At 65.2% G+C, this 57094-nt stretch carries 55 protein-coding genes (2 of these 55 cut by a window edge); 29 read left to right on the top strand and 26 right to left on the bottom strand.

What is annotated here, in order from left to right:
• On the top strand, positions 1 to 170 hold the 3' portion of the coding sequence (locus tag FNL56_RS28420; RefSeq protein WP_246661444.1) for a hypothetical protein. The gene continues 130 nt to the left of window position 1, outside the view; the window shows 170 of its 300 coding nt (coding positions 131–300); the start codon falls outside the window, past its left edge; its stop codon occupies positions 168 to 170.
• A complete protein-coding gene (locus tag FNL56_RS14965; RefSeq protein ID WP_368039356.1) occupies positions 143 to 1837 on the top strand; it encodes a methyl-accepting chemotaxis protein in 1695 nt (564 codons plus the stop codon). The genes FNL56_RS28420 and FNL56_RS14965 overlap by 28 nt, the downstream gene beginning before the upstream one ends.
• Before the next feature lie 8 nt (positions 1838 to 1845).
• Here FNL56_RS14965 and ppx read toward each other — a convergent pair whose 3' ends face one another.
• From ppx to FNL56_RS14945, 4 genes are all read right to left on the bottom strand, one after another.
• Positions 1846 to 3351, bottom strand: coding sequence for an exopolyphosphatase (ppx, locus tag FNL56_RS14960; protein ID WP_143573614.1), 1506 nt, complete (start codon positions 3349 to 3351; stop codon positions 1846 to 1848).
• Between the two features lie 12 nt (positions 3352 to 3363).
• A complete protein-coding gene (locus FNL56_RS14955; protein WP_143573612.1) occupies positions 3364 to 5565 on the bottom strand; it encodes an RNA degradosome polyphosphate kinase in 2202 nt (733 codons plus the stop codon).
• A 158-nt stretch (positions 5566 to 5723) separates the two neighbouring features.
• Complete coding sequence (locus tag FNL56_RS14950) at positions 5724 to 6401, bottom strand: DnaA ATPase domain-containing protein (RefSeq protein ID WP_143573610.1); 678 nt, start codon at positions 6399 to 6401, stop codon at positions 5724 to 5726.
• Between the two features lie 4 nt (positions 6402 to 6405).
• A complete protein-coding gene (locus FNL56_RS14945; protein WP_143573608.1) occupies positions 6406 to 6963 on the bottom strand; it encodes a CDP-alcohol phosphatidyltransferase family protein in 558 nt (185 codons plus the stop codon).
• Between the two features lie 165 nt (positions 6964 to 7128).
• Here FNL56_RS14945 and purM point away from each other — a divergent pair, with 165 nt between their 5' ends.
• From purM to FNL56_RS14930, 3 genes are read left to right on the top strand one after another with little or no spacing between them, the layout of a single operon-like run.
• Positions 7129 to 8202 (top strand): phosphoribosylformylglycinamidine cyclo-ligase, encoded by a 1074-nt coding sequence (gene purM, locus FNL56_RS14940; protein WP_143573606.1) that lies wholly within the window; start codon positions 7129 to 7131, stop codon positions 8200 to 8202.
• Between the two features lie 6 nt (positions 8203 to 8208).
• Entirely contained in the window at positions 8209 to 8859 is a 651-nt protein-coding gene (gene purN, locus FNL56_RS14935) for a phosphoribosylglycinamide formyltransferase (RefSeq protein WP_143573604.1), read from the top strand.
• 14 nt (positions 8860 to 8873) lie between these two features.
• Complete coding sequence (locus tag FNL56_RS14930) at positions 8874 to 9245, top strand: hypothetical protein (RefSeq protein WP_143573603.1); 372 nt, start codon at positions 8874 to 8876, stop codon at positions 9243 to 9245.
• A gap of 116 nt (positions 9246 to 9361) precedes the next feature.
• On the opposite strand, the gene FNL56_RS14925 is transcribed toward FNL56_RS14930, so the two are convergent.
• Together FNL56_RS14925 and ndk are read right to left on the bottom strand one after the other, a co-directional pair.
• Entirely contained in the window at positions 9362 to 10195 is an 834-nt protein-coding gene (locus FNL56_RS14925; RefSeq protein ID WP_143573601.1) for a TerC family protein, read from the bottom strand.
• 93 nt (positions 10196 to 10288) lie between these two features.
• Entirely contained in the window at positions 10289 to 10711 is a 423-nt protein-coding gene (gene ndk / locus FNL56_RS14920) for a nucleoside-diphosphate kinase (RefSeq protein ID WP_143573599.1), read from the bottom strand.
• Between the two features lie 232 nt (positions 10712 to 10943).
• Between ndk and FNL56_RS14915 the strand changes: the two genes are divergently transcribed.
• Entirely contained in the window at positions 10944 to 11132 is a 189-nt protein-coding gene (locus tag FNL56_RS14915; protein WP_143573597.1) for a hypothetical protein, read from the top strand.
• 77 nt (positions 11133 to 11209) lie between these two features.
• On the top strand, positions 11210 to 13084 hold the full coding sequence (locus FNL56_RS14910) for an ABC-F family ATP-binding cassette domain-containing protein (RefSeq protein ID WP_143573595.1): 1875 nt from the start codon (positions 11210 to 11212) through the stop codon (positions 13082 to 13084).
• 168 nt (positions 13085 to 13252) lie between these two features.
• Here FNL56_RS14910 and FNL56_RS14905 read toward each other — a convergent pair whose 3' ends face one another.
• The 3 genes from FNL56_RS14905 to FNL56_RS14895 form a co-directional block, all read right to left on the bottom strand.
• On the bottom strand, positions 13253 to 13711 hold the full coding sequence (locus FNL56_RS14905; protein WP_246660999.1) for a hypothetical protein: 459 nt from the start codon (positions 13709 to 13711) through the stop codon (positions 13253 to 13255).
• Between the two features lie 224 nt (positions 13712 to 13935).
• Positions 13936 to 14388 (bottom strand): DNA polymerase III subunit chi, encoded by a 453-nt coding sequence (locus tag FNL56_RS14900; RefSeq protein ID WP_143573592.1) that lies wholly within the window; start codon positions 14386 to 14388, stop codon positions 13936 to 13938.
• Positions 14389 to 14409: 21 nt separating this feature from the next.
• Positions 14410 to 15909 carry a leucyl aminopeptidase gene (locus FNL56_RS14895; protein WP_143573590.1) on the bottom strand — a complete coding sequence of 500 codons (1500 nt, stop codon included), beginning with the start codon at positions 15907 to 15909 and terminating at the stop codon, positions 14410 to 14412.
• 430 nt (positions 15910 to 16339) lie between these two features.
• Between FNL56_RS14895 and lptF the strand changes: the two genes are divergently transcribed.
• The 7 genes from lptF (at position 16340) to FNL56_RS14860 (ending at position 25097) form a co-directional block, all read left to right on the top strand.
• Positions 16340 to 17518 carry an LPS export ABC transporter permease LptF gene (gene lptF / locus FNL56_RS14890; protein WP_143573588.1) on the top strand — a complete coding sequence of 393 codons (1179 nt, stop codon included), beginning with the start codon at positions 16340 to 16342 and terminating at the stop codon, positions 17516 to 17518.
• Positions 17515 to 18612 (top strand): LPS export ABC transporter permease LptG, encoded by a 1098-nt coding sequence (gene lptG / locus FNL56_RS14885; protein WP_143573586.1) that lies wholly within the window; start codon positions 17515 to 17517, stop codon positions 18610 to 18612. Before lptF ends, lptG begins: the two co-directional genes overlap by 4 nt.
• Positions 18613 to 18696: 84 nt before the next feature.
• On the top strand, positions 18697 to 21120 hold the full coding sequence (locus tag FNL56_RS14880; protein WP_246660998.1) for an LPS-assembly protein LptD: 2424 nt from the start codon (positions 18697 to 18699) through the stop codon (positions 21118 to 21120).
• Positions 21121 to 21210: 90 nt separating this feature from the next.
• The gene (locus FNL56_RS14875; RefSeq protein ID WP_246660664.1) at positions 21211 to 22128 is read left to right on the top strand and encodes a peptidylprolyl isomerase; all 918 of its coding nucleotides are present in this window, start codon (positions 21211 to 21213) and stop codon (positions 22126 to 22128) included.
• A gap of 33 nt (positions 22129 to 22161) precedes the next feature.
• On the top strand, positions 22162 to 23166 hold the full coding sequence (gene pdxA / locus FNL56_RS14870; protein ID WP_143573581.1) for a 4-hydroxythreonine-4-phosphate dehydrogenase PdxA: 1005 nt from the start codon (positions 22162 to 22164) through the stop codon (positions 23164 to 23166).
• Entirely contained in the window at positions 23163 to 24026 is an 864-nt protein-coding gene (gene rsmA, locus FNL56_RS14865; RefSeq protein ID WP_143573579.1) for a 16S rRNA (adenine(1518)-N(6)/adenine(1519)-N(6))-dimethyltransferase RsmA, read from the top strand. Before pdxA ends, rsmA begins: the two co-directional genes overlap by 4 nt.
• Before the next feature lie 12 nt (positions 24027 to 24038).
• Positions 24039 to 25097, top strand: a complete 1059-nt coding sequence (locus FNL56_RS14860) for an alcohol dehydrogenase (RefSeq protein WP_143573577.1) — start codon at positions 24039 to 24041, stop codon at positions 25095 to 25097.
• A 111-nt stretch (positions 25098 to 25208) separates the two neighbouring features.
• Here FNL56_RS14860 and gmk read toward each other — a convergent pair whose 3' ends face one another.
• The 7 genes from gmk to fabD all read right to left on the bottom strand — a co-directional run bounded on the left by gmk (position 25209) and on the right by fabD (position 32011).
• On the bottom strand, positions 25209 to 25865 hold the full coding sequence (gene gmk, locus FNL56_RS14855; RefSeq protein ID WP_143573575.1) for a guanylate kinase: 657 nt from the start codon (positions 25863 to 25865) through the stop codon (positions 25209 to 25211).
• The gene (locus tag FNL56_RS14850; protein WP_143573573.1) at positions 25862 to 26749 is read right to left on the bottom strand and encodes a YicC/YloC family endoribonuclease; all 888 of its coding nucleotides are present in this window, start codon (positions 26747 to 26749) and stop codon (positions 25862 to 25864) included. Before FNL56_RS14850 ends, gmk begins: the two co-directional genes overlap by 4 nt.
• 116 nt (positions 26750 to 26865) lie before the next feature.
• Positions 26866 to 28143: an endolytic transglycosylase MltG gene (gene mltG / locus FNL56_RS14845; RefSeq protein ID WP_143577950.1), complete on the bottom strand. Its 1278-nt coding sequence runs from the start codon at positions 28141 to 28143 to the stop codon at positions 26866 to 26868.
• 111 nt (positions 28144 to 28254) lie between these two features.
• Positions 28255 to 29517: a beta-ketoacyl-ACP synthase II gene (gene fabF / locus FNL56_RS14840; RefSeq protein WP_143573569.1), complete on the bottom strand. Its 1263-nt coding sequence runs from the start codon at positions 29515 to 29517 to the stop codon at positions 28255 to 28257.
• A 94-nt stretch (positions 29518 to 29611) separates the two neighbouring features.
• Positions 29612 to 29851 carry an acyl carrier protein gene (locus tag FNL56_RS14835; RefSeq protein ID WP_006020277.1) on the bottom strand — a complete coding sequence of 80 codons (240 nt, stop codon included), beginning with the start codon at positions 29849 to 29851 and terminating at the stop codon, positions 29612 to 29614.
• A gap of 309 nt (positions 29852 to 30160) precedes the next feature.
• Positions 30161 to 30898: a 3-oxoacyl-[acyl-carrier-protein] reductase gene (fabG, locus tag FNL56_RS14830; protein WP_143577949.1), complete on the bottom strand. Its 738-nt coding sequence runs from the start codon at positions 30896 to 30898 to the stop codon at positions 30161 to 30163.
• A 156-nt stretch (positions 30899 to 31054) separates the two neighbouring features.
• Positions 31055 to 32011, bottom strand: coding sequence for an ACP S-malonyltransferase (gene fabD / locus FNL56_RS14825; protein ID WP_143573566.1), 957 nt, complete (start codon positions 32009 to 32011; stop codon positions 31055 to 31057).
• 253 nt (positions 32012 to 32264) lie between these two features.
• Between fabD and FNL56_RS14820 the strand changes: the two genes are divergently transcribed.
• The 6 genes from FNL56_RS14820 (at position 32265) to rplI (ending at position 36492) form a co-directional block, all read left to right on the top strand.
• The gene (locus FNL56_RS14820) at positions 32265 to 32504 is read left to right on the top strand and encodes a hypothetical protein (RefSeq protein WP_143573564.1); all 240 of its coding nucleotides are present in this window, start codon (positions 32265 to 32267) and stop codon (positions 32502 to 32504) included.
• A 234-nt stretch (positions 32505 to 32738) separates the two neighbouring features.
• Positions 32739 to 33218: a 30S ribosomal protein S6 gene (gene rpsF, locus FNL56_RS14815; protein WP_143577948.1), complete on the top strand. Its 480-nt coding sequence runs from the start codon at positions 32739 to 32741 to the stop codon at positions 33216 to 33218.
• A gap of 5 nt (positions 33219 to 33223) precedes the next feature.
• A complete protein-coding gene (gene rpsR / locus FNL56_RS14810; protein WP_143573560.1) occupies positions 33224 to 33463 on the top strand; it encodes a 30S ribosomal protein S18 in 240 nt (79 codons plus the stop codon).
• A gap of 151 nt (positions 33464 to 33614) precedes the next feature.
• A complete protein-coding gene (locus FNL56_RS14805; RefSeq protein WP_143579292.1) occupies positions 33615 to 34763 on the top strand; it encodes a metallophosphoesterase in 1149 nt (382 codons plus the stop codon).
• Between the two features lie 132 nt (positions 34764 to 34895).
• On the top strand, positions 34896 to 35855 hold the full coding sequence (locus tag FNL56_RS14800) for a hypothetical protein (RefSeq protein ID WP_143573558.1): 960 nt from the start codon (positions 34896 to 34898) through the stop codon (positions 35853 to 35855).
• A 46-nt stretch (positions 35856 to 35901) separates the two neighbouring features.
• Complete coding sequence (gene rplI, locus FNL56_RS14795; RefSeq protein WP_143573556.1) at positions 35902 to 36492, top strand: 50S ribosomal protein L9; 591 nt, start codon at positions 35902 to 35904, stop codon at positions 36490 to 36492.
• Positions 36493 to 36608: 116 nt separating this feature from the next.
• Here rplI and FNL56_RS14790 read toward each other — a convergent pair whose 3' ends face one another.
• On the bottom strand, positions 36609 to 37661 hold the full coding sequence (locus FNL56_RS14790; RefSeq protein WP_143573555.1) for a hypothetical protein: 1053 nt from the start codon (positions 37659 to 37661) through the stop codon (positions 36609 to 36611).
• Between the two features lie 273 nt (positions 37662 to 37934).
• Positions 37935 to 38168: a hypothetical protein gene (locus tag FNL56_RS14785; protein ID WP_143573553.1), complete on the bottom strand. Its 234-nt coding sequence runs from the start codon at positions 38166 to 38168 to the stop codon at positions 37935 to 37937.
• Positions 38169 to 38513: 345 nt separating this feature from the next.
• On the opposite strand from FNL56_RS14785, the gene FNL56_RS14780 reads away from it, so the two are divergent.
• From FNL56_RS14780 to alr, 3 genes are all read left to right on the top strand, one after another.
• On the top strand, positions 38514 to 40016 hold the full coding sequence (locus tag FNL56_RS14780) for a replicative DNA helicase (protein WP_143573551.1): 1503 nt from the start codon (positions 38514 to 38516) through the stop codon (positions 40014 to 40016).
• A gap of 94 nt (positions 40017 to 40110) precedes the next feature.
• On the top strand, positions 40111 to 40425 hold the full coding sequence (locus tag FNL56_RS14775) for a hypothetical protein (RefSeq protein ID WP_143573549.1): 315 nt from the start codon (positions 40111 to 40113) through the stop codon (positions 40423 to 40425).
• Positions 40426 to 40509: 84 nt separating this feature from the next.
• On the top strand, positions 40510 to 41676 hold the full coding sequence (gene alr / locus FNL56_RS14770; RefSeq protein WP_143573547.1) for an alanine racemase: 1167 nt from the start codon (positions 40510 to 40512) through the stop codon (positions 41674 to 41676).
• On the opposite strand, the gene FNL56_RS14765 is transcribed toward alr, so the two are convergent.
• Together FNL56_RS14765 and FNL56_RS14760 are read right to left on the bottom strand one after the other, a co-directional pair.
• Positions 41649 to 43244: a hypothetical protein gene (locus FNL56_RS14765; protein ID WP_246660959.1), complete on the bottom strand. Its 1596-nt coding sequence runs from the start codon at positions 43242 to 43244 to the stop codon at positions 41649 to 41651. The two genes, alr and FNL56_RS14765, sit on opposite strands and share 28 nt — an antisense overlap.
• Positions 43245 to 43393: 149 nt before the next feature.
• Entirely contained in the window at positions 43394 to 43768 is a 375-nt protein-coding gene (locus FNL56_RS14760) for a hypothetical protein (RefSeq protein ID WP_143573545.1), read from the bottom strand.
• Positions 43769 to 44155: 387 nt separating this feature from the next.
• On the opposite strand from FNL56_RS14760, the gene radA reads away from it, so the two are divergent.
• From radA to FNL56_RS14735, 5 genes are all read left to right on the top strand, one after another.
• Positions 44156 to 45634, top strand: coding sequence for a DNA repair protein RadA (gene radA / locus FNL56_RS14755; protein WP_143573543.1), 1479 nt, complete (start codon positions 44156 to 44158; stop codon positions 45632 to 45634).
• A gap of 169 nt (positions 45635 to 45803) precedes the next feature.
• Positions 45804 to 46436 (top strand): CvpA family protein, encoded by a 633-nt coding sequence (locus FNL56_RS14750; RefSeq protein WP_143573542.1) that lies wholly within the window; start codon positions 45804 to 45806, stop codon positions 46434 to 46436.
• 61 nt (positions 46437 to 46497) lie between these two features.
• Positions 46498 to 48009 carry an amidophosphoribosyltransferase gene (purF, locus tag FNL56_RS14745; protein WP_143573540.1) on the top strand — a complete coding sequence of 504 codons (1512 nt, stop codon included), beginning with the start codon at positions 46498 to 46500 and terminating at the stop codon, positions 48007 to 48009.
• A gap of 163 nt (positions 48010 to 48172) precedes the next feature.
• Positions 48173 to 48922: an SDR family NAD(P)-dependent oxidoreductase gene (locus FNL56_RS14740; protein WP_143573538.1), complete on the top strand. Its 750-nt coding sequence runs from the start codon at positions 48173 to 48175 to the stop codon at positions 48920 to 48922.
• Positions 48923 to 49143: 221 nt separating this feature from the next.
• A complete protein-coding gene (locus tag FNL56_RS14735; RefSeq protein ID WP_143577946.1) occupies positions 49144 to 50277 on the top strand; it encodes a hypothetical protein in 1134 nt (377 codons plus the stop codon).
• Positions 50278 to 50336: 59 nt separating this feature from the next.
• Here FNL56_RS14735 and der read toward each other — a convergent pair whose 3' ends face one another.
• From der to FNL56_RS14710, 5 genes are all read right to left on the bottom strand, one after another.
• Entirely contained in the window at positions 50337 to 51725 is a 1389-nt protein-coding gene (der, locus tag FNL56_RS14730) for a ribosome biogenesis GTPase Der (RefSeq protein WP_143573534.1), read from the bottom strand.
• Between the two features lie 59 nt (positions 51726 to 51784).
• Complete coding sequence (locus tag FNL56_RS14725) at positions 51785 to 52312, bottom strand: hypothetical protein (RefSeq protein WP_143573532.1); 528 nt, start codon at positions 52310 to 52312, stop codon at positions 51785 to 51787.
• A 34-nt stretch (positions 52313 to 52346) separates the two neighbouring features.
• Complete coding sequence (locus FNL56_RS14720) at positions 52347 to 53000, bottom strand: tetratricopeptide repeat protein (RefSeq protein WP_143573530.1); 654 nt, start codon at positions 52998 to 53000, stop codon at positions 52347 to 52349.
• A gap of 148 nt (positions 53001 to 53148) precedes the next feature.
• Entirely contained in the window at positions 53149 to 53997 is an 849-nt protein-coding gene (gene panB / locus FNL56_RS14715) for a 3-methyl-2-oxobutanoate hydroxymethyltransferase (RefSeq protein WP_143573528.1), read from the bottom strand.
• Positions 53998 to 54000: 3 nt separating this feature from the next.
• A complete protein-coding gene (locus FNL56_RS14710; protein ID WP_143573526.1) occupies positions 54001 to 54585 on the bottom strand; it encodes an NnrU family protein in 585 nt (194 codons plus the stop codon).
• A 114-nt stretch (positions 54586 to 54699) separates the two neighbouring features.
• Here FNL56_RS14710 and FNL56_RS14705 point away from each other — a divergent pair, with 114 nt between their 5' ends.
• On the top strand, positions 54700 to 55680 hold the full coding sequence (locus tag FNL56_RS14705; protein WP_143573524.1) for a Bug family tripartite tricarboxylate transporter substrate binding protein: 981 nt from the start codon (positions 54700 to 54702) through the stop codon (positions 55678 to 55680).
• Positions 55681 to 56594: 914 nt separating this feature from the next.
• Here the strand turns inward: FNL56_RS14705 and FNL56_RS14700 are convergent.
• Positions 56595 to 57094: the 3' portion of a peptide chain release factor 3 gene (locus tag FNL56_RS14700; protein WP_143573522.1), read on the bottom strand. The gene runs 1120 nt beyond the window's last position; the window shows 500 of its 1620 coding nt (coding positions 1121–1620); its start codon lies off the right edge, out of view; its stop codon occupies positions 56595 to 56597.

Raw genomic sequence — 57094 nt, 5'->3', positions numbered from 1 at the left:
GCGAGTTGCGCAGCCATTTCGATGCATTGCAGTCTCGGCTGCACCAGGAATCCCAACGCGCCGCCGCGATGAGCGCAGTTGTCGCTTCGATCCCAGCGGTGCAGGACGCGATGGCGCGCAATGATCGCGACGCGCTGATCAGCTGTTCGGCCCCGGCTTCGCATCGCTGAAGGCGAACTACGGCGTCGATCAGTTCCAGTTCCACGTTGCGCCCGCGATCTCCTATCTGCGCGTGCATCAGCCCGCCAAATTCGGCGACGATCTCGCCGGCTTCCGCAAGACCGTGGTGGCGGCCAATGTCGATCGCAAGCCGATCGTCGGACTTGAGGGCGGCGTCGCCGGCCTCGGCATTCGCGGCGTCGTGCCGGTGGCGCAGGCCGGCAAGCATCTCGGCACGGTCGAATTCGGCCTGACCTTCGCCCAGCCGTTCTTCGACGAGTTCAAGCGCACCCGCGGCGTCGACGTGGCGTTCCATGTCGCCGGCACGGATGGGTTCAAAGTCTTCAGCAGCACGCTTGTCGGCCGCAGCTTCTTTACCGCCGACGATTATCGCGGCGCCGGCAATGGCGCATTCATCGTCCGCCAGGATCGCCTCAACGACCGCCCGGTCGCCGCTTTGCTCGGCCCGATCCAGGACTTTTCCGGCGCCTCGATCGGCGCCGCCGAGATTGTGATGGACAATACCGACTATGTTGCCGCGATGGATCGCGCGCGCAATCTGACCATCGGCATGGCCGCGATCGCTTTGCTGATCGCCGCCGCCGCCGGCTATCTGATTGCCCGCGGCATCTCGCGGCCGATCCATACCATGACGCGTGCGATGCGCGACGTTGCCGACGGCAATCTCGACGTCGAATTGCCGGCGCACCGGCGCAACGACGAGGTCGGCCAGATGGCGCAGGCGGTCTTGGTGTTCAAGGAAAACGCGATCCGTGTCAGCCTGCTGCAGTCCGAGCAGGAGCAAGCCAAGCTGCGCTCCGAACAGGACCGCCGGGACACTTTCGCCGCCCTCGCCGACAATTTCGAGGATCGGGTCCGCGGCGTCGTCGATAGCGTCGCGAGCGCGGCGTCCGACATGCATTCTACCGCGCAGTCGATGTCGCAGATCGCGGAACAGTCGCAGCAGCAGACGCTGGTGGTCGCGACCGCCTCGGCGCAGGCCTCCGACAATGTGCAGACCGTGGCCGCGGCGGCGGAGCAATTGTCGGCGTCGATCAACGAGATCGGGCGACAGCTCGCGCAATCCTCCACCGTGGTCAAACGCGCGGCGGACGGCGGTCAACAATCCAACCAGCGGATGGAAAGTCTGGCGGCGGCGGCGCAGAAGATTGGCGACGTGGTGGCGCTGATCAACCAGGTCGCGAGCCAGACCAATCTGCTGGCGCTCAATGCCACCATCGAGGCGGCGCGGGCCGGCGAGGCCGGCCGCGGCTTCGCCGTCGTTGCCAGCGAAGTGAAAATGCTGGCGACGCAGACCGCGCAGGCCACCGACGAAATCCGCGCCCAGATCAGTTCGGTTCAGGTCGAAACCGCCGGCGCGGTACAGGCGATCATGGCGATCTGCGCGACGATCGGCGAAGTCGATGAAATCTCGTCCTCGATAGCCTCGGCGATGGAACAGCAGGGATCTGCGACGAAGGAAATCGCCCGCAACGTGCAGCAGGCGGCCGAACGCACCGGCGACGTGACGCGCAACATTTCCGGCGTCACCGCAGGCGCCACCGAAACCGGCGATGCGGCGCGCCGCGTGCTGGGATCAGCGACCGTTCTCTCCGCGCATTCGGAAACGCTGCGCGACGAGGTCAACCGCTTCCTCGTGAGCATCCGCGCCGCCTGACGCCTGAATCAGCGCCGCACGATGGTCCCGCTCTTGCCGACCAGTTTCGCCAGTTGCCGGAAGCGGCTGCCGACCCGGTCGGCGACGAGATCGACCAGGCGATGCTCGAACACCAGCGACATCTTGCGGTCCTGCACCGAAAAATGCGTCGCCGGCAGCACGCCGGGCCGCGCCGCGGAGATCAGATGCGCCACCCGGAACAGCGCGCCGAGCACGCGCGCGCGCTCGACCTGCGCCGGCGTCACCAGCGCACGCACCAGTTCCGGCGGCTCGTTCTCGGCGCTGAAGCCGGCGTAGCGGTAATAAACGGACAGGGCGAGGAAGGCGCGACCGTGATGATCGACGGAGCCGAAATTGCCGTTGGTGATCAGATGTAGCGTCTGCTCGCCCCGGTAGTCGGGATGCACGCGCCAGCCGATGTCCGACAGCAGGCAGGCGACATGGCGCAGCCGCTTGTCTTCCGGCGTCTCCGGCAGCTTGGCGACGCGAACGAAGCGGTCGCTCCAGCCGATCAACTCTTCGCCGTGCTTCGCCGAGCGCGACAACAGATGATTCAGCGTCTGCGCTGCCGCCACCAGGCCATCTTCGGCGCGCCTGGCGAGGGGCAGCATCTCGTACATCAGCCCTTCGCGCACGCCATAGGTTGAAAACACGATCGTCGTCGGCTTGCCGGTCAGGATGATGTTTTCCAGCACCAGGGCGGCATAGACCAGCAGCGGCTGGCGCGCTTCGGCGATCGATTCGATATTGGCGAGGATGTTGGCGGTGGCCAGCCGGCGCAGCCGGCGGACGAAATCCAGCGCTTCGGCCGCGGGTAGTGAATAGCCGTGCATCACCCGCAGCGGATAACCGCTCTGGATGATGTGCAGCCGCGCAAGCGCGCGCCAGGTGCCGCCGACCGCGTAGAAGGTGCGCCCGGTCGCAGCACCGAGCTGCGGCACGCCGACCAGAGCGGTCTTGACGATCCTCTCGGCCTTCTTCGGCGATTTCTGCGAGGCATCCTGCAGCGCCAGACTGCCGAGCGGCAGCGTCACGCCCTGGCGGACGCGGCTGCCCTTGACGTCAATCAGTTCGAGCGAGCCGCCGCCGAGATCGCCGACCAGCCCATCCGGCCTGTGTACGCCGGAAATCACGCCAAGCGCGGAGAGCTTGGCTTCCCGCGGACCTGACAGGATCTCGATGCTGCAGCCGCAGATCTTCTCCGCTGCGGCAATGAAATCCGCGCCGTTCCTGGCGTCACGCGCCGCCGCGGTGGCGATCGCATGAACGCGGCCGACCCTCATGATCCGGCACAGCGCCCGAAAGCGCTTCAGCGCCGCCAGAGCCTTGGTCACCGCGCCAGGCGCCAAAAGGCCGGTGGATTGCACCTCGCTGCCGAGGCCGCACAGCGCCTTTTCGTTGAAGATCGTGACAAGGCTGCGGGTCAGCGTCTCGTAGACGACGAGACGCACGGAATTGGAGCCGATGTCGATCACTGCGACGCTGGCAGCGCGTTGTTTGGGACGCGCTACCACGTGGTGCAATCCTTATGACGAGGCCTGCTTCTCCGACCGCCGTGTAAGCCGCTTCGGTGACGATTCCTTGAGAGATTTACCACGGCCGGACAGACTCGGATTCGTCATGAAGTAATTATGCAGGTTGAATGGCTCCTCGCCCTTCGCCGCCTTCATACGCGTTGACGACCCGTCGGGCAACAATTGCCAGCTCTGTTCGGTGTCCTTGAGGTTCGCCACCATGATCTGTTCGAGCACCTGCTGATGCACCGTCGGGTTCTGCAGCGGGCACAACACCTCGACACGACGGTCGAGATTGCGCGGCATCATGTCGGCCGACGAGATGTAAAGCGCGGCCTTCGGGCTCGGCAGGCCGAAGCCCATGCCGAAGCAGTAGACGCGGCCGTGTTCGAGGAAGCGGCCGATGATCGACTTGACGCGGATGTTCTCCGACAGGCCGGGCACGCCGGGCCGCAGGCAGCAGATACCGCGCACGATTAATTCGATCTGCACGCCGGCATTCGAGGCCTCATACAATGCGTCGATGATGTCGGGATCGACCAGCGAGTTCATTTTTAGCCAGATCATGCCGGGCTTGCCGGCGCGCGAAAACGCCGCCTCGCCGCGGATGTGCTCGATCATCCGCTTGCGCAGCGTCAGCGGCGACACCGCCATCTTCTCGATGTCGGAAGGTTCGGCGTAACCGGTGATGTAATTGAAGACGCGGGCGGCATCGCGGCCGATCACGGGGTCGGAGGTGAAATACGACAGATCGGTATAGATCCGCGCCGTCACCGGATGGTAGTTGCCGGTGCCGGTATGCACGTAAGTTGCGAGCGTGCCGCCCTCGCGGCGCACCACCATCGACAATTTGGCATGAGTCTTCAGTTCGAGGAACCCATAGACCACCTGGACGCCGGCGCGTTCGAGGTCGCGCGCCCAGCGGATATTGGCCTCCTCGTCGAACCGCGCCCGCAGTTCGACCAGGGCGGTGACCGACTTGCCGGCCTCGGCGGCCTCAACCAGGGTTCGCACGATCGGCGAGTTGTTCGAGGTGCGGTAGAGCGTCTGCTTGATCGCCACCACGTCGGGATCGCGCGCCGCCTGCTGCAGAAACTGGACGACAACGTCGAATGATTCATAGGGATGGTGGACAACGAGGTCCTTTTTCCGGATCGCGGCGAAAATGTCGCCGCCATGGTCGCGCACCCGCTCCGGATGGCGCGGCACATAGGGCACGAATTCGAGGTCGGGCCGGTCGAGCCGGGTCAATTGCGACAGCTCGTTCATGGCCAGCACGCCGTCGACCAGAATGATCTCGTCGTCGGACGTGGCCAGTGCGCGCTGCACGAATCCGCGCAATTCGGCCGGCATGGTCGCCTCGATCTCGAGCCGGATCACCGACCCTCGCCGGCGCCGCTTCAGCGCCGACTCGAACAGTCGCACCAGATCCTCGGCCTCTTCTTCCACTTCCAGTTCGCTGTCGCGAATGATGCGGAACGCGCCCATGCCCTTGACCACGTAGCCCGGGAATAGCCGCCCGATGAACAGGCCGGTCGCCTGCTCCAGCGCCATCAGCCGGACCGCGCCGTCCTTGCCGGTATTCGGCAGACGGATAAAGCGGTCGATCTTGCCGGGCATGCGGATCAGCGCGTTCATCGGCCGCCCATCGGACACCCGCGCCAATTGCAGCGCGATGGTGAAGCCGAGGCTGGGGATGAACGGGAACGGATGCGCGGGGTCGATCGCCAGCGGCGTTAGCAGCGGAAAGATATTGTGGAGGAAGTGGTCCTCGATCCAGGCGCGCTCCGATTTGGAGGCATCCTTGCCGTCGAGCAGCACGATGCCGACATCGGCCAGCATGCTGCGCTGATCGCGCCAGATCGCCTGCTGGTCCTGCCCGAGCTTGGACACCGCGTCGTTGATCAGCACCAATTGTTCCGACGGCGTCAGCCCGTCCGGGCTGCGTTCGGTGATGCCCTCACGAACCTGCGCCTTCAGGCCGGCGACGCGGACCATGAAGAACTCGTCGAGATTATTGGCCGAGATCGAGAGAAAGCGCACCCGCTCGAGTGCCGGGTGTCCGGGATTGACCGATTCTTCGAGGACGCGGCGGTTGAAATGCAGCCAGGACAGTTCGCGATTGATGAAACGCTCGGGCCCGGAGGCGACCATGGAGGCCGGTTCGACAACGCCATTTCTTTCTTCAATAACAATGTCTTGTTCGGATTCCATAAGGTAACGATCCATCTAGTTCAGACAATGACGCAGGGCGGGCGATCTGCTGCAAACCATCTGTGAGCCGTGTGACAGCGGGATGACAGGATGACCCTGTCAGGCGCCCCGTCAAGCTGCGCCATTGGTCGCACCGACCCGCGCTTGTCGGCCCACCGTCACGCGCCGCGCAGCAATTCCGCGGCCAGAGCGCGCGTCACCGGACGCCCCAAGCGCAACGCCTCGGTATCGAGCATTTCCACGGCCTGCCGCGCCGCGGCAAAAGAGCGTTCGATCCGGCTGGCGAGGAAGCTGACCACGGTTTCATCGATGCTCATCTGGCGGTCGGCACAGAATTTGACGATCAGCGCGCGAAACAGCTGGTCGTCCGGCGCCGTGAGCTGCACGACCGGCACGGCCCGCAACCGCGAGCGCAGGTCGCGCAATTCGATCGGCAGCGCGGCCGGCGCGATCCGCGCGGTAATCAGCACGTAGGCCTCGTCCTCGCGCGCCAGGTTCAGCAGATGAAACAGCGCGCGTTCGTCGAACGATCCGGCGTTGAGGTCCTCGACCACCAGCGCGCCGGTCGCCAGCGCGGCGGGCACATTGGCGGCGGTGAGCGCATGCGCCGTGGTCGAGCGAGCGCCGGATGTCTCCGCCCAAATCGCCGCCAGATGGCTCTTGCCAGAGCCCTCCGGCCCGACCAGCAGCATCACGCGGTTCGGCCAGTCCGGCCAGCGCTCGACCAGACCCAGCGCCTCGGCATTGGCCGGGCCTTCGAGGAAGTTGTCGCGCGACAGGCTTTCGGCATGGGGCAACGCGAAAGCCAGCTGACGAGGGGGGATTCGGGAGGCCACGCCGTCACTCCGTACCGGGACGAGCAGGCTCGATCGAGCTCATGTGACGCATCCACTCAACGAGATAAAACGACACAGACAAGAGCGTCAAAAATGTCACAAAACCCATTAAAATCAAATCGTAAGGTGACGATTCGAACCTAAATCCGAGGGACGCCAGAATCAATGCAGCGAACGCCACCTGGGCGACCGTGTTGAGTTTGGAGACCATCAGCGGCCGCATCGGCATCGGCTTGCCGAACAGCCAGGATACCAGCACCGCACTGACGATCATGATGTCGCGCGACACCACCAGAATCACGATCCAGCGTGGCACCGCCCCCCAGATGCCGAGCGCGACGTAGATCGACACCAGCAGCGCCTTGTCGGCCAGGGGGTCGAGCAGCGCTCCCAGTTCGCTGGCCATGTTGAACCGCTTGGCAAGAAAGCCATCGACGGCGTCCGAAATCCCCGCCACCACGAACAGCGCGAAGGCGATCTCCATCTGGCCGGAGGCGATCGCCCATACGATGACCGGCACCAGCAGGATGCGTCCGAGGGTGATGATGTTGGGGATACTCAACAGTTGCTTCCTGGTCGGTCGGGCTGCAATCCGGGCGATCGATGCCCTGGCCGGCTGAATGTGTACATAGTCCATACCGCTGTGGCTTGCGAGCATTGCGCGCGACTGGAATCCGACGTAACCAGCCGAAAATACGTCGCTTTGCTTAACGCCAGGAAACCGGCCATGACCGACCCGAAAAAAGGCCTCACCTATGCGGATGCGGGCGTCGACATCGATGCCGGCAACCGGCTGGTCGATCTGATCAAGCCGATGGTGCGCGCCACGGCGCGCGCCGGCGCGGATGCCGAGATCGGCGGTTTCGGCGGATTGTTCGACCTCAAGGCCGCCGGATTCACGGATCCGGTGCTGGTGGCGGCGACCGACGGCGTTGGTACCAAGGTCAAGATCGCCATCGAGTCCGGCTACCACCAGGGCATCGGCGTCGACCTCGTCGCGATGTCGGTCAACGACCTCGTCGTGCAGGGCGCCGAGCCGCTGTTCTTCCTCGACTACTTCGCCTGCGGCAAGCTCGACCCGGAAGCCGCGGCCATGATCGTCGCCGGGGTCGCCGAGGGTTGCCGCGAATCCGGCTGTGCGCTGATCGGCGGCGAGACCGCCGAGATGCCCGGCCTCTACAAGGATGGCGACTACGACCTCGCCGGCTTTGCCGTCGGCGCCGCCGAGCGCGGCACCCTGCTCCCGACCCGGGATATCGAGGCCGGCGACGTCGTGATCGGCATGGCCTCCTCCGGCGTGCACTCCAACGGCTTTTCGCTGGTGCGCAAGATCGTCGAGAAGACCGGGCTGGCCTGGACGGATCAGGCGCCGTTCCTGCCCTTCATGACGCTCGGCGCAGCCTTGCTGACCCCGACCCGGCTATACGTCAAATCCTGCCTGCGCGCGGTGCGCGAGACCGGCGGCGTCAAGGGCTTCGCGCACATCACCGGCGGCGGCTTTACCGACAACATCCCACGCGTGCTGCCGAAGGACCTCGGCGTCCGCATCGACCTCACCGCTCTGACGGTGCTGCCGGTGTTCAAATGGCTGGCGGCCGAGGGCAACATTGCCGAACTCGAACTGCTGCGCACCTTCAACTGCGGCGTCGGCATGATTGCCATCGTCAAACCCGACGCCGTCCCGCAGGTGCTGGAAACTCTCCGCGAGGGCGGCGAGACGGTCAGCGTGCTTGGCGAGGTGATCGCCGCTGATGGCGACGAGCGCGTGGTCTATGACGGCCATCTCGAACTGACGCAGTGAGCTGACATGCGCCGCGTCGCCATTCTGATTTCCGGCCGCGGCTCCAACATGACCGCGCTGATCGAGGCTGCCCGGGCCAACGGCTTCCCCGCCGAAATTGCGCTGGTAATCTCCAACAGGGTCGACGCCCCCGGCCTGGCTGCGGCCGCGCAAGCCGGCGTCGAAACGCTGGTGATCGAGAGCAAGCCGTTTGGCCGCGATCGCGCCGGCTTCGAGACCGTTCTGCAGAAAGCGCTCGACGACCACCGGATCGAGTTGATCTGCCTCGGCGGCTTCATGCGGCTGTTCACCGCGGATTTCGTGCAACGCTGGTACGGCCGGATGCTCAACATCCACCCGTCGCTGCTGCCCTCCTTCCCCGGCCTCGACCCGCATGGCCAGGCGCTGCGCGCCGGCGTCAGGATCTCCGGCGCCACCGTGCATTTCGTGATACCGGAAACCGATGCCGGCCCGATCGTGATGCAGGGCGCCGTCAGCGTCGCCGATGACGACACGGCCGACACGCTGGCCGCGCGCGTACTCGGCATCGAGCACAAGATCTACCCGCAGGCGCTGCGGCTGCTGGCGACCGACGCCATCCGCATCGACGGCGATATCTGCCGCGTGCGGGCCGGAGCCTCTACCGGCGACGACCTGATTTCACCGACTCTCACCTAGCAAGGAACCAAACCATGGCGGACGCCGATCTGGATGTCGTCATCCGGCAGATTGCCAAACAGCAGAACAAGACGGTGCTCGCTGCCGCCAAGAAGCGCCGCGACCATTTCGCAGCGCTGGCCGCGAAGGCCACCGATCCCGGGAAGAAAGAACGCTTCAAGCAACTGGCCAAGGACGCGCTGGAGCACGGCATGTTCGCTGCGAAGCGCCTGATGACGTCTGCCGACAATGCCGCCGACAGCTACGCGCGCGCGATGCGCTTGGCGATGGACGCGCCGATCGCCAAGGCGGTGGCGGCAAAGAAGGCGCCGGTCGCCAAGGCCCCGGCCAAGACGGCCGCGCCCGCCAAAAAGCCGGCAAAGAAGAGCGCTAAGAAGAAAGCCTGATCAGTAGGGTAGGCAAAGCCGCGGCGCGCAACGCGCGGCGCGGCGTGCCCACCGCCCGCGAGGGTGGGCACGGCGCATGTGCGCCTTTGCCCACCCTACACGAGTGCCTTAAGCGCTTACGCCGCGTGGCTGACCACTTCGTTGATCCGGCGGCGGCGCCACAGCGTGCCGACGCCCAGCACGATGAGCACGCCGAGCAGGCCGCAGGCGATCTCGCCGCCATGGCCGCCCGACGTGAAGCGGGTCGTCAGGCCGATCGCGGTCATTACGCTGTCGAGCCCCGCCCCGACCGAACCGTTGAAGATATGATGCACCCACGGCATCACCGCGGGATCGGAGGCGATCACTTCGCCTGCGACCCAACCGAGCAAGGCCGCGCCGAGCCAGACCAGCACCGGCAGCCGGGTCAGCAACGCCATGATCAGCGCCGCACCGGCGACGATCAGCGGCACGCTGATGGCGAGGCCGAGGATCAGGAGCGGCACGCTGCCATTGGCGGCGGCAGCCACCGCGATGACGTTGTCGAGGCTCATGACGATGTCGGCCACGACCACGATCTGCACGGCCGCCCACAGATTCGAAGCGGCGTGAACGCCGTCGTCCTCCTGCTTCTCCGGCACCAGCAGCTTGGCCGCGATGACGATCAGCGCGAGGCCGCCGATCAGCTTCAGATACGGCAGTTCCATCAAGGTGGCGACGATGCCGGTGAAGATGATGCGCAGGATGACAGCCGCAGCGGCGCCGAGGATCATGCCCCACATCCGCTGCTTCGGGGCCAGCCCGCGGCAGGCCAGCGCGATCACCAGCGCATTGTCGCCGGACAACAGAACGTTGATCCAGATGATCTTGCTGACGGCGAGCCAGAACGCGGGCTGCTGCATTTCGACCTGGAACTGAACAAAAACCGATTTGATCGTCTCTGGATCAAAAATATTCAGCAACCAGTCCACAGCACGCCCCCCTTTATGATTATTTTCCGGCCTGTACCGGCCATCGGATAGTGTCGGCTGCGGCGCGATTTCGCGCCGCAGCCGGAATCGGCGTTAGCCGACGATCTCGTTGCCGGAGAAAAACTGGGCGATCTCGATCGCCGCGGTTTCCACAGCGTCCGACCCGTGCACCGAGTTCTCGCCGATCGACTTGGCGTGCGCCTTGCGGATGGTGCCTTCGGCGGCCTTCGACGGGTCGGTGGCGCCCATCACGTCGCGGTGCTTGAGCACGGCGTTCTCGCCTTCCAGGACCTGCACGACCACCGGGCCGGAGATCATGAAATCGACCAGCTCGCCGAAGAACGGACGCGCGCTGTGCACGGCGTAGAAGGTCTCGGCCTGCTTGCGGGTCATCAGGATGCGCTTCTGGGCGACGATGCGCAGACCGGCCTTTTCGATGATGGCGTTGATCGCCCCGGTCAGGTTACGCTCGGTCGCGTCGGGCTTCAGAATCGAAAAGGTACGCTCGATCGCCATGATTTTATCCTTGAAAACTGCCGTGGGATGATGGCCGGGCTTATATCGACGCGCCGTCGATACGGCAAGCGATCCGACCGGAGGCCGAGCGATACCATCCCGGCTATGAAAGGCAGAAGGCCTTCATGGTTTTTTGACTCAAATGCGCTGCAATCGAGAAAACAGGAAACAATTGTCGGATACCGGACTTAACTTGGTAATTCAACTGCCACGAGCATGAAGTGGACGACTGATGCAAAAGCGAATCAATACCGCAGAGGAGTCGATCGACCGCCTGACCAGCGCCTCGATCTGTACGGCGATTGGCGAGCGGCTGCGTCGCAACCTGAGCACCGAGAACAGCCAATTACCCTTGCACCTGCAGGACCTGATTGACCAAATGCAGCGTCAGGACGACGAGAATGCCCCACCGGCGCGTTGATGCCGTTTTGTTGCGATCCGAGGCCTCATCGGGCACAATCATCTTGCCTTTGTGCGCTGCAGCGGTGACAACCCCGCATGCTTTCAATCACAGACATTTCGATCCGGATCGCCGGCCGCCTGCTCATTGACGAGGGGTCGGCGCAGATTACGCCCGGATCCCGGGTCGGTTTCGTGGGCCGCAACGGCGTCGGCAAGTCGACCCTGTTCCATGCCATTCGCGGCGACCTGCCGCTGGAAACCGGCAGCATTTCGATTCCGCCACGCTGGACCATCGGCAGCCTTGCCCAGGAAGCCCCGGACGGCCCGCCGAGCCTGATCTCGGTGGTGCTGAAGGCCGATCTGGAGCGCGCCGCGCTGCTCAAGGAAGCCGATACCGCCACCGATCCGCACCGGATCGCCGAAATCCAGACCCGCCTCGTCGACATCGACGCCCATTCCGCGCCATCGCGCGCCGCGGCCATCCTCAGCGGCCTCGGCTTCTCCACTGCGGATCAGGAGCGCTCCTGCTCGGAATTCTCCGGCGGCTGGCGGATGCGCGTGGCGCTGGCGGCAACGCTGTTCTCGGCACCGGACCTGTTGCTGCTCGACGAGCCAACCAACTATCTCGATCTCGAAGGCACGCTGTGGCTTGAGGACCATCTCGCCAACTACCCGCGTACCGTCATCGTCATCTCGCATGACCGCGACCTGCTCGACACCTCGGTCGACCAGATCCTGCATCTCGACCGCGGCAAGCTGGTGCATTATCGCGGCACCTACTCGGCCTACGAGGAATTCCGCGCCAACAAGGAAATGCTCGACGCCAAGAACGTCAAGCGCCAGGAGGCCGAGCGCGCCCGGCTGCAGTCGTTCGTCGACCGCTTCAAGGCGACCGCCTCCAAGGCCCGTCAGGCACAGAGCCGCGTGAAAATGCTGGAGCGGATGAAGCCGATCTCGGCGCTGGTCAACCAGGACGTCCGCGAGATCGTGTTTCCGGCGCCGGAAAAGATCCTGTCGCCGCCGATCCTCGCGGTCGACAACGTCTCGGTCGGCTACGACCCCGCGCATCCCGTGCTCAACCGCGTCACGCTGCGCATCGACACGACGGATCGCATCGCTTTGCTCGGCTCCAACGGCAACGGTAAATCCACGCTGGTGAAGCTGCTCGCCAACAAGCTCAAGCCGTTCTCCGGCGAGATCACGCGCGCCGAGAAGCTCTCGATCGCCTACTTTGCGCAGCATCAGCTCGACGAGCTGGTGATGGACGCCTCGCCCTACGACCACGTCCGCAAGCTGATGCCGGAGGCGCATGAGAGCAAGGTGCGCGCGCGGGTCGGCACGATCGGATTCTCCGGCAAGGCGGGCGACACGAAAGTCAGCAGCCTGTCCGGCGGCGAGAAGGCGCGCCTGCTGCTCGGGCTCGCGACCTTCTTCGGCCCCAACATGATCATTCTGGACGAGCCGACCAACCATCTCGATATCGACAGCCGCGCGGCACTCGCCGAAGCGATCAACGAATATCCCGGCGCCGTCATCATGGTCTCGCATGATCGCTATCTGATCGAGGCATGCGCCGACCAGTTGTGGATCGTCGCCGACAAGACCGTCACCAATTTCGACGGCGACCTCAACGACTACCGCCGCATCGTGATGCAGCAACGGGGCATGCGCGCCAGCCCGCGCGACCGCGCCGCCACGGCCGAAAAGGGCGTCGCCAAGGATAAGGGCGCGCCGAAGGTCAAGGAAAAGAAGCTGCCGCTGAAGCAGCGCGTCGCCGAAGCCGAGACCGAGATGGCCCGCATCACCGGCATCCTCGCCAAGATCGACCTGGCGCTGGCAACGCCCGGTCTGTTCAAGAAGGATCCCAAGCAGGCCGCGCAGCTTGGCAAGGCCCGCTCCGGCGCGGAAGCTGCCCTCGCCCGCGCCGAAGAAGCCTGGCTCGCGCTCAGCACGCAGTACGAGAACAGCTGATCCCGTGTCCCGGACGCGGTGCAGCGTGCAACGCTGCTCCGCAGATCCGGGATCATCCCAAACGCCGGCGCTTGCGAAGGCCCCGGATCAGCAGCGCACCCCGCCGCAAGATGCGGCGCAGTGCGCAGCATCCGGGGAACGAGAAACTTCGGCTCTTGTGAGTGTTACTTAGGTCGCCGCGCGCTTCTTCGCGGCCTTCGGCCGTGCGGTCCGCGGCTGCGGGGCGGCTTCCGGCCCGCGCTCGACCATCGTCAGGCGGCCGGCCGTAAAGGTGTAGATGCCGGCACGGTCGCCGCGGGAATAGGTCAGGATCGCGACGCGGTCGCCGCGTCCGTTGTTGGACAGCGCGACGCTGTCGGGCGCGCCGGCGCCGCGAACCACATCGCATTCATTATGCCCGAGCGCGACCACACCACTATAGGAAGGCGCAGCCGCCGTGCCGTCGGCCATGGCATCGGGTCCCGGCGCCATGCCGGGGCACGAACCGTCGGCGCCGACGAGGTCGGCCTGGGTGACGGGCTTGTCAGGGGTCAGCGGCGGGGTTTCGATCGAGACGTTCTTGATGAAGACGCGGCCCGGCTTGGAGAACCAATTGGCGTCCTTCGACAGCAGATCGGTCTGGAACATCTCACCGCCGACGCCGGCACAACCGGCCAGCAGGGGTCCGGCGCACACGAGGGCCAGCAACGAAATCCGATAACGCCTGTCCTGTCGCACGATCAGCTCATCCCTACCCGGCACGCCACGTAAGCTCCTGTAGCACCACTGCTTTGCGGCGCCACCATGACATCGGCCGGATTGTCCCGGCGAATGGTAGAATTATCGTAAATGGCCGGTAATAGCGAGCCGACCTAGTTCTTCTTCTGCCAGCGGCCGCGCTCGTCGGTCTGCCAGTAGGTGGCGGCAAAGCCCCTCGCCTTGCAGTCGGTCCAGGCGGCACGCGCCGCAGCCAGAGCCTCGCCATCGTCGCCGTTGAACACCAGCACCATGCGCTCATAGCTCTCGCCATCCGCCGGGATCGCGGCGTTGTCGACAAGGAAGCGGACCTGCGCGCCGTTCGGATTGTCGGCGCCGATCGACAGCAGGATCGGCTGCTCGGCGGCATCTGCCGCAAGCCAGGTGGCATGCGGCAGGAACGAATCCTCGGTGTAGGTCCACAGATGCGCGTCGAGCGCCTCCGCCCGCTCTTCCGAAGTCGACTGCACGACGACCCGCCAGCCGCGCGCGAGAGACTTCTCGAGCAGCGGCGGCAGCACCTCTTCCAGCGACTTGTTCTGCAGGTGATAGAACAGGACCTCGGTCATGCCGCGGCCTCCTCCACCCGACTACTTCTTCGCCTCGTAATAGTCCGACACCAGCCGGTCGAGCAGACGCACGCCGTAGCCCGAGCCCCAGCTCTGGTTGATCTCGGTCTTCGGCGCGCCCATTGCGGTGCCGGCGATATCGAGATGCGCCCACGGCGTATCGCCGACGAAACGCTGCAGGAACTGCGCCGCGGTGATCGAGCCGCCATTGCGCGCGCCGGCGTTCTTCATGTCGGCAAACTGCGAGTCCATCATCTTGTCGTATTCCGGACCCATCGGCAGCCGCCACACCTTCTCGCCGGTCGACTGGCCGACCGCGTAGAGCCGTTCCGACAATTCGTCGTTGTTGGAGAAGAGCCCGGCATGCTCGGTGCCGAGCGCGACCAGGATGGCGCCGGTCAGCGTTGCCAGATCGACCATGAATTTCGGCTTGAACTTCTCTTTGACGTACCAGAGCACGTCGGCCAGCACGAGGCGGCCTTCGGCGTCGGTGTTGATGATCTCGATGGTCTGACCGGACATCGAGGTGACGATGTCGCCGGGACGCTGCGCGTTGCCGTCCGGCATGTTCTCGACGATGCCGATCGCGCCGACCACGTTGCACTTCGCCTTGCGGCCGGCCAGCGCATGCATCAGGCCGACGACGCAGGCCGCGCCGCCCATGTCGCCCTTCATGTCTTCCATTGAGCCCGACGGCTTGATCGAAATGCCGCCGGTGTCGAAGGTGACGCCCTTGCCGATGAAGGCGACCGGCTGCTCGCCCTTCTTGCCGCCGTTCCAGCGCATGATCACCATGCGGCCGGGCTGCGTCGAGCCCTGCGACACACCGAGCAGCGCGCCCATGCCGAGCTTCTCCATCGCCTTGATGTCGAGCACCTCGACGGCCACGCCGAGCTTCTTCAGTTCGGAAGCGCGGCGGGCGAACTCGACCGGAAACAGCACGTTCGGCGGCTCATTGACGAGGTTGCGTGCCAGAATCACGCCCTCGACGACATTTTCGTCGGCCGCAAACGCCTTCTTGGCGGCGGCGACGTCGCTGACCGCGATCGACACCGCGACGTCGGTCGCCTTGTCGTCGTCATCCTTCTTCTTGGTCTTGTAGCGATCGAAGGCGTAAGCCCGCAGCAACACGCCGGAGGCGAGCGAGGCCGCCTGCTCCGCGCTCATCGCGCCCGACGGCAGTTCGGCCATCACGGTGACGGCTTCGGCGCCGCGCATCTTGCCGGCCAGCACGCCGCCGAACTTCAGCACGTCGGTTTCCTTGATGGCGTCGGCCTTGCCGGTGCCGATCACGATCAGCCGGCCGGCCTTGAGGCCTTCCGGAGCCAGGATATCGAGCGTCGAGGCGCTCTTGCCCTTGAAATTCGAGGACGCAGCGGCGCGCTTGACGACCGCGGCGGTATCGCCGAGGCCCTTCAGGGTGGCGGCGCCGAACTTCAGCGCGTCGTCGCAGAACACCACCAGAATGCCGCGCGCGGCAGCGGAAAATGGCACGAAGCCGACCTTGACGGTGTCGGGCATGGGAAATCCTCCAAAAGTCTGGGCTGTCGCAGAGGTCGGCGCGAGAATCCGGTCGGTGCGGCGGGGTCATCTGTTTTGTTGTCGCCACAGCGCGAGCCGTCAAGGCCGTTCGGCGACCCGACCTGTTGGATTGATCTTTTTTCGCGGGGACGACGTTGAGGGTCCGCGCGCCGCGCGAGGTAAGAGATTGCGGCTGCCGCCGGAACAAGCAGGGGCCCGTCCATCTCCGTGTCCCGCCCGCCACAGAAACACATTATTAACCGTATCCTCGCCCGGGCCACCGCACGGCCATTTTGTTGACCAATCAAAGAGATGGTAAGGGTGAATGTAATTGGGCCTGAAGCGGCCGCGTGACCCTGGGGGGTCTCCTTGAACGGGGATTGGGACGCGCGGATCACTTGCAGGTCAGCGACGGGGAACGCTCGGACCGATGGGGTCTATCGACAAATACATCTTCCGCACGACGCTGGCGTCGTTTGCGCTGGTTCTGGTCAGCCTGACGGGCGTGATCTGGATCACGCAGGCGTTGCGCGGGATCGATCTGATGACGAGCCAGGGCCAGACCATTCTGACCTTCCTCGGCGTCACAAGCCTGGCTATTCCCGTGCTGGTGCTGGTGATCGCGCCGATCGCCCTGATGATCGCGATCTCCCACACCCTGACCAAGCTCGCCACCGACTCAGAGATCATCGTGATGAACGCCGCCGGCCTGTCGCCGATCCGGCTGTTCCGGCCGTTTCTGTTCGCCACCATCGTGGTGGCGGTGCTGGTGGCCTTCATCGGCTCCTACCTCGCGCCCGACGGCATGCGCCGGCTGAAACGCTGGGACGCCGAGATCACCGCCGACGTGCTGTCCAACATCCTGCAACCCGGCCGCTTCGCGCAGCTCGACCAGAACCTGACGATCCGGATCCGCGAGCGTCAGCCCGGCGGGCTCCTGGTCGGCATTTTCGTCGATGACCGCCGCGACCCCAAGGAACGCGACACCATCATCGCCGACCACGGCACCGTCATCAAGAATGGCGATGGCTCTTACCTGATCCTCGAGGACGGCAATCTGCAGCGCTTCGAAATCGGCAAGAAGGACCCGACGATGGTGGCGTTCGGCCGCTACGCCTTCGACATGTCGAAATTCTCCAACCGCAGCAAGGACGTGAGCTACGGCATTCGTGAACGCTATCTGTGGGAACTGATGTCCCCACCCCCGGGCGATCCGGTCTATGCGCAGATGCCCGGCCAGTTCAACGCCGAACTGCACGACCGCTTCCTGTCGCCGATCTACCCGTTCGCCTTCGCCTGCCTCACTTTTGCGTTCTTGGGATCGCCGCGCACCACGCGGCAGAGCCGCAATTTCTCGATGGGCTGCGCGATCGGCGCCGTGTTTGCGATCCGGCTCGCCGGCTTCGCGCTGTCGGTGATGGCGGCCAAAACGTCTTCCGCGGCACTGGTTCAATATCTGATGCTGGCCACAGCGATCGGCGCCAGCGTCTGGATCATCGTCAGCGGCGTCGTGATCGAGCCACCCGCCGGGCTGATGGAGGCGATCAACCGCTCCAACGCGCGGCTGCTGCGCTGGTCGCGACTGGGTCGGCGGCCCGTCGCGACATGAGCATGATCACCAACACCATCGGGCGATATTTCGCCGGCCGCTTCCTGGTCGCCGCAGTCGGCGTGTTCCTCAGCATTTTCATGCTGCTGGTGCTGGTCGATTATATCGAGATGGTGCGGCGAACCTCGGGGCTGGCTTCGGTGTCCGCCCTCACGGTGGCGCTGACCTCGCTCTACCGGGTGCCGCAGCTGCTCGAAAAGATGATGCCGTTCTGCATCCTGATCGGCGCCATGACCTGCTACCTCGCGCTATCGCGGCGGCTCGAACTGGTGGTGGCGCGCGCTGCCGGCGTCTCCGCCTGGCAGTTCATCTCGCCGGCTTTGTTCGCGGCGCTGGTGCTGGGGGCGCTGGCGACCGTGGCCTACAATCCGATGTCGGCCAATTTGCGCGAATTGTCGAAGCGCATGGAAGCACAGATGTTCGGCGACACGCCGGGTGGCGGCGTGCAGGACGCCAACGGGTTCTGGATCAACCAGGTCAACAGCGAGGGCCAGGCCATCATCAATGCCGCGCGCTCCGAACAGCAGGGCATTCTGCTCACCGGGCTGACCGTGTTCCGCTTCGCGCCCGATTACGCCTTCCTGGAGCGCATCGAGGCCCGCGAGGCAACGCTGGAGCCCGGCCGCTGGCTGTTCAAGGGCGTGCGGCGCTTTACCCTCGATTCGCAGGCGGTCGAGCAGGACAGCATGTACCTGGCGACGTCGCTGACCCCGCTGCAGGTGCGAAATAGTTTTTCGACCCCCGAAACCGTGTCATTTTGGCAACTTCCTTCGTATATCAAATCGTCGGAGAGTTCGGGATTCGCAACCGCAGGTTATCGTCTGCAGTATCACAAACTCATCGCACAGCCGTTTTTGCTGGTCGCGATGGTGTTGCTGGCGGCGTCGGTGAGCCTGCGGTTCTTCCGCATGGGCGGTGTCCAGAAGATGGTTTTGAGTGGCGTGGGCGCAGGCTTTCTGCTCTACGTTTTGTCGAAGGTGACTGAAGATTTGAGCAAGGCCGAGTTGATGCATCCGATAGCCGCCGCGTGGCTGCCCGTTACCGTGGGCGGCCTCACCGGCTTTTTAGCCTTGTTGTACCTGGAGGACGGTTAGTTGACCGTTGTCACCCCCACCCCAGGTCAGGCGTATCCCGGTTCGCGCACCTCTGCGCGCGGCCGGCGCTCGCGCACGCCTGCCCTGCTCGCCTCTATTTTCACAAGCTGGGCCCTGCTCGCCGCCCTCGATGCGGCAGACGCGCCGGCTTCGGCGCAGGGTTTCACCTTCAACCGGCCGCACACAAGGCCGAAGCCCGCCCCCGTCGCCCAGACCGGGCAGATGCTGGTGCAGGCTGTCGAGGTCGATTACGACTACAACAATTCCCGGATCTCCGCGGTCGGTTCCGTGCAGATGTTTTACAATGGTACCACGGTCGAGGCCGACCGGGTGGTCTACGACCAGAAGTCCAAGCGTCTGCACGCCGAAGGCAACGTCCGCATGACGGATGCCGAAGGCAAGATCACCTACGCCAACCTGCTCGACCTCAGCGACGATTACCGCGACGGTTTCGTCGATTCGCTGCGCGTCGACACGGCCGACGCCACCCGCATGGCCGCGACCCGCGCCGAGCGCACCGCCGGCAACTACACCGTGTTCCAGAACGGCGTCTACACCGCCTGCGCGGCGTGCAAGGACGATCCCAAGAAGCCGCCGCTCTGGCAGGTCAAGGGCGCCCGCATCATCCACGACCAGACCGAGAAGATGATGTATTTCGAGGACGCGCGCCTCGAATTCTTCGGCTATCCGCTGGCCTACATGCCGTATTTCTCGACGCCCGACCCGACCGTGAAGCGCAAGACCGGCTTCCTGATGCCCAGCTACACCAGCACGACGGCCAACGGCATCGGCATCGAGTCGCCGTTCTACTGGGCGATCGCGCCGGACTATGATGCGACGATTTCGCCGCGCTACACCACCAGGCAGGGTCTGCTGGTGCAGGGCGAGTTCCGGCAGCGTCTGATGGACGGCGCCTATTCGATCCGCGCCTACGGCATCAACCAGCAGGAACCCAAGGCATATGCCGGCCAGCCCGGCGAAAAGGATTTCCGCGGCGGCGTCGAGTCCAAGGGCCAGTTCGCGATCAACGACAAGTGGATCTGGGGCTGGGACGCGGTCGCGCTGAGCGACTACACCTTCCTGCAGGATTACCGGCTGTCGCTGTACAAGGATCCCTACGCGTCCTTCCTGAACCTGCCGACCGAAGCGATTTCGCAGCTCTATCTCACCGGCGTCGGCAATCGCAGCTTCTTCGATGCGCGCACGATCTATTATCTGAGCTATTCCGGCGGACAGAGCCAGGTTCCGGTGGTGCTGCCGGTGATCGACTATGCCAATGTCATCAATCACAACATCCTCGGCGGCGAGTTCAGCTACAAGACCAACTTCACCAGCCTGACTCGTGACGGAGCCGATTTTAACGCGATTAATTCAACTGTTAATCCGACTACCAGCATTAGTGCCGGCCTTAACCCATGCAGCTTGAATTCAGCAGACGTGGCTCTGCGAACACCGGCGAATTGTCTGCTGCGCGGCACCCCCGGCACCTATACCCGGCTGTCCGCAGAGGCCGAATGGCGTCGGTCCTACACCGACTCGTTCGGACAGATTTTCACGCCGTTCGCCATCATTCGCGCCGACGCTATCAACGCGTCGATCTCCAACCAGCCGGGCGTGTCCAATTTCATCCAGACCGGCGACACCCAAGCCCTGCGGGTGATGCCGACAATCGGCATGGAGTACCGCTATCCCTTCATCAACGTGCAGCCCTGGGGCACCACGACGATCGAGCCGATCGCACAGGTCATCATCCGTCCCAACGAGACCTATGCCGGCAAGATGCCGAACGAAGATGCGCAGAGCCTGAATTTCGACGCCTCGAACCTGTTCAGCGTCAACAAGTTCTCCGGCTATGACCGCGTCGAGGGCGGCGGCCGGGCCAATGTCGGCGTCCAGGCGACCACCCAATTCGACCGCGGCGGCTCCGTCAACGTGTTGTTCGGCCAGTCCTACCAACTCTACGGCCTGAACTCCTACGCCGTGAAGGACGTTACCAATACCGGCGTCAATTCGGGACTGGAAACCACGCGCTCCGATTACGTCGCCCGGGTGAACTATTCGCCGAACCGCACCTACACCTTCTCGACCCGCGCCCGCATCGACGAGCAAACCATGAACATCCAGCGCTTTGAGGCCGAAGGCCGCGCCTCGTTCGACCGCTGGTCGGTCAGCCTGATGTATGGCAATTATGCGCCGCAGGCGGATCTGGGTTACCTGACCCGCCGCGAAGGCATTCTTGGCACCGCCTCGATCAAGCTGGCCTCGAACTGGGTGGCGACCGGCGGCGCCCGCTGGGATCTCGAAGAGAACAAAATCAACTCTTACACGATGGGCGTCGGCTATGTGGACGACTGTTTCGTGCTCGCTGTAAACTATGTGACGTCCTACAGCTACACCCAGAACCTGTCGACGCCGCCGGTGCTGAACCAGACCGTGATGCTGCAGCTCGGGCTGCGTACGCTCGGCAGTTCGACAGGCGGCAGCGGCAGCGGCGGCATTACCCAGTAACGCCGGTCCGCCGCGAATTCTCCGTTTTTTGCGCGCAAAGGCGGACCCGGTTCGCGATGATTGACACGGCGGTTTGACATGACTTCCACGATGACCCGGCGCCTTTCGAATGCCGTGATGGCTGCGACGCTGCTGCTGCTCTGCGGCACCGCGCCGCTGCTCGCCCAATCCGTCGCCGTTATGGTCAATGGCGAGGCGATCACCAATTTCGACATCGATCAGCGCACCAAACTGAGCGGACTGTCGGGCCAGCAGGTCAACCGCCAGGCCGTGATCGAGGAACTGATCAACGAGAAGGTCAAGATCAAGGAAGGCAAGAAATTCAGCGTCGATCCCGGCGCCTCCGAGGTCGAAGGCGCCTTCGCCGGCATGAGTTCGCGGATGCGGATGTCGTCGGACCAGCTGGTGGCGCAGCTCGCCACCAAGGGCATCCGGCCGGACACGCTGAAGAGCCGCCTGAAAGCCGACATGGTCTGGAACGCGCTGGTCCGCGGCCGTTTCAAGCAGAGCCTGCAGGTCAGCGAGAAAGAGGTCGATGCGCTGGTGTCGGGCACCGGCGGCGCACCCGAAGCCGAGGCGTTCGAATATCAGATGCGCCCGGTGGTGCTGGTGGTGCCGCGAGGCGCCGGTGGCGGAGCAGCAGAGTCCCGTAGCAAGGAAGCCGAAGGGCTGCGCGCCCGCATCCAGAGCTGCGACGAGGCCAACCGGACCTTCAAGTCGATGCAGAACGCCACCATCCGCGACACCGTCATCAAGACCTCTGCCGACCTGCCGCCGACCTTGCGCGAACTGCTCGACAAGACCCCGATCGGCCACCTGACGCCGCCGGAAGTCACCCGCCAGGGCGTCGAGATGGTGGCGCTGTGCTCGCGCAAGCCGACCAAGGTCGACACGCCGAAGAAGCGCGAAGTCCGCGACAAGATGTTTGCCGAGAAGTTCGAGGCCAAATCGAAGGCGTATCTACAGGAAGTCCGCAAGGGCTCGATGATCGAGTATCGCCAGCAATAATCGGCTCCGGCCGCGACCGGCTGAAGGGCCACCATGGCAACACCTCTTGCGCTCACGCTCGGCGAACCGGCTGGCATCGGCCCGGACGTCGCCATCGCAGCCTGGCTGCGCCGCCATGAGCTGGATCTTCCGCCGTTCTATCTGCTCGGCGATCCCGCCTGCATCCGGGCACGGGCGCAGTTGCTCGGCGTCGAGGTCCCGATCGCCGACGCCACGCCCGGCACCGCCGCCACCAGCTTCGCTGATGCGTTTCCAATCGTCCCCACCGGCCACGCCGTCACCGCGCAGCCGGGCCGACCGGATGCCTCCAGCGCGCCTGCCGCGATCGGCTCGATCCGCCAGGCCGTCGCCGACGTCGAGGCAGGACGCGCATCTGCCGTGGTCACCAACCCGATCGCCAAAAACGTGCTGTACCGCGCCGGCTTCCAGCATCCGGGCCACACCGAATTTCTCGCCGAACTGGCCATGCGCGACGGCCGCGTGCCGATGCCGGTCATGCTGTTGTGGTCGCCGACGCTGGCGGTGGTGCCGGTGACGATCCACGTCTCGCTGCGCGACGCCATCGAGCAGCTCACCAGCCACCTGATCACCGCGACCGCGCGCATCGTCGCCGCCGATCTGAAGTCGCGCTTCGGCATCCGCCGCCCGCGCCTCGCCATCTCCGGTCTCAACCCGCATGCCGGCGAGGACGGCACGATGGGCGACGAGGAGCAGACCATCATCCAGCACGCCATCACCGTGCTGCAGAACGAGGGCATCGACGTCACCGGCCCGCTGCCGGCCGACACCATGTTCCATCCGGCGGCGCGCGCGAAGTACGATTGCGCGATCTGCATGTATCACGACCAGGCGCTGATCCCGATCAAGACCATCGCCTTCGACGACGGCGTAAACGTCACGCTCGGCCTGCCCTTCATCCGCACCTCGCCCGACCACGGCACCGCCTTCGGCATTGCCGGCACCGGCACCGCCAATCCGTCGAGCCTGATCGCGGCCTTGAAGCTGGCTGCGCGGATGGCCGCGACGCAGCCATCATGAGCGCCATCGACGACCTGCCGCCGCTGCGCGACGTCATCGCGACATTCGACCTGTCGGCGCGCAAATCGCTCGGCCAGAATTTTCTGCTCGACCTCAACCTCACCGCCAAGATCGCCCGCGCCGCCGGTCCGCTCGAAGGCGCCACGATCATCGAGATCGGCCCCGGTCCGGGCGGCCTGACCCGCGCGCTGCTGGCGCTGGGCGCAGCCCGCGTCATCGCGGTGGAACGCGACGAGCGCGCGCTCGGGCCGTTGCAGCAGATCGCGGCGCATTATCCGGGCCGGCTCGAGATCGTGCTGGCCGACGCGTTAACCTTCGACCCGCGCCCGCTGCTCGGCGGCAGCCGCGCGAAAATCGTCGCCAACCTACCCTACAATATCGCCACGCCCCTGCTGATCGACTGGCTATGCGCCGAACCATGGCCGCCGTGGTACGACATGATGGTCCTGATGTTCCAGCGCGAGGTCGCCGAGCGCATTGTCGCGACCGAGGACGACGAGGCCTATGGCCGGCTCGGCGTGCTGTCCAACTGGCGCGCCGAGACTCGCATCCTGTTCGACATTCCGCCGACCGCCTTCGTGCCGGCGCCGAAGGTGACCTCGTCGGTAGTCCGCTTCGTGCCGCGCGCCGCGCCCGACCCCTGCGAGCGAAAGATGCTCGAACAGGTCGCCGCCGCCGCCTTCGGCCAACGTCGCAAGATGCTGCGGCAAAGCCTCAAGGCGCTGGGCGTCGATCCCGAACGCCTCGCCGCCGCGGCCGGCGTCGAAGCCACCCGGCGCGCGGAGACCGTTCCGGTGTCCGGCTTTGTTGCCATGGCGCGCGAACTGGCGGATATACGAAGGACAAAAAACAGCCCGTAGGGAGAGCTATCAATGCCGCTGATGCGCCGCCAGTCGCTGGTCAAGTTCGATGCGCCGTTGTGCGAAACCATCGTCGATACGCCGAAGCCCGTCGGCAATGAAGTTCTGGTCCGCATCGAGCGTTGCGGCTTGTGCCATTCCGACCTGCATATCCAGGACGGCTATGCCGACCTCGGCGGCGGCAAGAAGCTCGACACCACGCGCGGCATGACGCTCCCCTTTACGCTCGGCCACGAGATCGCCGGCGTCGTCGATGAAGTCGGCCCCGACGGCGACAAGGCCATGATCGGCCGCAAGGTGGCGGTCTTCCCGTGGATCGGCTGCGGCAAGTGCCGCGACTGCCTCGCCGGCGACGAGAACCTCTGCGCCCGCAACCGCTATCTCGGCGTCGCCCTCGATGGCGGCTTCGCCAGCCACGTGCTGGTGCCGGATTCCAAATACCTGCTCGACTACGATCCGCTGCCGGTCAACATGGCGGCGACGCTGATGTGCTCCGGCGTCACCGCTTATGGCGCGCTGAAGCGCCTCGTCGATCGGCCGCGCCAGCGCAACCTGCTGCTGATCGGCCTCGGCGGCGTCGGCATGATGGGCCTGGCCTTCGCGCAGGCGATGTTCAAGCAGCCGATCTCGGTCGCCGATCTCAATCCGGCGGCGCGCGAGGCGGCGCTGAAGAACGGCGCGGCGTTTGCCTATGACCCGGCCGAGCCGGATGTCGCCAAGCGCATGGTCAAGGAGAACGACGGCGGCTTCGACGGCGTGATCGATTTCGCCGGCAACGACAGATCGATGGGCTTTGCGGTCTCGACGGTGGCGCGCGGCGGCAAGATCGTGGTGTCCGGCCTGATGGGCGGCAACTTCTCGCTGCCGATGGTGCAGTGGATCTACAAGCGCATGACCATCGAAGGCTTCATGGTCGGCACGCTGGCCGAAGCGCGCGAGTTGATGGACCTCGCTTGCGCCGGCAAGATCAAGCCGACGCCGATGAAGGAAGAGCCGATGGCCGATGCGCAGAAGTGGATCGAGGAATTGCGCGCCGGACATGTGGTCGGCCGCGTGGTGCTGACGAATTGATCCTCTGTAGCCCGGATGACAATCCGGGGTCGGCCCATCCATTGAGGGGCTGTTTCCCCGGATTTCATCATCCCGCCGCTGACGCGGCGAACGGATTTCATCCGGGCTACATCAGAGTTGCTGCCTCAGCTTCTGCACGAAATCCGTGACGCCGACCTGGCGGTCCAGCTTCAGCTGCTCGGCGCGCAGGATCGACTTCACCGATTCAAACGCGATGCCGATATTGTCGTTGATGACGATGTAGTCGTAGGCGTCGAAATGGCTCATTTCGTCGCCGGCCTTCTTCATGCGACCGCGGATCACCTCGTCGGAATCCTGCGCGCGGGTGTGCAGCCGCTGCTCCAGCGCCTGCACCGAGGGCGGCAGGATGAACACGCTGACGACGTCCGTCGGCGCGCGACCGCGCAATTGCTGCGTGCCCTGCCAGTCGATATCGAACAGCACGTTGCGGCCGGCGGCCAGCGCCGCCTCGACCGGCGCCCGCGGCGTGCCGTAGCAATTGTCGAACACCCGCGCCCATTCCAGCAGTTCGTCCTGCGCGACCATCTCGTCGAACCGCTTCTGGTCGACGAAGTAATAGTCGCGGCCTTCCTCCTCGCCGGGACGCATCGGCCGCGTCGTCACCGACACCGACATCTTCAGTTCGGGAATTTCCGCAATCAGCATCCGCGTCAGCGTGGTCTTGCCGGCGCCGGACGGCGACGACAGCACGAACATCAGGCCGCGGCGTTCGACGCCTTCGAAGACGGGGTTGTTGGAATTGGTCATTCGAGGTTCTGAACCTGTTCGCGGAATTGCTCGACGACGTTCTTCATCTCGAGGCCGGTGTTGGTGAGTTCGATGTCGTTGGACTTCGAGCAGCAGGTGTTGACCTCGCGGTTGAACTCCTGCGCCAGGAAGTCGAGCCTGCGCCCGACCGCTCCGCCCTTGCCGATCATCTCGCGCGCCTGCGAGATGTGCGAGGCAATGCGGTCGAGCTCCTCGCGGATGTCGGCCTTTGCCGCCATCATCAACGCTTCCTGGTTGAGCCGGTCGGAGTCGAAACGGTCCGAGGTTTCCAACAGGGCCGCGATCTGCTCGGCCAGGCGCGCGCGGATCGCCTCCGGCTTGCGGCCAGGTGCGGCTTCCGCCTTGTTCGCCAGCGTCTCGATCTCGTGCATGCGCTGCGTCAGGATCTCGCCGAGCGTGGCCCCCTCGCGCTGGCGCATCGCCACCAGCGCGGCCAGCGCCTCCTCGAAGGAAGCGGCCACCGCGATCTTGGCGGCCTTTTCCTCCTCCTCGTCGGCTTCCGGCTCGACCACTTCGATCACGCCCTTGATCGCCATCAGCCCGTCGACCGAGGGCGCCACGGCGTCTATCTTGCCGGCTAGGTCGGCGGCGATCCGCAGGATCGAATTGAGCACGTCCTCGTTTACCCGCACGGTGGACAGCGCGTTGCCGCGCTTCACGGTGAGGTTGGCGTAGACGGTGCCGCGCGAAAGCAGTTCCGTGGCGCGCTTGCGGGCGATGGTCTCGATCTCGTCCCAGCCCGGCGGCAGCCGCATCCGCAGGTCAAAGCCCTTGGCATTGACGGATTTCAATTCCCACTCGAAGGCATAAGGCCCCGAAGTGCCGTGGCTTCGCGCAAAGCCGGTCATGCTCGACAGCGCCATTGCGTCATGTCTCCGAAAATTCAGGCGGGATTCGCTAAACACGACCCCGCACAGGTTAGAGCCTTTTCAGCCCGAAACGAAGTCGGCCCGATCAAGCGCGTCGCCGGGCGGCAACGTTATTGTTGGACCACCGGCGGTGTCGTGGTGGTCTGCGCCGCGCCCTGACGGGCCGCCGGCGCGCCATTGCGGACGCGCTGCTTGGCCGGCGCGACAGGCCGGGTCGGCGTCGTCCCGGTCGCGCCGCTGGCGTCGGCAGGCGCGGCGGCGGCGGCCGGTGCGGCTGCGTCTTCCGGCGGCTCGACGGCGTCGTTCTGCAGCGCCTTCTCCATCGCGCGCAGCTTCACCACGTTCTTCTGGTGGGCGTCGTAGGTTTCCGTGAACGTATGGCCGCCGGTGCCGTCGGCGACGAAGAACAGGTCGCGGGTGCGCGCCGGGTTGGCGGTGGCTTCCAGCGAGGCGCGGCCGGGATTGGCGATCGGGCCCGGCGGCAGGCCGTCGACGACATAGGTGTTGTAGGGCGACGGCTGGGTGATTTCGCTGCGCTTGATCGGGCGGCCCAGCGTGCCCTTGCCGCCGACGATGCCGTAGATGATCGTGGGGTCGGACTGCAGCTTCATCTTCTGGCGCAGGCGATTGACGAACACCGAAGCGACGCGGCTGCGCTCGTCCGCCTTGCCGGTTTCCTTCTCGACGATGGAGGCCAGCGTCACCAGTTGCTCCGGCGTCTTGACCGGAATGTCGGCGTTGCGGCGCTCCCAGATCTCGCCGAGCACGCGCTTTTGCGCCTGCTGCATGCGCTGGATCACCTGGTCGCGCGGCGTGCCGCGCGGGAATTTATAGGTCTCCGGCAACAGCGTGCCCTCGCGCGGCATTTCGCGCACCGAACCGGTGAAGATCTCGTTTTCTGTCAAACGGGCGACGATCTGCTCGGAGGTCAGGCCTTCGGGAATGGTCACCGAATGCTGCACCACCTTGCCCTCGACGATGGTGCCGATGACGTCGCGCAGATTGGCGTTCTTCTGGAACAAATATTCGCCAGGCTTCAATTCGGAGCTGGCCTTGAGCGCAAACACAGAGCCGATGAACACCCAGCGGCTGGCATTGATCACGCCTTCGCTTTGCAGCTTCTCGGCGATGTCGCCCTTGCCGGCGCGGGCCGGGATGTTGACGACCTTGTCTTCCTTGAGGGGGCCGGGTGCTTCCAGCGCCTGGCGGCCGTAGACATACACGCCCCCCGCCCCGATCATCGCGACGATGATGATGGTGATGATGGCGTTGCCGGCCACCACGAACGGGTTGCGCGCGCTGTCGGAGCGCTTCGGCGGCGGCGGTACCTGCTCCGGCTCCAGCGCGGCGCGCGGGCTCCTCGGCGAAATGGGCGGCCTCTCACTCATCGATACAACCTGATCCTGTCGGTTCAGTGCGGACGGGGACGAACCGAACCCGTCAGTAGCACGCGCCGGAAGTAGGAATTAGAGCGGAATGCGGCGAAACGGTGGAGCCTGCTAACTGACCCGCTGCAGGATCAACGAGGCGTTTGTCCCGCCGAACCCGAACGAGTTCGACAGCGCAACATTGATCTCCCGCTTGCGTGCCTTCAGCGGCACCAGGTCGATCGCCGTCTCCACCGACGGATTGTCGAGATTGATGGTCGGCGGTGCGACGTTATCCCGAATCGCCAGCAGGCAGAAGATGGCCTCGACCGCACCGGCTGCGCCAAGCAGATGGCCGATCGACGATTTGGTCGACGACATCGAGACCTTGGAGGCGGCATTGCCGAGCAGGCGCAGCGCAGCCCCCAGTTCGATCTCGTCGCCGACCGGGGTCGAGGTGCCGTGGGCGTTGATGTAATCGATGTCGGCGGCGGTGATTCCGGCGCGCTTCATGGCAGCGCCCATGCTGCGGAACGCACCATCGCCATCGGGCGTCGGAGAGGTAATGTGATAGGCGTCGCCGGACATGCCGTAGCCGATGATTTCGCCGTGGATCCGCGCGCCGCGCGCTTTGGCGTGCTCGTACTCTTCCAGCACAACCACGCCGGCGCCCTCGCCCATGACGAAACCGTCGCGATCCTTGTCGTAGGGACGTGACGCCCGGGTCGGATCGTCGTTGAAGCCGCTGGACAGCGTCCGCGCCGCGCAGAAACCCGCCATCGCAAGACGGCTGATCGGCGATTCGGTGCCGCCGGCGACCATCACGTCGGCATCGCCGAGCGCGATCAGGCGGCTGGCGTCGCCGATCGCATGCGCGCCGGTCGAACATGCCGTCACGACAGAATGATTGGGGCCCTTGAGGCCGTGCGCGATCGAGACATAGCCCGACGCCAGATTGATCAGGCGGCCGGGAATGAAGAACGGCGACACTTTGCGCGGGCCGCGCTCCTTGAGGAGCAACGCGGTGTCGGCGATTCCCGACAGGCCGCCGATGCCGGAGCCGATCATGGTGCCGGTGGCGCACTTTTGTTCTTCGGTCTCGGGATGCCAGTTGGCGTCGTCCAGGGCCTGCTTGGCGGCGCACATCGCATAGATGATGAAATCGTCGACCTTGCGCTGGTCTTTCGGCTCCATCCATTGGTCGGGATTGAAGGTGCCATTGGTGCCGTCGCCGCGCGGAATCACGCAGGCGATCTGGCTGGTCAGATCGGAAACGTCGAACGTGTCGATACGCTTGGCACCGCTTTCGCCATTCAGAATCCGCTTCCAGGTCGGCTCGACGCCGCAGCCCAGGGGCGACACCATGCCTAGGCCCGTGACGACCACCCGCCTCATCGACAATCCTCCCACCAAAGCCTGTTCGTCACAGCAAGAAGCCGGTGGACCGCGGTCGCGATCCGTCCGGCTTCAAATGTGTCGCACCAAGGCGTCAGCTTTTTGCGTTCTTCTCAAGAAATTTGGTGGCGTCGCCGACGGTCAGGATCGTTTCGGCGGCGTCGTCCGGGATTTCACAACCGAACTCTTCTTCGAAAGCCATCACGAGCTCGACAGTATCGAGACTGTCAGCGCCGAGATCATCGATGAAGCTCGCGGCATCAACAACCTTCTCGGGTTCAACACCAAGGTGTTCGACCACGATCTTCTTAACTCGCTCGCCAATCTCGCTCATCGTTAAACCTCGTGCTTGTTTTCAATAGGCTCGTCCGTAGACGATACGAGCCATCGTGGAGCGTAAACTCGTTAGAACCTGCGCAGCTGCGCTGATCTGGAATGGGCTTCGTCGTCCCGGACGAAGCCTCGCGAAACGGCAGGCTCGACCCCGCCAATATACAGGGTTTCAAAATCCTGCAATGGCCTTCTTTATCCTACCGTTGGTGCTTCGGTTACCATACTTCCCGAGCCTTGACCACACGGGCGAAAGCGGCGTCGTACCTTGTCCCGTCTTCCGTCAAATTATATCCAACGGGTTCCAAGTCGCTCAAATCATGGCCATTCCGCCGTTGACGTGAATCGTCTGCCCGGTGACATAGGCAGCCTCGTTGGAGGCCAGGTACACCGCAGCCGCCGCAATGTCTTCCGGCGTGCCGAGACGCCCTGCAGGCACCCTGGTCAGAATCGTTTCGCGCTGCTTCTCGTTCAGCGCATCCGTCATCGGCGTGGCGATGAAGCCCGGCGCGATGCAGTTGGCGGTGACGTTGCGCTTGGCATATTCCGCGCCGAGCGTCTTGATCATGCCGATCAGGCCGGCCTTGGCCGCGGTGTAGTTGCCCTGCCCGGGATTGCCGGTGACGCCGACCACCGAGGTGATGGCGATGATGCGGCCGAACCGCTTGCGCATCATCAGCTTGGTGGCGGCGCGTGCCAGCCGGAAGGTCGCGGTCAGGTTGACGTTGATGACGTCGTCCCAGTCCTCGTCCTTGAGCTGCACGAACAGATTGTCGCGGGTTATTCCGGCATTGCTGACCAGGATGTCGAGCTGGCCCATCGCGGCTTCCGCCTGGGGCACCAGCGCCTCGACCTCGGCCGCATCCGACAGGTTACAGGGAAGCACATGAGTGCGGTCGCCGAGCTTGGCGGCCAGCGCCTCCAGCACCTCGCGGCGGGTGCCGGACAGCGCCACGGTGGCCCCCTGCGCGTGCAGGGCGGCGGCGATTGCGCCGCCGATGCCGCCGGTCGCGCCGGTCACCAGCGCCGTCCTGCCTGTCAGATCAAACATCATCGTCTCCTTGCAGCCTTTTCAGGCCCGGTCGCACCGGGGTGCGCCGCGCCAAGATCAATGCGCGGTTTGCAGCAAGCGGGCGCACCGCGTCAATGACCTCCGGCGATCGCCGCCCCCGCCCATTGCGGGCCATATGCCGACCATCCGCGGCGTTCAGACCCGGGAGGCGGCGACCGCCTCGGTGGCCGCGGCGATATCGGCGGGTCCGCCGACCGCGGTGCCGACCGCGCCCTCGGCAATGCGTTTGACGAGGCCGGTCAATACCTTGCCGGAGCCGATCTCGAGGAAACGGGTGACGCCGTGCGACGCCATATAGAGCACGCATTCGCGCCAGCGGACGGTGCCGGTGACCTGTTCGACCAGCCGCTGACGGATCTCGGCGGGATCGCTGATAGCCGACGCCAGCACATTGGAGACCAGCGGAACCACCGGCGCCTGAATCGTCACATTGGCCAGCGCCGCGGCCATCGCGTCGGCGGCGGGCTGCATCAGACGGCAGTGAAACGGCGCCGACACCGGCAGCAGCATCGCGCGCTTGGCGCCGTGGGCCTTGGCAATCTCCAGCGCGCGCTCGACCGCGGCCTTGTCGCCGGACACCACCACCTGGCCGCCGCCATTGTCATTGGCGGCGTGGCAGACGTCGCCCTGCGCGGCTTCCTCCGCGACGGCCAACGCCGCCTCATAGTCGAGGCCCAGCAGCGCCGCCATCGCGCCGACGCCGACCGGCACCGCCTTCTGCATGGCGAGCCCGCGGGTGCGCAGCAGCCGTGCCGCATCCGAAATCGACAGGCTGCCGGCGGCGGCCAGCGCCGAATATTCGCCGAGCGAATGGCCGGCCACGAACGCCGCATCGCGGGCCAGCGAAATGCCGGCTTCAGCCTCGAGCACCCGCATCGTCGCCAGCGACACCGCCATCAAGGCCGGCTGAGCGTTTTCGGTGAGCTGCAGGGTCTCGGCCGGGCCGTCCCAGATAATGGACGTCAGCTTCTCGCCGAGCGCCGAATCGACCTCCTCAAAAACCGCACGCGCCGCAGGAAAGGCATCGGCCAGTGTCTTGCCCATGCCGACGACCTGGGAGCCCTGCCCTGGAAAGGTGAATGCTGCGGTCATGAAATCCCCCCGAACGACGTAAAGTTGCGCCGTAAGACACCGGGCGAGGCCGCGCTGTCAAGCCGCCGGCAGGCCAGCCCGCTTCAGCCTGCCGCTGTCATCCCGTCGGAATTTGCCGGCCGTGAATGCATCGCCGCCGGGGCATCAACCAAAGAAACAAGGCCATGCAGTTTTTTGCAGCGCCGGACGTTAGCCGTTAATGTATGTCGCATAACGGGCAGAACGCACGATGCCGACGTAGCGAAAGAAGCTAATGAACATCGTCAAGGTTCCACCGCCGCTTGCCGATGAAGGCTTGGGACTCTTGCACCGCAATCTTAACTGGCTGTTGAGCGGGACCGATGCGCGATCGGCCGAAGTGCATGCGCAGTTGCTGCAACACGTGCAGCTCAGCCAGTCCACGCTGGTCATATTGACCCTGCTTTGGCCGACGTTGTGGATCTGTGTCCGCAGGCCTACCCGGCCGATCTTCCGGATACGACCATCCGGGTGACCTCCTGAGCCGGCTTTCCCTTGCCATTTCGTTGGAATCCCGTATAAGCCCCCGATCCGCAGACCCCGGCCGGGAGCTGAACGGACGGCCTCAGCAATTTAACGTTCGAATTGATGTGGCAGGGCCAGTTGGCCCGTCGTCCCGTGCTTCCGCCTTCTGAGCAATATCGAGTCCTTTCCAAGAGGGTTCGAAGGGCTTGCCGCCGGGCGACGCGCTAACAAGGAAAGGACGCCCATGGCTCTCTACGAGCATGTATTTCTCGCGCGCCAGGACGCGAGCGCCCAGCAGGTCGAGGACCTCACGGCACAGATGACCGCGATCATCGAAGGTACCGGCGGCAAGGTCGTGAAGATGGAAAACTGGGGCGTTCGCTCCCTGACCTATCGCATGAACAAGAACCGCAAGGCGCACTTCGTTCTGATGAACATCGATGCCCCGTCGGCGGCGATCACCGAGATCGAGCGCCAGGAGCGCATTTCGGAAGACGTCATCCGCTATCTGACCATCCGCGTCGAAGAGCACGAGGAAGGCCCGTCGGCGATGATGCGCAAGGCCGATCGCGATCGTGATCGCGACGACCGTGGCGGCGGTTTCCGTGGCGACCGCGAAGGCGGTGGTTTCCGTGGCGATCGTGAAGCCGGTGGCTTCCGTGGTGATCGCGGCCCGCGTCGTCCCCGTGACGACGAAGGCGCAACTGCATCGGTTGAGGAGTAAGAATCATGGCTGAAGCTGGTGCACGCCGTCCGTTTTTCCGCCGTCGCAAGACCTGCCCGTTCACGGGTCCGAACGCGCCGAAGATCGACTACAAGGATTCCAAGCTGTTGATGCGTTACGTTTCCGAGCGCGGCAAGATCGTGCCGAGCCGCATCACCGCCGTCTCCGCCAAGAAGCAGCGTGAACTCGCCCGCGCCATCAAGCGCTCGCGTTTCCTCGGTCTGCTGCCCTACGTCATCAAGTAAAATCAGCCCACGGCACCCGTGCCGCGGCTGGATTGATCAAAACGATTGCAGCCCGCGACATTCCTGTCGCGGGCTGTTTCTTTTTCAGGCCTGCCGCGTTGTTCAGTTCCGGCCGCCTGATCGACGCGACCTCTTCCGACGGAGATATCCGATTTTTCATCTCATTTTCGGCCTGCCCTGGCTTGTCGTGGTCACCCGCTTCCTGTGGCCGCTGCAGCTGCCGCTCGCGGCCAAGCTCGCCGCCGCCGTCCTGCTGCTGATCGCCGCGCAATATCATCTGTGGAGCCGGCTCTCCTCGGGCTCGGTGTTCGCGCCCGAATTCCCGCGCGCCGTGGTGATGCTGTTCAACTGGGCGTTTGGCGCCATCGTGCTTCTGGCGGCGATGCAAGTGTTGCTTGACGTCGCCACGCTGCTGGCGATGCTGGTGCACAGCGGCGTGCACGTGCCGGACGGCGTCCGCTATACGATGGCTGCCGTCGTCGCCGTGCTCGCCGCGATCGGCGTCCACCAGGCGACCCGGGTGCCTGACCTCAAGGACGTCGAGATCGCCATTCCAGATCTGCCCTCGCAGTTCGACGGCTACACGATGCTGCAACTGACCGACCTTCACATCAGCCGGCTGTTCCCAGCGAAATGGACGCGTGCGGTGGTCGACAAATCCAATGCGCTGGATGCCGATCTGATCGTCATTACCGGCGACCTGATCGACGGCAGCCTTGCCATCCGCCGCGACGACGTCGAACCGTTGCGCGACCTGCGGGCCAAGGACGGTGTCTACGCGATCCCCGGCAACCACGAATATTTCTTCAGCTATCGCCCATGGATGACGCACTTCGCTGGAATGGGCATGCGGATCCTTGAAAATGGCCATGCGCTTCTCGACCGCGACGGCAGTCGACTGGTTCTCGCCGGCGTCACCGACGCCTCGGCGCCGGCGACCGGAAACCCGGCGCCGGACCTGACTGCCGCGATCAGGGGCGCGCCAGCCGGCGTGCCCGTCATTCTGCTCGACCATCAACCCAGAAATGCCCGGCATGCCGCAGCCGCCGGTGTCGCGCTACAACTCTCCGGCCATACCCACGGCGGCATGGTCAGCGGCCTCGATCGCCTCGCCGCGCGCGCCAACGCCGGTTACATCTCCGGCCGCTACGACGTCGAGGGCATGACGCTGTACGTCAACAACGGCACCGCGCTATGGCCGGGGTTTGCCCTGCGGCTGGGACGCCCTTCGGAGCTGACCAGGATCACACTACGTCAAGTCTCGGGCCCCTTGATGAGTTCTCGCTTACTCGACCGTTGATTCCGGCCCTGCAATGGCCTAGAAGGCGTCCACGCGGTGGATGCATATGCCAACCGCATACTCAAATAGTTGGTCACGCTGCGGAATTTCCGTTGACGTCGATCTAACCGCTCAAAGGGGGCGGGACAGCGCATGCTTACCACCTTCCTGATCGCGCTTTCCGCGGGCGCTGCGTCCGCGCTGATGTTCGCCTCGCTGTTGTCGGGCTCGCTGATCGCTATCCCCCTGTTCTATTTTTCGCCGCTGCCGTTGGTGGTGGCGGGCCTCGGCTGGGGCCCGGTCGCCGCCTCGATCGGCGGCATCATGGCCGCCACCGGCCTTGGCCTCTTGTTCGGCATGTCGTTTCTCGCCGTGTTCGTCGTGACCGTCGCACTGCCGGCGTGGTGGCTTGGCCATCTCGCGCTGCTCGGCCGCCGCGTTGCCGCCGTCCCCGCCGCCAATGGCACGCCGGCCACCGCCCCGGTCATCGAATGGTATCCGGTCGGCCGCCTGCTGCTGTGGGTCGCGGGCTTTGCCGCGCTGACCACGATGGGCGCCCTTCTCACGCTCGGTTCCGACAGCGCCGCCATCCACGACGCGCTGCGCCCGATGCTGGTGCGCATCATGCAGGCCTCCGACGTGCCGTCCAGCGACCGCAACGTCGCGGCTACCCTGGCCATGGCGCCGGCCGCTGCCGCCCTTGTTGCGATCATGACGCTGACGCTCAATTTGTGGGTCGCCGGCCGCATCACCGCAACGTCCGGCCGGCTGCAGCGCTCCTGGCCCGACCTGACCACCACGGCAATGCCGCCGATGACCCTGGTGGCATTGTGCGTGGCGATCGCCCTGACCTTCCAGGATGGCCTGATCGGCATCTTCGCGATGATCGTCAGCGCCACGCTGATCATGGCCTTCGCCCTCACCGGCTTCGCCACGCTGCATATGCTGACCCGTAACCTGAAGAACCGCGCGCTGTGGCTCGGCTCGGCCTATGCGCTGGTGACCTTTCTGGTGTGGCCGATCGCCGCTTTGGTCGTGCTGGGCCTGGCCGATGCCTTCTTCGGATTTCGCGACCGCTTGGCGCAGCGGCCGCCGCCGCCCCCGGCGGCCTGATCCCCCTTCACCCAACCCGAACCTCAACCAACCAAAGGAGATTAAGATGGAAGTCATTTTGCTGGAGCGCGTCGCCAAACTTGGCCAGATGGGCGAAGTCGTCCGCGTCAAGGACGGCTATGCCCGCAACTTCCTGCTCAAGCGCAACAAGGCGCTGCGCGCCACCGCGATGAACCGCTCGAAGTTCGAAGGCATGAAGGCCGACCTCGAGGCGCGTAACCTCGTCGCCAAGGAAGAAGCCACCGTGGTTGCCGGCAAGATCGACGGTCGCAACGTCGTCGTGCTGCGTCAGGCTTCGGAAACCGGCCAGCTGTTCGGCTCGGTCACCGTGCGCGACATCATCGCGACCTTCGAGAGCGACGGCGTCACCTTCGCACGCAGCCAGGTGCTGCTCGACGCCCCGATCAAGACCATCGGCAAGCACAAGATCTCGATCGCCGTGCATCCGGAAGTCGAAGTCAGCGTCAGCGTCACGGTTGCCCGTTCGGAAGCCGAAGCCGAGCGCATCAACCGCGGCGAAGACATTTCGAGCCGTCAGGAAGACCAGGACGCTGCTGCCGAGGCACTGGCCGCCGCCGGCGAGTTCTTCGATCCCGACGCCCGCCCGAGCGACGAAGACGAAGGCGACGACAAGTAAGCGTCGCCCTTTCGCCGTCTCGACAAACAAAGAAGCCCGGCCTGATCACAGGCCGGGCTTTTTGCTGTTGGGGTCCGGGCGTCCGTTCCACGGACGCCCGGACCTGTTGCGACGTGTTATCGCGCGGCCGGCGGCACCGCATCGCCCGGCGGCGTCAGGGGTACCGGCGACAATGCGGGCTCGGTCGGGCGCGGTGCGGGCGCAGGCGCGACCGGTGCGGAAGAAGAGGGCTCGACGGCGGGCCGCGATTCCTGCTCTGGCTTCGGTTCGGGCTTGAGCTCCGGCGCCGGCTTCGGCGCCGGCGTAACCGCCGGAACCGGATCGGCCCGAAGCGGCATTGCCGGTGCGGGCTCTGGCCGGGGCTCGGGCTTCACCGGCTCGGGTCTGGTCTCCTCGACCGGACGAGCGACCGGCTTGGCGTCTTGCTTCGGCGGAGCCATTTCGGGCTTCGCATCGGCCTTCGGCGGCTCTTCCTGGCCGCGACGGTTCTTCTTGGCGGCCTTCGGCTTGCCGGGGCGAACCGGCTCGCTTTCGATCGGGACCGGGGGCTCTCCCAGCACGGCAGGCCTTGCGGCGGCCGGCGGTGCCGCTTCGGTCGGCCGGACGGCGTCGGACTTCTGGCGTTCCAGGCGCCGCGCCGCGCGTTCGGCGGCGCGCTTCTGCCGCGCCGTCATCGGCGGCTCGGCGTCCGGCCGGGCGGCTTCTTGCGGCGGCTCGGCGGGCTTGCGGCCGAAATTGAAGAACGAGGGCGATTCCGCTGCCGGCGCAGGTGCTGCGGCAGCCGGCGCGTTTTCCGGCCTTGAGTCAGGTCTTGCGTCAGGCCTTGCCTCTGGCCGAGCCTCGACCGGCCGGCGCGGGGCCACCAGATCCTGGCCCTGCCGGGTCAACCCGCCGCCGCGCGGATCGTTGGCGCCGTTGGAAATCACATAGGCCGACAGCTGCGAGGCCATGTCGGTGCTGGTCGTATAGTGCTGGCGCAGGAAGCCCGGCAGCGAACCCGGAGCGACCGACTTCAGCAGGCCGCGCGGACTCTTGTGGCAAACCGCGCAGGAGCCCGAGAAGATCTGTGAGGGCGATTTGCCGGCTTCGAGATTTTGGGCTTGGGCCGGCACTGCCGCGACGCTCAACACAAGCATCGCCGTGGCCACGCCGAGCACTCGGCTCAACATTCTAATTCTCCGAATATGGAAGCGCCGCGAATGCGGCGGAACCGTTGTATCCGAAACTCCCGCGAATGGAAGCCGGCCGAAAACTCAAACGCGTGATATGCGAGTTCTGTCTGCCGGGCATCGGGCTGCTGCTAAGAATTGCGCATCGCTGGATCAATATCGCGGGATCTGGTGAAGCGCACCGCGGCCGGAACGACGTTATTCGCGAGAAATAGCGTGCGGCGAGATCCGGAATCGGGGCTTTAATTGTGCGAAACCGACCTGGCAGGTTGCCTAACCGCGATGGAACACGGCGGGCGAACGGGAACATCCGAACTGAGAAAAACGGTTGGATGCAGATCGCGTCGTCGTCGGGCGTGCCAGCCGCGCGCGCATGGCGCGCATGGCTGAATCATCACACGGCACGTCGCTGAGCCGTTCGACGCTATCGAGCGTTTCTACGAGGCCGAAGAGCCAGTCGCGGCTGCCGTCGAACGTCGCGCGCTTTGTCTCTTGCAGAAGGGCCATCGTGCGTTCCTTGCCTGTTGCGTAACCAACCTCGCGCAACGGTCACGGTTCCTGCTGGTGTTACGAATTGTCACCGACGATGTCAGGCTGTTCCCGATGAGTGTCCGGAACGTGGCGACGGGTTCAATCGCCAAATGAAATTCTCGCCATGTGGCGGGGCACGGGCCATGAACACGCCGATCCCCGTCAAGGTTGTCTGCCGGCAACTTACGATTAATCCACACTTAATGAGCGTGGTGCATAACGCGCCAACTTCCGCTTTCCCTTCGACGTCCGATGGCGCTTTATCGCGCCGCGCCTCCATGAATGGCCGCGTAACTGACGAATTTTGAAGTAAAATCAGACATGGCCACATTCGATTCGAACAACATCGTCAAACTGACGCAGGAACCGGGCGCGCCCGCGTTCCGCACCGCACCGCATAATATCGAGGCGGAGCAGAGCGTTCTTGGCGCCATGCTGGTGAACAACGACGCCTTCTACCGGGTGTCGGACTTCCTGAAGCCCGACCATTTCTTCGAGCCGATCCACCAGACGATCTATGACACCGCCAGCAGCATCATCCGCGCCGGCAAGGTCGCCACCCCCGTGACGCTGAAGACGTTCCTGCCGGCCGACACCGACCTCGGCGGCATGACCGTCGGCCAGTACCTCGCCCGGCTGGCGGCCGAAGCCACCACCATCATTAATACCCACGACTACGGCCGCACGATCTATGAACTGGCGATCCGCCGGCAGTTGATCAATGTCGGCGAGGACATGGTCAACGTCGCCTATGACGCGCCGGTGGACTTTGCGCCGCGCGCGCAGATCGAGGACGCCGAGCGCCGGCTGTACGAGCTGGCCGAAGCCGGCCGCTACGACGGCGGCTTCCAGAAGTTCTCGCAGGCGATGAAGACCGCGCTGGACATGGCGGCCAACGCCTACCACCGCGAGGGCAAGCTGTCCGGCATCTCGACCGGCATGAAGGATCTCGACGCCCGCCTCGGCGGGTTGCAGGCGTCCGATCTCGTGGTGCTGGCCGGCCGCCCCGGCATGGGCAAGACCGCGCTGGCCACCAACATCGCCTACAATATCGCCCGTGCCTACCAGCATGAATTGCAGCCCGACGGCACCAAGAAGACCGTCAATGGCGGCATCGTCGGCTTCTTCTCCTGCGAAATGTCGGCCGAACAGCTAGCGACGCGTATTCTCGCCGAGCAGACCAACATCTCGTCCTCCAGCATCCGCCGCGGCGGCATCACGGAGCGCGACTTCGAGAAGATCCGCGACCACACCATCGAATTGCAGAACCTGCCGCTCTACGTCGACGAAACCGGCGGCCTGTCGATCTCGCAGCTCACCGCGCGCGCCCGCCGCCTGAAGCGGCAGAAGGGCCTCGACGTTATCGTGGTGGACTACATCCAGCTCTTGCAGGGCTCGGGCAAGCGCTCCGACAACCGCGTGCAGGAAGTCACCGAGATCACGACGAGCCTGAAGGCCCTGGCGAAAGAGCTGAACTGCCCGGTGATCGCGCTGTCGCAGCTGTCGCGCCAGGTCGAAAGCCGCGACGACAAGCGCCCGCAGCTCTCGGACCTCAGAGAATCCGGATCGATCGAGCAGGACGCCGACGCGGTGATCTTCGTCTACCGCGAGGAATACTACCTGCAGAACAAGGAGCCGCGCCCCGGCACCCCCGAGCACGAGAAGTGGCAGCTCGACATGTCGCTGGTACACGGCCGCGCCGAAGTCATCATTGCGAAACAGCGCCACGGCCCGACCGGCACCGTCGAACTGCAGTTCGAGGGCCAGTTTACCCGCTTCAGCGATCTGGTCGGTGAAAGCCACCTGCCCGCGCATCATGAGTAAGTTCTACGCCTAGCGAGCGGCTATCCGCCCAGAGGCCTTTCCGGGGCCGGAGATTGCGGTTATATTTGTGCCGGGTAGCTAAACGAGCGGATCGATGGTCGAACCTCCCGCAACTCCTGGTGATGTGGCAACGGCGACTGCACGGTCTCGAACAGCTGATATTCTGCCTGGCGAGTTCGGAAAATTGCAGAGCGACGCCGAATACATCAAACGCGACGTGGCCGAGTTGCGCGCTGACTCGCGCGATGTCCGCGATCGCTTGGCTCGCCTCGAAGAGCGCGTCGCGCATCTGCCGGGCAAAGGTTTCATCATCGTCGTTGTTACGACCGCTCTGGTCATCACCGGCGGCCTGATCACGATCGCCCCGAAGCTGCAGGCGCTGCTTCAATCACCCATCGCGCGCGGTTGAACCCTTTTCCCCGCGCGCCTATTGTGCGCTGCGATTGCCGGGCGTTGCTGCCATCGCGTGATCGATGCTGCGTCAGGAATGTCCATGAAGATCGTGTCGGATCCCAACCCCATCGCCGGTAACGCGGCGCTGCTCGACGCCACCGCGACCGGCGTGCTGACCATCGATCTCGATGCCATCGCGGCAAACTGGAAGAAGCTCGAGAAGCTCGGCGTGCCGGCCGAATGCGGCGCGGCGGTGAAGGCCGACGCCTATGGCTGCGGAATCGATCCCGTGGTGCGTGCGCTGACCACGGCCGGCTGCAAGACCTTCTTCGTCGCCACGCTCGAAGAGGCCCGCGCCGCCCGCGCCGCGTCAAAGGAAGCCACGATCTATCTGCTCAGTGGCTTCCTGCAAAACTCCGGCGACGCGCTGGCCGCCATCAACTGCCGCCCGGTGATCGGCGACCTGCCCGAACTCGCCGAATGGGACATTTACTGCCGGCAATCCGGCTGGCGCGGCGGCGCGGCACTGCATATCGACACCGGGATGAACCGGCTCGGCCTAAGCCTTTCCGACGCTGAAAACATCGTGCCGCGGATCGCGGCGGGCAATCACGGCATCACGCTGGTCATGACGCATCTCGCCTGCGCCGAAAACATCAAGCACCCGCTCAACGCCCGGCAGCTCGCGAATTTCCGCGCGGTCGCCGGGCGCTATGATGGCGTGCCGGCCTCTCTGGCGAATTCTTCCGGCATCTTCCTCGGCGGTTCCTATCATTTCGACCTGATGCGTCCGGGGGCCGCACTGTACGGCGTCAATCCGACACCGGAGGCCGACAATCCGATGGCGCCTGTGGTCGATCTCAAGGCCCGCATCCTGCAGATCCGCCAGGTCGAGCGCGGCGAGACCGTCGGCTACAGCGCGACCTGGACGGCGCGTCGCGCGTCGCGCATCGCGGTGGTCGCGGCCGGCTATGCTGATGGTTATCTGCGCGCCGGCGGCTCCAGCGATGGCACCCGCGGCGCCGATGTGATCGTCGCCGGGCAGCGCTGCCCGGTCGCCGGCCGCGTCTCGATGGACCTGCTCGCGGTGGATATCACCGACCTGCCCGCGGGCACCGCCCGCCGCGGGCAATGGGTGACGCTGATCGGCGACGGCATCACGGTCGATGAGCTGGCACGTCCGTTCGGAACCATCGCCTATGAGGTGCTGACCAGCCTGGGACGCCGTTACCATCGGGTCTACAAGGGCGGCGCGGCGACCTTGTAGAGAATGGCCGAACTGGTTTTCGTGACCAGGGACAGACCGTCTAAAGGCATGACGTCCGCAGGCAGGTCGGTCAGCAGGACGTAGTCGAACTTCGAGCGCCAGTTCGGGAGATAATGCGCGTCTTCCAGTTCCTTCGCCGTGTAGCTGTCCCGCCGCAGGGTTGCCCACAGCACCGGTTCCTCCAGCGGCTGCGCGATCGCCGCGTAAGCCGGCTTCACGATCAACGGCTGCTGGCTGTTGTCGGCAAACAACAAAGGCCAGGCAGCGCGCCGTTCGATCAACAGCAGGGCGGGCAAATGACCGTCCAGCCGGAAGATCGATGCCAGCGCCCGCGACGGCCGGCCGACAGCGGTCTCAACGCTAGGTCGCGCCCGGGCTGTGAGAACGCGGGCGCCGGACGGAACCGATGCAATGGCGCTGCGGAGTTCGGCGACGTCGTGCCGGTGATCGATCCAGACCCATGAAATATAGGCGCTGCGCGCGCCGATCAGGGTCGCAAGAACCACGGCGGCGACCACGGCGCGCTGCGACGTCATGCGCGGCGCGGCGCCCGCAAAGCCGACAAAGGCCAGCATCACGCAGAGCCGGGAATCGACGAAGCTGCCGCGGCCCACGGTGATCGGTGCTGCCGCGTAGATCAGCAGAAGCGCGATCATCACCAGCCCGATGCCCGGCGCGATCTCGAAATATTGCCGGTTCAACACCAGCAGGATCAGGACCGCAACAGCGGTGATGGCTGTGACAGCCATACTGTAGGTGGCGAACGGCATGAGCAATGCGCCGATCTTGTCGATGCCGCCCCAGTCGCCAAGCAGCAGCCCCTGCGAAACCGGACTGGGGAGGTACAGGCCGACCAGAGGAACGAGCACGGCGGCGGCCAGCCCCACCGTCTGCAGTACCTGTGACGTATCGAGCCTGCCCGATCGCCGCAGGTCGAACAGCCGCGTCAGTTCAAGCCCGGCCAGCATCAGCGCGAACAATACAACGCCGAAGATGTGGCTGAAGAAGATGATCGCGACCGAGACGGCGCCCACGAGCGCGGTCACCGCCACGCTGCCGCGCCGGCGCAGCGCCAGCCAGCCGGCGGCGGCGACCAGCGCCAGCCCGAGCGACAGCAGAAAATTCATGAAGCCGAGATGGAAAATCCCGTTATAGGCGATCACCCCGGACGCCAGCGGCCAGTACAGGAAGCGGCCGAAGGCCACGCGGCTGAAGACGATGACGCCGATCACCGGCGCGTACAGGCTGAGGGCCAGCAACATGCGTCCGCCGACATGGACCGGCACCACCTTGAGCAGCTCCGCACCGAGCACGTCGAACGCCAAATTGGGCAGAACACGCCAGGCCGGCGCGTAGATTTGCGAGAGTACGGGATCGTCGGGATGGGCGAGCACGAAATAGCGCGCAAGGTGGTTCGGATAGTCCAGCACCGGCGGCACATCGACGAGGAAGAACGGCACCGCCAGCACGACCGCCAGCGTCACGGCCGCGAGCCACCACAGCGTATCCTGCCGATGCGCCGGTGTCCCCGGCCCGGCGATTTCGTGAAACTCGGCCGCATCAGCCATGCAGGGCGCTCCTATCGCGCCGATCCTACCGATGCGGTGTTATGATCCGGTGAATGCCGGCCCGGTGGCCACCATGCGCTGGCCTCCCCATGGCAGATCGGCCGCACATGGCGGCCGATTGTCGTCGTCCCGAATGTTATGCCGATCGTTCAGTAGCCGCACGATCCGCAGCGCGGCCGCACCGGCACGTAATAGGTCTGCGCCGGAGCGACCATCTGGACGCGCTGCTGCGTGGCGTATTCCGGCGGGATCTGCTCGTATTCGACGCGCGACGGCGCGACCATCACGGTCTTCGGAACCATCACGGTCTCATACTGCGCCGGGGTGCGGCGGGCGATGGTGCGGCCGGGCGACACCATCACCGTCTCCTCGACGGTGCGGTACTGCGGCGGCACCACCTGCTGCTGGTAGCAGGTCGGGCACGGCGGCGGCGCGTAGCAATTGTAGCAGCCGGCCGAAGCGGAATTCGGCAACGCCATCGCGGCGAGCCCGGCGAACAGTGTAGCAGCCATCAATTTCTTCATGATCAAATCCCGTGACGAGCGTTGAAAGGGCCTTATCGTGTGATGCGCGAGACTTAAGCGAACACCACCTGCCGTCAACGACGGGTTGTTATTTACCTTGACGAACATGCTTAAGGACGGATGCGCCAGCATCGTGCGGTTTGCATTGTTGCGGCATGCGCGCCGCGGACCGAGCCGCTACCGTCCTGGAATTCTGCCCGATGTGGCGACGTCCTCTCAAGGTGAGGTGAGAGACGAGGCCACCGCCGGACAACCGCACAGCCGAACGTCAGCTATTGCAGCCCGTCCCGGCACGTTCGGCAGAGATTGCCATTGACGTGCCGCTTCATATACAGAAGAACAAACCGGAAACTTCGACAACCGCCCTCCCCGACAGCGATTGCCCCAATGGCCAAGAACTCCCTCTCCTTCGTCTGCCAGAACTGCGGTGCCGCCTATAACAAGTGGCAGGGCAAGTGCGAGGCGTGCGGCGAGTGGAATTCGCTGGCTGAGGAAGACACCACCGGCGCCACCACGATTCCGGTGTCGGCGCGCTCCAAGCGCAAGGGCCGGCTGTTCAACCTGGAAAGCCTGACCGGCAAGAGCGCCGATGCCCCGCGCATCCCGTCGGGCATGGCCGAGCTCGACCGCGTCACCGGCGGCGGCTTCGTGCGCGGCTCGGTGCTGTTGATCGGTGGCGATCCCGGCATCGGCAAATCGACGCTGCTCACGCAAGCCACCTCGCTGATGGCCCGCGCCGGGCACCGCGTCGTCTACATCTCCGGCGAAGAAGCCGTCGCCCAGGTGCGGCTGCGCGCCGAGCGGCTCGGCCTGTCGGATGCCTCGGTGCAATTGGCCTCCGAGACCTCGGTCGAGGACATCGTCGCGACCCTGTCGGAAGGCGCGGTGCCGCGGCTGATCGTGATCGACTCGATCCAGACCATGTGGACCGACACGGTGGAGTCGGCGCCGGGCACCGTGACCCAGGTGCGCGCCTCGGCGCAGGCGCTGATCAGGTTTGCCAAGAAATCCGGCGCCACCATCATCCTGGTCGGCCACGTCACCAAGGACGGCCAGATCGCCGGGCCTCGCGTGGTCGAGCACATGGTCGATGCCGTGATGTCGTTCGAGGGCGAAGGCTCGCAGCAGTTCCGCATTCTGCGGGCGGTCAAGAATCGCTTCGGGCCGACCGACGAGATCGGCGTGTTCGAGATGACCGGGCTGGGGCTGCGCGAAGTCTCCAATCCGTCGGAATTGTTCCTGTCGGATCGCGATCTGGGCTCGCCGGGCACCGCGGTATTCGCCGGCATGGAGGGCACCCGCCCGGTGCTGGTGGAACTGCAGGCGCTGGTCGCCCCCACGACGCTGGGCACGCCGCGCCGCGCCGTGGTCGGCTGGGATTCCTCCCGGCTGTCGATGGTGCTGGCGGTGCTGGAGGCGCATTGCGGCGTCAAGCTGTCCGGCTACGACGTCTATTTCAACGTCGCCGGGGGCCTGCGCATCAACGAGCCCGCCGCCGATCTGGCCGCCGCCGCCGCACTCGTCTCCTCGCTGTGCAACGCGCCGCTGCCGCCGGATGCGGTGTATTTCGGCGAGATCTCGCTGTCCGGCGCGGTGCGCCCGGTGTCGCTGACCTCGGCGCGGCTGAAGGAAGCCGCCAAGCTCGGCTTTGCCCGCGCGGTGCTGCCGGAATCGACCCGCGGCGACGCCGGCGGCGATGCCGGCCTGTCGCTCAATGCCGTCGGCGGCCTCACCACGCTGGTCGCGGATATCGCGGCGCGCGGCGTCAAGCCGGCCCGCGACAATGCCAATGGAAACGGCGACAGCAAAAGCACAGCGGCGGAGAAAAACGCCGCCCCCGCCCGATTCAAGCGCCAGGACGGCTGATCCGGCGTGACGCCAGCCGTCTCCGCCGCTATAGCGGGAAGCAACAAGGCTGTGGCGGAGTTTGGCTTTGCTGTTTTCCGCCCCTGCCGGACGTGCCATATCACCGTCACGCGGACCGGCCGCCTTGCGCCGATTCGCCTGAACGCCACCGAGCGGACCTGACCAGCCGATGCCGATAACGATTCTCGATCTTGTGCTGCTCGCGGTGATGCTGATCTCCGGCTTGCTCGCGATGGTCCGCGGCTTCATGCGGGAGATCCTGTCGATCGCGGCGTGGGGCGCCGCCGCCGTGGTCACGCTGTTCGCATTCCAGAAGCTGCTGCCTTCCGCCAAGACCTATATCGACAATGACACCGTCGCCACCGTCGTGGTGATCGCCGGCGTGTTCATCGGCACGCTGGTCGTGGTCTCGATCATCACGGTGCGGATCTCGGACATGATCCTCGATTCGCGGATCGGAGCGCTGGATCGCACGCTCGGCTTCCTGTTCGGCCTCGCCCGCGGCCTCCTGATCGTCGTCGTCGCTTTCCTGTTCTTTGCATGGCTGGTGCCCGACAAGCAGCGTCCGGACTGGGTCACCGCCGCCAAATCGCGCGTGGTACTCGAATCCACCGGCAACTGGCTGATGTCGCTCTTGCCGGATGACCCCGAGAACACCATCTTGAAGAGATTCAAGAAGGACAAGCCCGGCGAGGATGCCACTGAAACCGGACCGGCTTTGCCGGGTGCGGGCGATGGCTATTCGAAGCCGGCACGCGACAGCCTTAAAAAGCTGATCGATGGTAAACCTGCCACAAAGTAATTGTTGGTAGGCTTGTTAAGTTTTCTCGCTGAGTTTCTTGCGACAAGAGAGGCGTTGACCAATGCAAAGCCCTTTTCACGACGCAGCGAAGCCGAGCCTGGAACCTGACAGCAACCACAACCTGCGCGACAACGATCTAGACGGCGACATGCTGCGCGAAAAGTGCGGTGTGTTCGGTATCTACAACCACCCCGACGCCGCCGCGATTACCGCCCTCGGCCTGCACGCCTTGCAGCACCGCGGTCAGGAAGCCGCCGGTATCGTCGCCTTCGACGGCGCGCGGTTTCATTCGGAACGCCGGCTCGGCCTGGTCGGCGATACCTTCTCCCGCCGCGAGGTCATCGACCGCCTGCCCGGCACCGCCGCGATCGGCCACACCCGCTATTCGACCACCGGCGAAACCATTTTGCGCAACGTGCAGCCGCTGTTCGCCGAACTCAATGCCGGCGGCTTTGCCGTCGCGCATAATGGCAATTTGACCAATGGCCTGACGCTGCGCCGCGAGCTCGTCAGGAACGGCTCGATGATGCAGTCGACCACCGACACCGAGGTGATCCTGCATCTGGTCGCGCATTCCAAGCGCAACCGTTTCATCGACCGCTACATCGAGGCGCTGCGCGCCATCGAGGGCGCCTATGCGCTGGTTTCATTGACCAACAAGAAGCTGGTCGGCGCCCGCGATCCACTCGGCATCCGGCCGCTGGTGCTGGGCGATCTCGACGGCTCGCCGATCCTGGCGTCGGAGACCTGCGCGCTCGATATCATCGGAGCGAAATACATCCGCGACATCGAGCCCGGCGAAGTCATCGTGTTCGACGAGCAAGGCGCGCAGAGCCACAAGCCGTTTGCGCCGCAGCCGCCGCGCCCCTGCATCTTCGAATACATTTACTTCGCCCGTCCCGACTCGGTCGTCGGCGGTCGCTCGGTCTACGACACCCGCAAGGCGATGGGCGCGCAGCTCGCCCGCGAGACCCATGTCGAGGCCGACGTCATCGTCCCGGTGCCCGATTCCGGCGTGCCGGCGGCGATCGGCTATTCCCGCGAATCCGGCATCCCGTTCGAGCTCGGCATCATCCGCAACCACTATGTCGGCCGCACCTTCATCCAGCCCACCCAGAGCGTTCGCGAACTGGGCGTGCGTATGAAGCATTCTGCCAATCGGGCTGCGATCGAAGGCAAGCGCATCGTCTTGATCGACGACAGCCTGGTGCGCGGCACCACCTCGAAGAAGATCGTCAAGATGATGCGCGACGCCGGCGCGAAGGAAGTGCACTTCCGCATCGCCTCGCCGCCGATCACCCATCCCGATTATTACGGCATCGACACGCCGGACCGTAACGGGCTGCTCGCCGCCACCCATACGCTGGAAGAAATGTGCGAGCTGATCGGAGCCGACTCGCTGGCCTTCGTCTCGGTCGACGGCATCTACCGCGCGATGGGCGAACCCGGCCGCGATCCCGCGCATCCGAAATTCGCCGACCATTGCTTCACCGGCGACTACCCGACCCCGCTCACCGACATGCACGAGATCGAAGCGCCTAGGCAGCTGTCATTGCTGGCGGAAGCGAGCTAGCTCGCTTCCTTCGCCGTCGTCCCCGCGAACGCGTGGACTGATAGCCTCCGACCCTTTAACTTTCGCACAAGATTAGACACGGGCCGTGTTCCGCATCATAACCCTCGGCGTGTATAGGTCCCCGCTTTCGCGGGGACGACCACCCCGAGTTATGAGCCCGTCCATGCCTGATCCCGCGCTTCCCCTCGCCTCCCGCATCGCCCTCGTAACCGGCGCCTCGCGCGGCCTCGGCCGCGCAGCCGCGCTGGCGCTGGCGCGCGCCGGCGCGCATGTCGTGGCGGTCGCGCGCACGCAAGGCGCGCTGGAAGAACTCGACGATGCAATCCGTGCGCTGGGCGGCAGCGCCACGCTGGTGCCGCTCAACCTCACCGACGTCGACGGCATCGCGCGGCTCGGCGCCGCGCTGCACGAGCGCCACGGCAGGCTCGACATCCTGATTGGCAATGCCGCCATGCCCGGCCCGTCATCGCCGCTCGGCCATATCGAGCTGAAGCCGTGGAACGAGGTGATAGCCGTCAACGCCACCGCCAACTTTCAGTTGATCCGCTGCATGGACCCGCTGCTGAAACAGTCAGACGCGGGACGCGCGGTGTTCGTCACCGCCGACGCCGCGCACCTCGCGCCGGCCTATCGCGGCCCCTACGCCGCCGCCAAGGCCGCGCTGGAAGCGTTGGCGCGGAGCTGGGCTGTGGAGACCGCCTCGACCGCCATCCGCGTCAATCTGTTCGACCCCGGCCCGATCCGCACCCGCCTGCGCGCCACGGTGTTTCCCGGTGAGGACCCGATGACGCTGACGAAGCCCGAGGACGTCGCGGAGCTGATGGTGCCGATGTGTTCGCCGGAATGGACACAGACCGGCAAGCTCTACGACTACACAACGCGAAGCCTGCTCAACTTTATGCCGCCGGCGTAAGCGACCGCGCGCACCACGCGCCTCACGCTCCCCTGTCGTCGCCCGGCTTGACCGGGCGATCCAGTAAACGCTGCTGCTTGCGTTTACTGGATCCCGGCATCCGCGGGGATGACAATCTGAGTCTGTTGACGTGCGTGCGCCGCAAGATTGACACTGCATGCTTGCGGTACTTCACTCCCTGCCAAGCGGGACCAACCCGCAACGCAAACAGGGAGGCTGCCATGAAGCCACTGTCGCGACGTGGTCATCTGGTCGGGTTGCTCGCCTGCAATGCGCTGGCATGGGTCGCGATCGCCCTCACCACCCTCTCCGCTTCCGCCGCCGACATCCCGCGCTTCGAGGTCGAGGCATCCTGGCCGAAGCCGCTGCCGAACGACTGGATCTTCGGCCAGGTCGGCGGCATTACGGTCGATGCGCAGGGCCACATCTGGGTGATCCACCGGCCCCGTTCGCTGACCGAGGACGAGAACGGCGCCGGCCTCACCCCGCCGCGCTCCAAATGCTGCGTCTCGGCACCGCCGGTGCTCGAATTCGATTCCGACGGCAATTTGCTGCGTTCGTGGGGCGGCCCCGGTGAAGGCTACACCTGGGTCGGCCGCGAACACGGCATCGAGGTCGACGAAAAGGGCTTCGTCTGGGTCGGCGGCAATCTCGACAACGACAATGCGATCCTGAAATTCACGCTGGACGGCAAGTATGTGATGCAGATCGGCACGATCGGGCCGAGCAAGGGCAGCAACGATACAACCCAGCTCGGCAAGCCCGCCGAAACCGCGATCGACAAGGACGCCAACGAGATCTACGTCGCCGACGGATATGGCAACCGCCGCATCATCGTGTTCGATGCCACCACCGGCGCCTACATCAGGCACTGGGGCGCCTATGGCAACAAGCCGAATGACGACAAGCAGGCCGCCTACGATCCGAAAGCGCCGGTATCGCAGCAGTTCGCCAACCCCGTGCATTGCGTGAAGATCGCGAACGACGGACTCGTCTATGTCTGCGACCGCATCAACAACCGCGTCCAGGTTTTCAAGAAGGACGGCACGTTCGTGAAGGAGTGGTTCTTCGAGAAGAACACGCTCGGCAACGGCGCGGTGTGGGATCTCGCATTATGGCCGGATCCGAAGCAGACTTGGCTGCTCACCGCCGACGGCGAGAACAATGAAGTCCGCATCCTCAACCGCGATGACGGCCGCGTGGTCGGCAGCTTCGGTCGCAGCGGCCGCAACGCTGGCCAGTTCCACTGGATTCACGCGATGGCGGTCGACGCCAAGGGCAGCGTCTACACGGCGGAAGTCGACACCGGCAAGCGCATCCAGAAATTCAGGCTGGTATCGGACGCGCTGAAGTAGCAATGAGCGCAGTCGCCTTGACCTCTCCCCGCAAACAGCGCGGAAGGGTCATGAGGGCCTTACCTCGTCGGTCGCTTGCGCTTGTGGGCGAAGGGGTTGGCCTTTTCGCGCAGCGTGATGCGAATGGGCGTGCCCGGCAGATCGAAGAAGGTCCGCATCGAATTGACGAGGTAGCGCAGGTATGATTCCGGCACCGCGTCGGCGCGCGAGCAGAACACGATGAAGCTCGGCGGCCGCGCCTTGGCCTGCGTCGCGTAGTTCAGCTTGAGGCGGCGGCCCGACACCGACGGCGGCGGGTTGGCATCGACCGCCTGCTCGAACCAGCGGTTCAGCGACGCGGTCGGCACCCGCCTGTTCCACACCGCGTAGGATTCCTCGATCGCCTTCATAAGCTTGTCGATCCCCTCGCCCATCAGGCCGGAGATCGGGACGATCGGCACGCCTTTGACCTGCGGCAGCATGTGGTCGACGTCAGTGCGCAAATCGGTGACCAGGCTGCCCTTCTGGCTCATCAGGTCCCACTTGTTGACCGCGACGACCAGCGCGCGGCCTTCGCGCTCGATCAGGTTGGCGATGCGCAGGTCCTGCTCCTCGAACTTGGTCTGCGAGTCCATCATCAGCACGACGACTTCGGCGAAACGGATCGCGCGCAACGCGTCGGCGACCGACAGCTTCTCCAGCTTCTCCTCGATCCGCGAGCGGCGGCGCAGGCCGGCGGTGTCGAAGATGCGGAATTCGCGGCCCTTGTGGTTGACCTCGACGGAAATCGAGTCGCGCGTGGTGCCGGCCTCCGCCGAGGTCAGCAGCCGCTCCTCGCCGAGCAGGTAATTGATCGTGGTCGACTTGCCGGCGTTGGGACGGCCGACGATGGCGACGCGGATCGGCCGCTTGGCGATGTCTTCTTCGCTTTCGATGATGTCGTCGTCGTCGAAATCTTCGACGTCCTCCGGCGGCTCCGGCATGATATCGCGCAAGGAATCATAGAGGTCGGACAGGCCTTCGCCGTGTTCGGCGGAGATCTGGATCGGTTCGCCCAGCCCCAGCGCGTAGCTCTCCATCGCGCCGAGCTCGCCATGGCGGCCTTCGGACTTGTTGGCGACCAGCACCACCGGCTTGTCGGCGCGGCGGGCGAAATCGGCGAAGGCGCGGTCGTTGGGCGTGAGGCCGGCGCGGGCGTCGATCACGAACAGCAGGGCGTCGGCGAGGCCGATCGCGGTTTCGGTCTGCTCCTGCATCCGCGCCGTCAGCGAGCCCTTCGGGCCCTCGTCCAGCCCGGCGGTGTCGATCAGGGTGAATTCGAGGTCGCCGAGCTTGCCTTCGCCCTCGCGGCGATCGCGGGTGACGCCGGGCGTGTCATCGACCAGCGCGAGCTTCTGCCCGACCAGACGGTTGAACAGCGTGGATTTGCCGACATTGGGTCGGCCGATAATGGCAATCGTGAAAGACATGCTGTTCCGTGCGCCCTTTCGCGGACGCCTGTCAATGCAATCGGCCGGAATGCGGCGATCTAGCGGGTAAAGGTGCCGGAGGGGACCGGTGCCGGGAATGGCGTGGTGGCCTGGGCCGGGGCCGGCGCGGCGGCCGCCGGGGCATCGGCGGGAGGTGCCGTGGTACGGCGCCGGGTGATCTTGCGGCCCTTCGGCTCGGCCGGCACGGCGGCAGGCGCGCCTTCCTCAGCCGCTTCGGGGGCAGCCCCCGGCTCGCTGCGCACCGCGCCGACATTGACACGGGCCTTCGACTTGCGGCCCTTCGGCTCGGCGGCCGGCGGAGCCGCGGCCGCCGCAGCAGCCCTTGCCGCCTCGTCGCGCTGCTGCTGCTCGACGCTGTCCTTGTAGAGCTCCTTCGGCACGCCCTGCTGCAGGCCGGGGACGCCTTCCGGGAAAACCGGCCTGCGGTCGCCGGGCAGCTTCTTCTTGGTGTCGAGGAAGTCGAGCAGGTCTGAGGGATCCCAGCCGGTCATGCTGCCGCAGCCGGTCAGCGCACCGGACAGTGCGATCAGGACGGCGGCGGATACGAGGCGTTGCACAGGGCGCATGGACGGCTTCTCACTCAGCGAAATATTAGCAGGATCAGCTCTTGGCGGCCGGCGGCAGCAGCGCGGCCAGCGCCTCGGCGCGGGTGCGCAGCGTCGGCGGTGTCTCGGCGTCATTGGCGATCATGTCGAGCCACTGCCGGGTCGCTGCGGCGTTGTTGGCGCGCCAGGCCGACAGCGCCAGCAATTCGCGCGCGGTGTGGCGGTAGGTGCCGGTGATCGCCGTGGCGGGCTCCAGCCGGGCCAGCAGCGCATCATAGGGCGCGGTGTCGATCTGCAGTCCAGCGGCGCGCAGCCGCGCCAGGTCCTGCTCCGACGCCGACACGGCGCGATCGGCGATGATCTCGTCATACATCTTGATCGCCGCGGCGGGATCGCGCGGGGCGGCCTCGGCGGCGGCGCGCAGCCGCGCCAAAGTGCGGTAACCGGACGGGGCTTCCGCGGCCAGCTTGGTGAAGGCGGCTTCCGCCTCGGCATGCTTGTTCTGTTCGGCGAGGTCGGCGGCGCGGTCGAACGCCGCACCGGCCTCGGCTGCCTTCTTGCCCTCGAGATAGCTGTAGCCGCGCCAGCCGCCGACACCGCCGACGATCAAGACCGCCACGGCGATAATCAGCAGAGAATAGCGATCCCAAATTCGCTTGAGCCGTTCGCGGCGCAGGTCTTCGTCAACTTCACTAAATAATTCAGACACTTGGAGATTTCCTGTCGCGATTGACCGCGCTCGACCCAGACGGCGCCCGGAATCATGTTCCCGGCAATGGCGGCGGCGATATCCTAGCGTTATGGCAGCGCCAAGGCAAAGCGGGCGTCAGCAAGGCGCAGACACCCGATGCCGGCCCTCACGCCTTCGGCTTGGTGCCGTAGACATGCTCCGGGCCAGGAAAGCTACGGGCGCGGACTTCGGTGGCGTAGCCCTCGATGGCCGCTTCGATCATCGGCCCGAGATTGCCGAAGCGCTTGACGAATTTCGGCACCCTTGCCGACAGGCCGAGCATGTCTTCCAGCACCAGCACCTGGCCGTCGCAGGCCGCCGACGCGCCGATGCCGATGGTCGGGATCGCGATCGTCTCGGTGATTTTTCGCGCCAGAGGCTCGGCGACCGCCTCGACGACGACCGAGAACGCGCCGGCCTGCGCCACCGCGAGCGCATCGTTCTGGATCGGCCCGCCTTCATTGTCGCCGCGGGCGAGAGCCTCGGCCTCGGCGCGGCCCTGCGAGCGGAACGAGCCCAGCGTGTTGATCGATTGCGGCGTCAGCCCGATATGGCCCATCACCGGAATGCCGCGCGTGGTCAGGAATTCGATGGTCTCCGCCATCCGCACGCCGCCTTCCAGCTTCACCGCGCCGCAATGCGTCTCCTTCAGGATCCGCGCCGCGGACAGGAACGCCTGCTCCTTGGAGGCTTCATAGGAGCCGAACGGCATATCGACGACGACGAGGGCTGCCTGCGAGCCGCGCATCACGGCGCGGCCCTGCAGGATCATCATCTCCAGCGTGACGGGAAGCGTAGTCTCGAAACCGTGCATCACATTGCCGAGCGAGTCCCCGACCAGGATGACGTCGCAATAGCGATCGACCAGCGCTGCCGTATGCGCGTGATACGAGGTCAGCATCACGATCGGCTCGCCGTTCTTGCGCGCAAAGATATCCGGCGCGGTCTTGCGCTTGATCGCCGATTGGACAGACATGTTTTAAGCTCCAAACACCGGGACGCCGATCACCACCGGGTGGAAGGCAAAGCCGAGCGCGAGATAGACGACGATGCCGACGGCGACCGCGATGACGTCGTTGAGCGAACCGCCGACCGGGATCGGCGGGCCGCCGGGATCGCTGCGGCGCTTCAGCGAGATACGATCGACCACCGCCCAGGCGAGGAACGCGCCGAACAGGATGATCGAGCCGAGGTCGCCATTCGACAGCAGATGCGCGAAGGCCCACAGCTTCACCGCGGTCAGCATCGGATGCTTGACCACGCGGTAGATGCCGCCGCGGACGTAGGCCGCGACCAGCAGCACCGCCGAGGGCAGCATCAAGGCCACGGTGACGTGGCGCATCCCGGCCGGCGGATACCAGATGTCGATCCAGCCGGTGGCGCGATATTTCGCAAAGCCCCAGACGATCAGCGCCAGGCCCAGCGCCGAGACCAGCGCATAGCCGAGCTTGTACAGGCTCTCGCCATGTTTCGCGATGAGCCGGGCGCGCAGCTCGCGCCGGGTGGAGACCAGGTGCACGCCCAGAAACAGCACCAGGCCGAGGATCATGACGCTCAGTCCCACCGAATTTCTCCCCCGTGCGCAGGCCATTTGCCCGCCATGCGATTCCAACTATGGTCCGCGCCCGGCGAACCCCGCCTGGTCGTTTCGGGTACCACTTTTCGAGGGAGACACGCAATGCTGCGGAACAAGGCCTGCGGGATGCTGGCGCTGGTCGCGCTGATCGCAATGGCGCAGGCGGGCTTAGCGCAGCAGGTCGCGTGGCCGCCGAAACTGGTGCGGCTGATCGTGCCGTTCGGCGCCGGCTCCTCGCCGGACATCGTCACCCGCGTGCTCGCCGACAGTCTGCAGGCGCGGCATCCCGGCTCGAATTTCGTGGTGGAGAACAAGCCAGGCGCGTCGGGCAATATCGGCACCGACGCGATCGCCAAGGCCGTGCCCGACGGCGGCACGATCGGCATTTCGCTGGGCGGGCCTTTGGCCATCAACACGCTGCTGTTCGCGCGCCTGCCGTACAATCCGGACACCGATATCGCGCCGATCACGCTGTTGACGCAGCTCCCCAGCGTGCTCGCGGTGCCGACCTCGCTCGGTGTTGCGAGCGTCGCGGAATTTCTCGCCAAGGCGAAGGCCGCGCCGGGTGGCCTCGCTTACGGCTCGATCGGCGTGGGCTCGCTGTCGCAGCTCTGCATGGAAGCGATCGCGCAACAGGCCGGTGCGCCGATGGTCCACATCCCCTACCCCTCGTCGCCGGCGGCGACGACGGCGCTGATCCGCGGCGACGTCCAGGTCGCCTGCCTGCCCGCGATCGGCGTCACGCCGCAGCTATCCTCCGGCACGGTGAAGCTGCTGGCGGTGACGACGGCTGCGCGTTCGCCGTTTCTGCCCGACGTGCCGACGCTTAAGGAAAGCGGCATCGACGTGCAGTCCGACGCCTGGAACGCGCTGGTCGGCCCCGGCGGGTTGTCGAAGGATCTGGTGGCGAAGATCAATGCCGAAGTCACGCAGTCGCTGGCCGAACCCGCGGTGATAGAGCGGCTGAAACTGCAGCTCATCACGCCGTCGCCGTCGTCGCCGGACGAACTACGCAAGCGGATGGCGGACGAGAAGAAGCTGTGGGCGGATGTGATCCAGAAGGCGAAGATCAGGATTGAGTAGTTGTAGCTAGCATGAGCGAAGCGAAATGCGGGGCGCCTGCGTTCTACATCAAACCCGCATATCGCTTCGCTCATACGGGCTACGCGACCTCGCGCGCCGCCCCAATGTTCCTCTGTGAATGTCAAACAGCGCGCACAGTTTCGCGTTCTCGCGGCGCCCGGGGCGTCCGAGGTGTGCGGCATTCCCGCCCTCTTATCCGAAGAGGGCGCGCGGAACGCCGGGTGCCCGATGCACCCTTGGGCCTGACGCCAGCCGTAGACGGCAAGTGGAATGCGCCAGGACTTTCGGATCACCGGATCAACCGGCGTTCCGCACGCGGTGGGTTTGCGACTTGCTCCACGACACCCCCTGGTGCCCGACCAGCCTTAGCGCACCATCCATGATCCAGGGCGTGGATCGGGGCCATCGCAGCTTGGGCCGTTCGCGGGCGATACGTTCGTCCGCCGCGAGATACGCGAGAGCTGTCTTCGGTCGGAGGGGACGGTGTCGCCGCGCCAGTGGAATCCTGGCGCATTGACGGTGTCCCGACCCGACGTCGGACCTCTCTTTTGCACCGCGCGACGCCGCATCTCCGGCGTCCACCGCATCCCGCCCCGCCATCGTGACGATCGCGATCGCCCCTCTCAATGGGGCAGGACGGCAAGGATTATAATCTATACAGGAATATGGTCAAGGGATGCAGGAAAACATTTGCACCGTCGCGTGCGACACGAGAGCGCCAGTAGTGCCCCTCCCCCTTGCGGGGAGGGTCGGCCGAGCGAAGCGATGCGAAGCATCGCGAAATCGGAGGCCGGGGTGGGGGTGCCGCGGGCGACGGCGTCTGTCGCTACCCCCACCCGACCCGGCTACGCTTCGCTACGCCGGGCCACCCTCCCCGCAAGGGGGAGGGTAAGAAAGAGCGCCCCGCCCCCGCCTCACACCTTCTTCTTCACGTCCTTGATATCCGCGAACACGATACCTTCGGCGCGCTCTTTGGTATAGTTCAGGTAGAAGTCGTTCTTGGCCAGGAATACCGGATCGCCGTCGACGTCGTCGGCGACGCCGGAATTGTTGGCGGTCATGAAGGCCTCGAGCTTCTTCGGCGTGTCGCTGGAGATCCAGCGCGCCAGCGAGAATTCCGAGACCTCGAAACTCACCGGCAACTGGTATTCGGCATCGAGCCGCGCCTTCAGCACGTCGAGCTGCAGGGGACCGACGACGCCGACCAGAGCTGGCGCGCCGTCGCGCGGGCGGAACACCTGCACGACGCCCTCCTCCGACATCTGCTGCAGCGCTTCCTTCAGCTTCTTCGCCTTCATGGCGTCGCCGAGCCGCACGCGGCGGACGATTTCCGGCGCAAACGAGGGCACGCCGATGAAGGTGAGGTCCTCGCCGTCGGTCAGCGTGTCGCCGATCCGCAGCGTGCCGTGGTTGG

Origin of the sequence: Tardiphaga sp. vice304, from assembly GCF_007018905.1 — a bacterium.
Lineage (GTDB): Bacteria > Pseudomonadota > Alphaproteobacteria > Rhizobiales > Xanthobacteraceae > Tardiphaga.
This window is presented reverse-complemented; position numbering and strand designations above follow the sequence as displayed.

Bases quoted from the DNA above. Each gene is read 5' to 3' on its own strand.
- FNL56_RS14955 (WP_143573612.1), bottom strand. From the start codon at position 5,565: ATGGAATCCGAACAAGACATTGTTATTGAAGAAAGAAATGGCGTTGTC.
- purM (WP_143573606.1), top strand. From the start codon at position 7,129: ATGACCGACCCGAAAAAAGGCCTCACCTATGCGGATGCGGGCGTCGAC.
- purN (WP_143573604.1), top strand. From the start codon at position 8,209: ATGCGCCGCGTCGCCATTCTGATTTCCGGCCGCGGCTCCAACATGACC.
- FNL56_RS14930 (WP_143573603.1), top strand. From the start codon at position 8,874: ATGGCGGACGCCGATCTGGATGTCGTCATCCGGCAGATTGCCAAACAG.
- ndk (WP_143573599.1), bottom strand. From the start codon at position 10,711: ATGGCGATCGAGCGTACCTTTTCGATTCTGAAGCCCGACGCGACCGAG.
- FNL56_RS14915 (WP_143573597.1), top strand. From the start codon at position 10,944: ATGCAAAAGCGAATCAATACCGCAGAGGAGTCGATCGACCGCCTGACC.
- FNL56_RS14910 (WP_143573595.1), top strand. From the start codon at position 11,210: ATGCTTTCAATCACAGACATTTCGATCCGGATCGCCGGCCGCCTGCTC.
- FNL56_RS14905 (WP_246660999.1), bottom strand. From the start codon at position 13,711: ATGTTCCAGACCGATCTGCTGTCGAAGGACGCCAATTGGTTCTCCAAG.
- FNL56_RS14900 (WP_143573592.1), bottom strand. From the start codon at position 14,388: ATGACCGAGGTCCTGTTCTATCACCTGCAGAACAAGTCGCTGGAAGAG.
- FNL56_RS14895 (WP_143573590.1), bottom strand. From the start codon at position 15,909: ATGCCCGACACCGTCAAGGTCGGCTTCGTGCCATTTTCCGCTGCCGCG.
- lptF (WP_143573588.1), top strand. From the start codon at position 16,340: ATGGGGTCTATCGACAAATACATCTTCCGCACGACGCTGGCGTCGTTT.
- lptG (WP_143573586.1), top strand. From the start codon at position 17,515: ATGAGCATGATCACCAACACCATCGGGCGATATTTCGCCGGCCGCTTC.
- FNL56_RS14875 (WP_246660664.1), top strand. From the start codon at position 21,211: ATGACCCGGCGCCTTTCGAATGCCGTGATGGCTGCGACGCTGCTGCTG.
- pdxA (WP_143573581.1), top strand. From the start codon at position 22,162: ATGGCAACACCTCTTGCGCTCACGCTCGGCGAACCGGCTGGCATCGGC.
- rsmA (WP_143573579.1), top strand. From the start codon at position 23,163: ATGAGCGCCATCGACGACCTGCCGCCGCTGCGCGACGTCATCGCGACA.
- FNL56_RS14860 (WP_143573577.1), top strand. From the start codon at position 24,039: ATGCCGCTGATGCGCCGCCAGTCGCTGGTCAAGTTCGATGCGCCGTTG.
- gmk (WP_143573575.1), bottom strand. From the start codon at position 25,865: ATGACCAATTCCAACAACCCCGTCTTCGAAGGCGTCGAACGCCGCGGC.
- FNL56_RS14850 (WP_143573573.1), bottom strand. From the start codon at position 26,749: ATGGCGCTGTCGAGCATGACCGGCTTTGCGCGAAGCCACGGCACTTCG.
- mltG (WP_143577950.1), bottom strand. From the start codon at position 28,143: ATGAGTGAGAGGCCGCCCATTTCGCCGAGGAGCCCGCGCGCCGCGCTG.
- fabF (WP_143573569.1), bottom strand. From the start codon at position 29,517: ATGAGGCGGGTGGTCGTCACGGGCCTAGGCATGGTGTCGCCCCTGGGC.
- FNL56_RS14835 (WP_006020277.1), bottom strand. From the start codon at position 29,851: ATGAGCGAGATTGGCGAGCGAGTTAAGAAGATCGTGGTCGAACACCTT.
- fabG (WP_143577949.1), bottom strand. From the start codon at position 30,898: ATGTTTGATCTGACAGGCAGGACGGCGCTGGTGACCGGCGCGACCGGC.
- fabD (WP_143573566.1), bottom strand. From the start codon at position 32,011: ATGACCGCAGCATTCACCTTTCCAGGGCAGGGCTCCCAGGTCGTCGGC.
- FNL56_RS14820 (WP_143573564.1), top strand. From the start codon at position 32,265: ATGAACATCGTCAAGGTTCCACCGCCGCTTGCCGATGAAGGCTTGGGA.
- rpsF (WP_143577948.1), top strand. From the start codon at position 32,739: ATGGCTCTCTACGAGCATGTATTTCTCGCGCGCCAGGACGCGAGCGCC.
- rpsR (WP_143573560.1), top strand. From the start codon at position 33,224: ATGGCTGAAGCTGGTGCACGCCGTCCGTTTTTCCGCCGTCGCAAGACC.
- FNL56_RS14800 (WP_143573558.1), top strand. From the start codon at position 34,896: ATGCTTACCACCTTCCTGATCGCGCTTTCCGCGGGCGCTGCGTCCGCG.
- rplI (WP_143573556.1), top strand. From the start codon at position 35,902: ATGGAAGTCATTTTGCTGGAGCGCGTCGCCAAACTTGGCCAGATGGGC.
- FNL56_RS14790 (WP_143573555.1), bottom strand. From the start codon at position 37,661: ATGTTGAGCCGAGTGCTCGGCGTGGCCACGGCGATGCTTGTGTTGAGC.
- FNL56_RS14785 (WP_143573553.1), bottom strand. From the start codon at position 38,168: ATGGCCCTTCTGCAAGAGACAAAGCGCGCGACGTTCGACGGCAGCCGC.
- FNL56_RS14780 (WP_143573551.1), top strand. From the start codon at position 38,514: ATGGCCACATTCGATTCGAACAACATCGTCAAACTGACGCAGGAACCG.
- FNL56_RS14775 (WP_143573549.1), top strand. From the start codon at position 40,111: ATGGTCGAACCTCCCGCAACTCCTGGTGATGTGGCAACGGCGACTGCA.
- alr (WP_143573547.1), top strand. From the start codon at position 40,510: ATGAAGATCGTGTCGGATCCCAACCCCATCGCCGGTAACGCGGCGCTG.
- FNL56_RS14765 (WP_246660959.1), bottom strand. From the start codon at position 43,244: ATGGCTGATGCGGCCGAGTTTCACGAAATCGCCGGGCCGGGGACACCG.
- FNL56_RS14760 (WP_143573545.1), bottom strand. From the start codon at position 43,768: ATGAAGAAATTGATGGCTGCTACACTGTTCGCCGGGCTCGCCGCGATG.
- radA (WP_143573543.1), top strand. From the start codon at position 44,156: ATGGCCAAGAACTCCCTCTCCTTCGTCTGCCAGAACTGCGGTGCCGCC.
- FNL56_RS14750 (WP_143573542.1), top strand. From the start codon at position 45,804: ATGCCGATAACGATTCTCGATCTTGTGCTGCTCGCGGTGATGCTGATC.
- purF (WP_143573540.1), top strand. From the start codon at position 46,498: ATGCAAAGCCCTTTTCACGACGCAGCGAAGCCGAGCCTGGAACCTGAC.
- FNL56_RS14740 (WP_143573538.1), top strand. From the start codon at position 48,173: ATGCCTGATCCCGCGCTTCCCCTCGCCTCCCGCATCGCCCTCGTAACC.
- FNL56_RS14735 (WP_143577946.1), top strand. From the start codon at position 49,144: ATGAAGCCACTGTCGCGACGTGGTCATCTGGTCGGGTTGCTCGCCTGC.
- der (WP_143573534.1), bottom strand. From the start codon at position 51,725: ATGTCTTTCACGATTGCCATTATCGGCCGACCCAATGTCGGCAAATCC.
- FNL56_RS14725 (WP_143573532.1), bottom strand. From the start codon at position 52,312: ATGCGCCCTGTGCAACGCCTCGTATCCGCCGCCGTCCTGATCGCACTG.
- panB (WP_143573528.1), bottom strand. From the start codon at position 53,997: ATGTCTGTCCAATCGGCGATCAAGCGCAAGACCGCGCCGGATATCTTT.
- FNL56_RS14705 (WP_143573524.1), top strand. From the start codon at position 54,700: ATGCTGCGGAACAAGGCCTGCGGGATGCTGGCGCTGGTCGCGCTGATC.